Here is a 57,671-nt window from a genome sequence, read left to right on the forward strand (position 1 = left end):
AAGAACGCCAATGGAAACTCTGATAGATGGCAAAGAGATCTGGAAGGAAAAATTTGTAGCCTGAATTTGACCTGACAGACACCCTCTGAAAAATCGGTGACTGTCAGATCAGGTCTGAACTACTACATATGAGGCCATTGCCGTATTCAATCAATGGTCTTTTTCTTTTTTTGCACGGTATATATCAGTCTTCTGAGGATTCCTCTCTTAAATTTGATCACTTTAAACCCACTCTGTTTGCTCATGGGGTTAATGAATTCACGGTTTCCTATCAACGCAGCTGTAAAAAAGAAGTGCCGGTGTTGTTCAGTGGTTTTCCTGATCGGGAGTATGATTTGCTGACCTATGATGAACCCGGATTCCGGTGGAATACACTAAAGAATTTGAACTTGAGCGCTATGGTCCCAACTGATCCCATTTTACACCTGTGTGATGGCAGCTATTGGTTAAGGCCCAAGTCTTCGGAAGACTCCCATTTTTACTTCGTCATCTATAAGGGTAAGGTCTACCAGTATAAGCCTCTGGGGCGAATGATGGAGCATTAACTTGCTTCTGCCTCAATGGTGGCACATCCCTGTGCTTGCATCATCAATTAGCCTCGACGCTGGCTTCTTTATTGATTACATCCTCTTCCACAACCCGGCCTTCGTCTTTTACCAGCAGCAGTGAGGTTACCGACAGCAGTCCGCACACAGCCATTACGGATGCCATGGGAATGGCTGTGTCGTTGTGGAAAAAGCCAACCAGCCCCCCGGCAACACCACCAATGGTAAAGCGCAATGCACCCGCCAGGGCATTGGCCGTCCCCGCGGATTTCGGGAAATGAGCCAGGGCCAGGGCATTGGAGTTGGGGCCGGTAAAGCCAATGCAGGCAATGTAGAAAGCGATGGGGACCATCAATCCTGGCAGCCCACCAAGCCCGGTGAGCGTGTTAAACAACAGCACCATTGCAGCGAAAGCGGCTATAAAGCAGCCTGAACGTAAAATAGAGAACAGTTGAAAACTCCCTACCAGCCGCATATTGGCCATATTGGTAACGCCCATGGCCAGAATATTAACCGCAAACAGCAACCCGTAGTTTTCCGGTGCGATCCCGAACAGCTCAATATAGACGAAGGGCGAGCCGGTGATGAAGGCAAACATGCCACCGAAGAAAAACGCATGACAGAGAATGCAACCCATGGCTTCCCGGTTTTTCAGGATATTCAGGTAATTCAATGCCAGCTCCGGGGGCGAGACCACCAGGCGCTGCTCTTTCGGTAGCGTCTCTTTCACTCTGAGAATGGCGAGAAGCATGGACAGGCAGGCCATCAGCGCCAGAAACAGGAACAGGCTGGGCCAGCCGAAAAACTTCAGAATCTGTCCACCCAGTAATGGGGCGACCAAGGGTGCCACGGTCATCACCATAAGAATTGATGAAAGTGCCCTGGCCACCTGTTCTCTGGGAAAAAGGTCGCGGATCATGGCCGGGATGGTAACCATGATGGCGGCCCCCGCCGTGGCCTGAAGTATTCTGACAATGATCAACTGCGTTGCATTGGTGCACAGTGCCGCCAGGATGTTGGTGAGGATATAGAATACGATTCCGGGGAACATAACCGCCCGGCGACCAAAGCGGTCAGAAAGTGGACCGCACACCAGCTGACTGAGGGCGAAACCAATGGTGTAAGCACTCAGTGTGTATTGTATCCGGCTCAGAGGCTCCCCCATGCTTTCGGCAATGGCCGGCATGGCAGGGAGATAAAGGTCGATGGCCAGAGGCCCAAGGGCGGTCAGGGCGCCCAGCGTGAGGATCAGAAATAGGCGATCGCTCCTGTTGTTCTCTTTACAGAGAGTGGAATTGGTCATTAAGCAGGCCCGAATTGTCGAAGGTTTACAGGATTTGCCAGCACTCAACCGGCTTGTGAGCCCAACCGCTGTAGTTCCCGGTAGGTATTCGACTGTCGTCGAATGTTTAGTGAGAAGAGGTGTAATGCTCGTCCGGGTTTTTCTGAAAAAGCTATTTCGTTATGGACGGAGGGAGACTACATCGATTTATAGTTTATACGGCTATAAACAATTCTTTCATAAAAGCAATGGGTGATAAATAGTTAGCAATACGCGTTTTGGAAGGACTTACTAAAGATTTACACAGGGCGTTTCAGGAGGAGGGGAGGAAGTAAAAAGCCAGTATAAGTCAATCGTCTTATACTGGCTTTGTGGGTTTGTGACGCCTGGTGGCTTAGGGATTAATCCAGAATATCTTCTGCAGCGGCGACGATATTCTCAACGGTAAATCCGAAGTAGGGGAACAGGTCACCGGCCGGTGCAGATTCCCCGAAGGTGGTCATGCCGATGACGCGACCATCCAGGCCAACGTATTTGTACCAGAAGTCTGCGGCGGCCGCTTCAATGGCAATGCGGGCTGGCACTTCCAGGGGCAGAACCTGTTGCTTGTACTCGGCATCCTGGGCATCAAACACATCCGTGGAGGGCATGGAAACCACGCGAACCTTACGGCCCTGCTCAGTCAGTTTGGCCTCGGCGTTCATTGCCAGCTCTACTTCGGAACCGGTGGCAATCAGAATGAGTTCTGGCATACCCATGCAGTCTTTCAGGATGTAGCCACCGCGCTCAATACTGGCCAGTTGCTCGTCACTGCGGGACATGCAGGGGAGGCCCTGACGGGAGAAGATCAATGCACTCGGGCCATCTTCTCTTTCAATGGCATGTTTCCAGGCAACGGCAGATTCGACCGTGTCACAGGGGCGCCAAGCGTTCACGTTGGGCGTCAGGCGCAGGCTGGCGATCTGTTCCACAGGCTGGTGGGTTGGGCCATCTTCACCCAGGCCGATGGAGTCGTGGGTGTATACCTGAATGGAGCGCTTCTTCATCAGGGCCGCCATGCGCACAGCGTTGCAGGCGTATTCCATGAAGACCAGGAAGGTGGCGCCATAGGGAACAAAACCACCGTGCAGGGCGATACCGTTCATCATGGCAGTCATGCCGAACTCACGGACACCGTAGAACAGGTAGTTGCCATCGGCATCTTCCGGCTTGATGCCTTTGGATCCGCTCCAGATCGTCAGGTTGGAACCGGCCAGGTCGGCAGAGCCACCCAGCAGTTCTGGCAGCATGGGGCCATAGGCATTCAGAGTGTTCTGAGAAGCCTTTCGGCTGGCGACTTTTTCGCCCTGTTCCTGGCAGGATTTGATGTAAGCGGTGGCTTTTTCTGCAAAATCCCCAGGCAGTTCACCTTTCTGGCGACGGACAAACTCTGCAGCAAGTTCCGGGTAAGCGGCCTGGTAAGCGGCAAATTTTTCATTCCAGCTGGTTTCTTTAGCGGCACCGGCTTCTTTGGCATCCCACTGGCTGTAAATGTCGGTTGGGACTTCGAAAGGTGCGTGGCTCCAGCCCAGACGCTCACGGGTCAGTTTGATTTCTTCATCGCCCAGTGGTGCGCCATGGCAGTCTTCCTTGCCTTCTTTATTGGGAGAGCCAAAGCCGATCACGGTCTTGCAGCAGATCAGGGAAGGCTTGCCGGTCTCAGCGCGGGCGGCCTCAACAGCGGCCTTGATGGCCTCTGGGTCATGGCCATCCACCGCGGGTACTACGTGCCAGTTGTAGGCCTCAAACCGTTTAACGGTATCATCGGTGAACCAGCCTTCTACTTCACCGTCAATGGAGATGCCGTTGTCGTCATAGAACGCAATCAGTTTGCCCAGGCCCAGGGTGCCTGCCAGAGAGCAGACTTCGTGGGAAATACCTTCCATCATGCAGCCATCGCCCATAAACACGTAGGTGTTATGGTCGACAATCTCGTGGCCTTTCCGGTTGAACTGGGCTGCCAGTGCTTTTTCGGCCGCTGCCATGCCCACCGCATTGGCAATGCCCTGCCCCAGCGGGCCGGTAGTGGTTTCAATACCCGGTGCATAGCCGTATTCCGGGTGTCCGGCGGTTTTGGAGTGCAGCTGCCGGAAGTTTTTCAGGTCATCAATGCTGAGGTCATAGCCGGTCAGGTGCAGCAGTGAGTACAGCAGCATGGAGCCATGACCATTGGACAGAACAAAACGGTCACGATCAGCCCAGTCCGGGTTGGCGGGGTTGTGGTTCAGGTAATCACGCCACAGTACTTCGGCAATGTCCGCCATCCCCATGGGGGCTCCGGGGTGGCCGGACTTGGCTTTCTGGACGGCGTCCATGCTGAGGGCGCGGATGGCATTGGCAAGCTCACGACGTGAGGACATGGGAATCTTTGCTCCTGGGGATCCAGTCAGTTTGAAGTCGGCGGGTATTTTAAAGCCTCAGGGGGCAAACGTGAAACCCAAAGCTGAGGAAACTTAATGCCCGGGCTTTATTTTTCTCCGACTTTGGCATGATAACGCCTGCCCAGGTGTTTTATTGCGATAAACCAGAGGCCCAGGGCCAGCAGAAACGCCCCTGCCAGCCAGGACATGGCCAGTGTCAGCGAACCAAAAATGATAATCAGCAGCTGTTGGAACACAGAGCTGCCGGATTTTCCCAGGCGGCTGACCACCAGTTCAATGGCGGCTTTTCCCTTGTATTTCTGCTCATTATTCAGGGGAATAAAGGTGATTTCTTTGGTGGCATCAAAGAAGGTGTATTTGGCTGATTTGCCCAGTGCATTGCACAACATGCCAATTTGCAAACCGATCAGGGGCAGGTCAATCGTAAAGAGCCCCAGAAGGTTGATATGGGTTTCACCGCACAGGGTCAGTATAAAAAAAGGCAGTGCTGTTCCTGCCAGAATGATGGGAGTGGCCAGGGCTGCTGCCTGCCAGCTGATATTCATTAAGGCGGGTGTGAGCAGTCCGCATGCCAGGCTGCCAACACCATTGATCATGGCTACTTTGCCCATGAACATGGAGTATTCGGTTTCCGACGGGTAGATTTGAACCAGCTGACTTTTCCAGGCGACTTCCACCATATTAATGGCAATGCAGTAGGACAACATAACCAGGGCGATGCTGCACAAGTAGGGGCATCGTGCCAGGTATCGGGTACTGGCCATCAATGGCAGGCTGGTGGTGGAGTGTTGAATGTCGGTTTCTGGCTGCGCTTTTTCCAGGCCCTGCCGGTGACAGTACTCGTAGAGGAGTACAATGCAAAGTCCGAAAAGGGTAAAAAACCACGAGAGGAGGTTCAGGCTGCCCTGCCAGCCGGAACCTGAGGCGCCTGTCGATACACAGTAATACAGCAGTGGACCGGAAATCATGGAGGCGCTGTTCCCGACCATGGTAATGACCGGATAATTTCGGGTGGCACTCTGAATGCTGCTCACATCGTTCACGGCGGTCCAGAAAAGGAGACAGATGACGGCTGAACTCCAGAGTTCTGCCAGGGCAAAAAAAAGGGTTAAAGGCCAGTAATAAATCATCCCGGAAATAAACTGCAGGTGTTCCGGAAGATGGTCGCTTAGCTTCTGGAGTATTCCCTGAGGGGCAAAGTACTCAAGGTTTGGGTAGATCGCGAAGGAAAAAAGAGGCATCCAGATAAGAAAGGGGGTCAGCGAAATATAGAACAGTAGACGTTTGTTAAGCCGGTTAGCCAGAAAGCTGTAACTGACCAGAAACAGAAAAGCGACGGGCATGACCACGCAAAGCTTCACAAAAGGAATCGCTTCTGCCCCAAGCCGGGTAATCAGCAATGACTCTTTCAGGTTCCACAGAATATCGAAATTGAAGATACAGCACGCCATCATGGCAATCTGTGAAAGAAGTATCGGATTTCTGCGGGAATCGGGAGGATGAAGTCTGAATGAAGTCATAAACCGTTTTATTATTTCCGACAGTCAAACAGCTAATAAAAACAGCCGTAAAAAAGGTGAAAAGAGATAACCGTGCCAGGTCGCAGCGCCTTGATTTCAAGTTGATATGTGAAAACAGGTGCTAATGATGCTTATCCCACGGCTTTCCTAAGTGAATGGCTACCCCCTGTTGATTTCGGATAGCCACTGCCAAGGCAGGATAAATATAGTGCAGTGGCACCGATCGTTTCGCTTTCTTTACTCTATATCAAAAGATTTTGATATAGGTTGACGATCTTGCTAGACTCCATTTCCAATACTAGGCAAAAAGTCAATTTTCATTCTTGGTGCTAAAAGGTAAAAGGATGGCAGAAGCACTGGATCAGCTGGCCGTGCTGGGTAAGGCGTTTGGTGATGCCTTGAGGCTTCAGGTGCTCAGGGTTCTCAGTACAGAATCTCTGGGGGTGCTTGAACTCAGTGGTGTGTTTGAAATGCGTCAGCCAGCCATGAGTCACCACCTGAAAGTGCTGGCTCAGGCAGGGCTGGTATCGACTCGCAAAGAAGGCAATACCGTCTTTTATCGCCGGGCACTGCCCCCTTCAGGAAGTGTTCTGGAGGCTACCGTGCGTTCTTTACTGCAGGCAGTGGATAACATTCCGTTATCGGAAGATCAGGCTGCCAGGTTGGAGGCGATTCGTCGACACCGCTCAGAACAGTCAAAGGCGTTTTTTGCCCGGAATGTTGACCAGTTTCGGCAGCATCAGGAATTAATTGCTGATCATGACCTGTATGCCCGCACTGTGTCAGAGCTGATCGAGAGCACCCGGTTTCCCGGGGAAGATAAAGCGCTTGAGCTTGGTCCTGGGGAAGGGGCGTTTCTGGAGACGCTCAGCCATTGCTTTCAATCGGTTTATGCGGTGGACAATTCAGAAGCAATGCTCACCTGCTCAAGGGAACGAGTGCGACAGCGGAATATCGAGAATGTCACTTTTGTCCATGGCGAGATCCAGGAGCTGAACGCCATGGCAGGAGAGTTTGACTGCATTGTTACCAACATGGTGCTGCACCATGTGCCCAGCCCTGGGGATATCTTTCACTGGGCATCGGTGCTGCTTAAGCCCGGAGGTAGCTTGCTGGTCAGTGACCTCAGTCACCATGACCAGCAGTGGGTGAAAGACTCCTGTGGTGATCTGTGGCTGGGTTTCAGTGCTGAAGAGCTGAGCCTCTGGGCCGAAGAGTCGGGTCTGGTCAATGGTGAGTCCCAGTACCTGGGATTGCGTAATGGTTTTCAGATTCAGGTAAGGCGTTTTTTCCTTCCGGGATAAGCGCTGTATCTGAGTCTATTGTGAAAAGAATTTTGAAAGAGGTTTAAGCGATCATGGCTGAATACTCACTGTTTACGTCTGAGTCCGTGTCTGAGGGGCATCCGGACAAAATTGCGGACCAGATTTCCGATGCGATTCTTGATGCCATCATCAAAGATGATCCGGAAGCCCGCGTTGCTGTGGAAACCATGGTAAAAACCGGCATGGTTATTGTTGCCGGTGAAGTGCGTACTGAGACCTACGTCGATATTGAAGAGCTGGTGCGCAAGGTCGTTATGGACATTGGTTATAACAATGGCGACCTGGGTTTTGATGGTGAGTGTGTTGCGGTGCTGAACGCCATTGGCAAGCAGTCTCCGGATATTGCGGTTGGTGTGGATGAAACCGAGCATCACGAACAGGGGGCTGGTGATCAGGGGCTTATGTTTGGTTACGCCACCAATGAAACCCCGGTACTGATGCCTGCGCCAATTTATTACTCCCACGAGCTGGTCAAGCGCCAGGCTGAGCTGCGCAAAAATGGCACCCTGCCCTGGTTGCGCCCGGACGCGAAAAGTCAGGTGACCATGCGTTACGACAGTGAAGGCAAGGTTCAGAGTGTGGATGCCGTGGTTCTGTCGACACAACACGACCCGGATGTTTCTCTCGAAGAGATCCGTGAGCAGGTTCTTGAGCAGATCATCAAACCGGTCTTCCCTGCTCAGTGGCTCCATGAAGACACCAAGTACCACATTAACCCAACCGGTATTTTTGTCATTGGTGGCCCTGTGGGTGACTGTGGCCTGACCGGCCGCAAGATTATCGTGGACACTTATGGTGGCATGGCCCGTCATGGTGGCGGTGCATTCTCTGGTAAGGATCCGTCCAAGGTGGATCGTTCTGCTGCTTACGCCGGCCGCTATGTAGCGAAGAACATCGTGGCTGCAGGCCTTGCGGACCGCTGTGAGATTCAGGTTTCCTATGCCATTGGCGTTTCTGAGCCAACCTCCATTTCCATCAACACCTTTGGTACTGGCAAGCTTGGCCCAGGAAAAGTGTCTGATGATCGTATTGCTGAACTGGTGCGGGAATACTTTGACCTGCGTGCCGGTGGCCTGGTGAAAATGCTGGATCTGAAACGTCCTATTTACCGGGCTACCGCCGCTTATGGCCACTTTGGTCGTGAAGAGACTGAGTTTACCTGGGAGCAGACGGATAAAGCGGATGCTTTGCGTGCCGCTGCCGGGCTGTGACCAGAAGAGGCTGTAAAGCCATAGTCGTACACAGTATGACTATGGCTTTATGGGTAAGAGTAAACATATGGTTTCAGTCGCTCAGTCTTTCTTTGTTTTTGGCGTAAATGCGAGAGTGAATAATAAACCTAAATAATTCAATGGAGTGAGTGCAATACGGGTTGCCCAGTCGCACCAGTTTTCATAGGTCTGCCATTGGCCATTGGCGATGGGCGGTGCGGTCGCTCCTTCCTCTTCCACCTCTCCTTTTTGTGTCGGTTGGGCCAGTGTTAGCCCGCATGTTCCCTTCATATACTGTTTTGTATTTAGCTTCCAACAATTGTTAGCAGCATTGAAAAAAAACACAATTTGATCCCAAGTGTCACCAGTAAAGATGGTTGCAATGTCGACAAGTGTTGTGTCTGGCTCGCCTTGATCTTTCGGTTCGCTTTGTATGGTCTGCTTTTCCTCCTGGCTGCCTTCTTCCTCTTCGTCCTCACCGGACTGTTGGGTTGTTGGAGGGCTGGGTATATGAATGGGGGGATATCCCTCCGGTAAATTGAAAGATATTGCCAGATTTCCTGGTTGGAATACATTGTCTGTTTCATCTGCAGTATGACCGATGATGAACAGATTATTTTCGGGAACGGCAATCGACAGTTTGCCATGTACCACCAGATAAAAATATAGGGATTTCACCCATGAAGGAGTGTTGTCGCTAATGAATACGTGGTCCTTAAAGGAAATTAGCAGGCTTTTTCCCTGTTTATTGGTTGCATCGAAATACTGATCAAAATTTTCAGGCCAAGCCATGGCCAGCTTTGAAGTCAGTAGGGTTATCAAAAAGGCAATAACACGGATACAAGATAAATGCTTCATAACAGCTCGGCATACGATAGTTAAGGCAATGACCGTTTAGTGTAGAAGTTTATTGGCGGATTGCCCGAAAAATACAAGACAACTCGCCCGAAAAATCGGACACTGTGAGCGAGTGCTCACAAGATATGGGTGCCATGATGTGAAGTCCTTTTATCTATATCAAAAAATATTGATATAGGTCTGTAGCGCTGCTAGACTCCGGAATAATTCGGATAATACGCAGAACAGGATACCCTCCATGAGCACCAACCCTGATGTAACTGCCGGTTTTGACAGCTCTCCATCCGTTCAAGACTGCTTACCGGTTCAGGACTACCGTGTGGCTGATATTGCTCTGGCGGACTGGGGCCGCCAGGAAATCCAGATTGCGGAAGGTGAAATGCCGGCATTGATGGCCATTCGTGCCAAATACCGGAACCAGCAGCCCCTTAAAGGGGCGAAAATCATGGGTTGTATCCATATGACCATCCAGACCGCAGTGCTGATTGAAACGCTGGTGGAGCTGGGGGCCGAGGTGCGCTGGTCATCCTGTAATATTTTCTCCACTCAGGATCATGCCGCTGCCGCCATTGCTGCCGCCGGCATTCCGGTGTTTGCCTGGAAAGGAGAAACCGAGGACGAGTTCTGGTGGTGTATTGAGCAGACGGTTCTGGATGGTAAGGGCAAGCCTTGGAACGCCAATATGGTGCTGGATGATGGAGGCGACCTGACATTATTGCTGCACGATAAGTACCCAGAGCTGCTGGAGGGTATACACGGTATCTCGGAAGAGACTACGACAGGTGTTCACCGCCTGCTGGAGATGCTGGAAAAAGGTACCCTGAAAGTACCCGCCATTAATGTCAATGACGCGGTTACCAAGAGCAAGAACGATAATAAATACGGCTGCCGTCATTCGTTAAACGATGCCATCAAGCGTGCCACTGACCATCTGCTGGCCGGTAAGAAAGCACTGGTTATCGGCTATGGCGATGTGGGTAAGGGCTCTGCTGCTTCCCTGCGTCAGGAAGGCATGATCGTCAAGGTTTCCGAGATCGACCCCATATGTGCCATGCAGGCCTGTATGGATGGGTTTGAAGTGGTCTCCCCCTATGTGGATGGACGCAATGATGGGACTGAGGCTTCTCTCAACAGGGCATTGCTGGCAAATACAGATCTTCTGGTGACCACAACGGGTAATGTTCATGTGTGCGACCGCCATATGCTCAAAGCCTTGAAAAGCAGCTGTGTGGTCTGCAATATTGGCCACTTTGATACCGAGATTGATACCGGCTTCATGAGGGAGGCTTGGGAGTGGCAGGAGATTAAACCCCAGGTCCACAAAATCTGGCGTGATAAAGCGACAGGAGACCACTTGATTCTGTTGTCTGAAGGCCGCCTGGTGAACCTGGGTAATGCTACCGGTCATCCGTCGCGTATTATGGACGGCTCTTTTGCCAACCAGGTCCTGGCCCAGATTCATCTGTTTGAAGCAAAATTTGCCGGGCTGCCTCCTGAGCAAAAGGCAGAAAAACTCAGTGTCACGGTGCTGCCCAAGCATCTGGATGAAGAAGTGGCCAGTTATATGGTACAGGGCTTCGGGGGTGTCATCACCGGATTGACCCAGGAGCAGGCGGACTACATCAATGTGCCCGTCGCCGGCCCCTTCAAGAACGACGATTACAAGTATTAAAGCGATAACAGGCTGGTGGCCACGGCTGCCAGCTTTATAAAAGACAGTGAATACTATGGCCAGTACAACAAAGAATAAAACCCCTGTCAGTTTTGAGTTTTTTCCCACAAAAACCGAAGAGGGAGCAAGGAAGCTGGAACAGAATGCGCTTCGACTGGCGCACTATCAACCGGATTTTTTTTCGGTCACTTATGGGGCCGGTGGTTCCACCCGTGATCGCACCCTGGAAACCGTACTGTCAACCCAGAGCCAGACCCGTGTTGCCACGGCTCCTCACCTTTCCTGTGTAGGGGACTCCCAGGAGCAGATCAAAGAGCTGCTGAAGTTTTATCAGAAGGAAGGCATTAACCGGATTGTTGCCCTGCGTGGAGACCTGCCCTCAGGTATGGGGCGTGATACCGGTGAGTTGCGATACGCTAATGAGCTGGTGGAATTTATCCGGTCACAGACCGGGAACCACTTTCACATTGAGGTGGCAGCTTATCCGGAAGTTCATCCCCAGGCGGCGAATATGGAAAAGGATCTGCTGAACTTCAGGCGAAAAGTGGAAGCGGGTGCCAATTCTGCCATTACCCAGTACTTTTTTAATGCCGACAGCTATTTTTATTTTCTGGAAAAAGTTCAGGCGCTTGGGCTTGAGGTGCCGGTAACTCCGGGTATTATGCCGATCACCAACTACACCCGGCTTGCCCGGTTTTCCGATGCCTGTGGTGCAGAAATCCCCAGGTGGGTCCGTAAGCAGCTGGAAGCTTACGGTGATGATATTGACAGTATTCGTAAGTTTGGTGAAGAGGTGGTGACCGGGCTCTGTGAAAAACTGCTGGCGGGAGGGGCTCCGGGCCTGCATTTTTACACCCTTAACCAGGCAGCACCCTGTGAAGCCATCTGTAATAATTTAGGCTTGGCAAACCAGAGTTAAGAAATTCCAGACAAACCAGCACAGCTGATTGGCTGTTGCTGGTTCAATCCGCCATGCCTGCCGGGCAGGATTCCCGCTATAATGCCACCCCTTTCGTTCATTGATCCGTGTCAACATGAAAAATCCCCGAATTTATTCTGCACAGCCACTTCAGGCGGGTGCCTCCATTGAGCTGACGGAAAGTGCTGCCAATCATGTGGGGCGGGTATTGCGGATGAAGCCCGGCGAACCGTTGATCCTGTTTAACGGTGAAGGGGGAGCCTGGCAGAGCCAAATCGAGTCGGTCACCAAGAAAACCGTGCTGGTCCAGGTTGGAACATTCCAGGAAGGGGATGCCCAGTCCCCCCTGAGAGTCGAGCTGGGACAAACCCTCAGCCGCGGGGAGCGAATGGATTATGCCATTCAGAAAGCGACGGAAGCGGGAGTCTCTGACATCACACCTCTGTTCAGTGAGCGATGTGAGGTCCGGCTGAACAATGAGCGTCAGGAAAAGCGACTGAAGCATTGGCAGCAAGTGGCCATCAGTGCCTGTGAGCAGTGTGGTCGTAACATTGTACCGGTGATTCATCCTCCGGTCCGCCTGGAAGACTGGCTGGCTTCTCGAACCACAGCACTGAATTTTGTGCTTCATCACCGCACGGAGAAAAAGCTGGAAGGTTATCAGCGACCGGATTCTGTTTCTTTGCTCATTGGGCCAGAAGGTGGTTTGACGGAAGCTGAAATAGCACTGGCACAAGCCAGTGAGTTTCATCCTCTGGCGCTGGGCCCGAGGGTGCTTCGCACTGAGACGGCACCGGTGGTGGCCCTGTCATTGTTGAACTATCTCTGGGGGGATCTAGGCTGTTAGCCTGCTTTTTGAGTTACCGGCTCAAGCTGTTCACCATTGATGTGTATTGCTTAAAGCAGGTGGAGCCTCTGGCAAGTGGAACCTTTCTGTGTTTGTGGACTCAATAAGTGTTTAGTTTGACTGAACTCCACAGAGAGGTAGCTGTATGCAGGGGGTGGCTGGGCCGGGAGGTTCTGATATCGGGTTATCAATGACCTGGGTTGAACGCGAGGTGATCTCAAAGGCTGAAGTGGGGCGAGTTTTTAATGTTATTTCAGGGGATAAGTTGAGTTCCGTCGGGATCCCTGCCAGCCTCAGAAGTCATTTGTTATCTGGTGCTCAGGACGCATTAAAGACCGTCAGGGACTGGGGGATCAAGGCCCTGCGTTTTTACCTGCCCCCAGATGAATTAAGCAACTGGCAGTTTTGCTTTCAATCTGAGGAGAAGCCCCTGACAGATCTGAAGATTGAGGTAAGTAATACCAATGATTTGGAGTCATTTGCCTATGTACCGGTCAGTGGTGCTGTATCTGACGATCAATTGATCACCGTACCAAGTATGTCAAATGTGGTGACCGGAAAAAGGCTGGTTCTGACCAATAGATCGGGTACGACTATTGGTTTGATGTCACCAAAAAGAGAAAAGTGTCTCAAACAAGAGGTATGGCTATATGAAAATCAGTCAGTCCTGCTTGAGGCAGATAAGCATGAAGGGAAAGACTTTTGGAAAGTAGCAGGAAAAACCGACTCATTGAAAGCAAGCCTTGATACCAATCCACTGTTAAGAGAGTCGGGGCCAGTCTTTTATTACGAAGATAAATACAAACAACTTCAGGCTTTAGATCATGAAAACGATGGTGAACCGCACTTGACGCTTTCAGTGATCAGAGAACGGTTGGCCAGCAAATTATCGAAGATCCCATTTGTATGCTCTTCTTCAGAAGAAGATATGAATAGGTTTATCGAAAGTTTGATGATCAAAGTCTCAGAGGAAGAAGTTAATAAAGATGGATGTTTTGTTTACGAAGACCCAAATTCCAATCATTCAATTGCAGTAGGGCTGTCTACCCGGGGGAATACTGTTTACTGTTATCTTCATGACCCCCTTGGGGTAGAGTCTAAAGTGGCAAAGTCCATAAGAAAAGTGATATCAGGTCAGGTAAATACCGTTTGCAAAGATAAAAAAGTTTGTTTTTTATGCCCTGAAGAAAAGTTTCAAAAAGACTACAATAGCTGTGGTCTTTATGCGATAAGCCTTGCCAGGATGATGGAGGATGATCATGAACTGGTGGTGAATTTATTTCAGGATTCTGATATACAAGACCTTCCAGGGGATCCTGATTTCAGGACATTATCCATAAAGAGACTTCCTGCACGTTTGTTAAAGTTGACTCAGTCTCCAGAACTTCTGACTGAAGGTCAGCTTGATGCTCCTGTCACTAAGACCGCTATTACGCTTCGGGAATATTTAAAATACTATGAAAAAGAGTTGGTTTACCTTGACTCTAAGAAGACATGGAGTCTGGCTCCTCTGGCCAAACGGTACAAGCATCTCTGTCAGTATTTAAACTACAGGGGACAACAGGGTGAAGCCATAGAGCCTGCTCTTGAAAAAATGACGATTCCATTAGGGAGGAAGGATAATAACCCTCAAGCACAGGAAACACCTACGTACAAAAGAAAGAGTGCCAGAGAAAAGAAGGAGCGGTTTCAGTTTGGTTCTGAAGTGGTATTTGTAAAACAAGATGATGATGGTAGTCGCGTCCAGGAGCCAATGGAAACTCCTGGTAGCAGCAAAGTGGTGATGGATGATGTACATCTCTCTGATTCAGGTGGCTCCCTTCCTGAAAGAGCTTTGGGGAAAAAAGCCAAAAAACGTAAGTTAAATAAAGAGGTTGAGGGTAAGGTCAGTTCAATAGAGCTGCGAAAGTCAGAACGGCTGCCAGACTTCCTGCTGCGGCTGCTCAACGATCCTGATCATTATGGCTCCACGATTCTCTGGCAAAATGAAGGGTATTTCAAAGTAGTTGATTCGGGCAAGTTAGCAGAAATATGGGGAGCTCAAAGGGGAAAGCCTAATATGAATTTTGAGAAATTCAGCCGGGCAATGCGTTACCTCTATAAAGATGGTGTACTGGAGTCAGTCAAGGGCAAGTTAATATATCGGTTTGCAGTGGATGAACAGGGGCTGGTCAAATGGCGTAGGACTATTACGCCAAAACCCAGAGGGAAAAAAGCCAAAATGCGAACGGTGGCTGAAGTTACACCCGTTGACTGGGCTCAGCCTGGTACCAGTAAAGAGCAACAACCATTGCCATCAACCAGCACTTTAATCAGGACTAAATCTGGTGGGGAGAAGTTGCTACTAACCCTTTTCTCGCGGGCTACCAAACCGGTTATTGAGCCACAGGAGCCACCTCAGTGATGGTCTCTTCCAGGAGTTGCTCCAGAGTTGCCAGATCCGGAATGGAGGCGGGGATATCCCTCATCATCACCCGGTGTTTTTCCATAGGGCCGGGCTCCTCTGCAGAATTCCGGACCTCTTCTCTCATCAGGGTCAGTGGCTGTGGTATGCCCTGGATAACCATAGCGTAAAAGGGAAGGAGCTCACTTTTGGTGGTCCGGTTCATAATCGCGATGCGATTGGAGGCAGAAAATTCAGCAAACCGACCCTGATTCATTCGCTCAAAAGAAACCACCGGAATCTTCTGTCCCCGCCATAAAACATCCCCAAGCAGCCAGTCCGTTTCTGAATAATTGTCTTCAGGGCGACTGTAATCCTGCACTTCTGCAATACAGGCGGTTGGCAGCAGCAGAGGCCTCTGCTGCATAGGCACCAGAATGGATGAAATCGATGGGATGCCAGGCATGCTTACCTCTCAATCATTTTACGGTTCGCGGGGCTCTGGAGCCCCGGTTTTATAGGCTTAAGGCTGCTCGACTGTGATCAGCTTTTCAATGGTTTCCAGTAGCAGTCCTTCCTGGAAAGGTTTGCCGATGTATTCGTTAACCCCCAGTCCAAATGCCCTGTTACGATGTTTTTCACCGGTCCGTGAGGTAATCATGATAATGGGCATATCCTTCAGTTCCGGGTCATTTCGAATGGCACTGGCTACCTCAAATCCATCCATTTTAGGCATTTCGATATCCAGCAGGATAATATCGGGCCTCTGTTCCGACAGCTGATTCATTGCTTCCACACCATCTCGGGCAGCACTGACTTCGTAACCCTGGCGAACGAGAAGACGACTGGTGACTTTTCGTACCGTGACTGAGTCGTCCACCACCAGAACCCGTGTGGCCTGCTCGATGGCATCCAGTTCTACTTTTTCAGTGCTGTCCGGTGTTGAGATCTGGTATTTGCGATAAAGGGCGGCTGGGTCAATAATCACCACCACCCGGCCATCACCCAGGATGGTTGCGCCGTTCACGCCGGCCAGTCCGGCAAACTGAATGCCGAGGCTCTTGGTGATGATCTCTCTGCTGCCAATAATGCTATCTACCTGTACCGCCAGGTTTTCGCTGCCACGCTGAACCAGTACCACGGGGCATTGTTCATCGGCAAATCGTGGAGTGCCAGAGTTCAAAAGCTGTCCCATGTAGATGACCTGGTGCTCAGTGCCATTGCCATAGACCAGTGGGGATCCACTTTCATAGCAGTCCTTCAGCAAAGAGGCGGAAATCATGGAAATGCCATCAATGGCGTGCATGGGCAGTGCATAGAGGCTGCTGCCCACTTCCACCATCAGCGCCCGGTTGATGGATAGAGTGAAAGGTAACCGCAAAGAAAAACGGGTGCCTTTATCGGCCTCGGAATGAATCTGAATGCTGCCACCGAGCTGATGGACTTCGCTATTGACCACATCCAGTCCGACACCACGCCCGGAAATATGAGAGACATGGTCGGCGGTGCTGAAGCCGGATTCCATAATGAGCCCGATGGCATCCTGGTCACTGATCTGGGTGTCCGGCGAAATCAGATTCTGTTCCAGTGCTTTGACCTTAACGGCCTCGGTGTTAATGCCACGACCGTCGTCTGAGAGATCAACCAGTACATCGGCACCGTCCCGGCTGATGGACAGTTCTATTTGGCCCTGTTCGGGTTTGCCAAGCTTCAGGCGCTCTTCTGCAGAGTCTTCAATACCGTGGCTGATGGCATTACGCAGCATGTGCTCAAGAGGAGCAAGAATACGCTCGAGCATGGTACGGTCCATCTCACCTTCTGCGTTGGTTACCACCAGTTCAACGGGTTTATCCAGATCAGAAGACACCTGGCGGACAATTTTACGCAGCCTGGGTACCAGTCGGCTGAAAGACACCATACGGGCTTTCATTAACTGTTCCTGGAGTTCAATCTGAGTTCGCGACTGCTGCAGGAGAAGGGATTCCGTGTCCCTGCTTTTTTCCTGCAATGCTTCACGAAGGTCCATAAGGTCGGAAGCAGACTCAACCAGGGAGTGGGATAACTGGGTCAGCTCTGAATACTGGTCCATTTCCAGGGGGTCAAAATCGGGGTTTTCCCCAAGGTCTCCCTGGTGACGGGACAGAATCTGGGTCTGGGTCTCAATGTCCAGTCGGCGCAGCTGCTCTTTTACCCGGATGATGGTGGTGTTCATTTCATCCAGCGTTTTAACGGCATCCGCAGTGTGCTGTTCAATCCGGGAGCGGTTAATGCTGGCTTCACCCGCCAGGTTGATCAGGGTTTCCAGCAGGTCAGAGGGGACTCTGACCATTTCACTGTTCTGGTGTTGTGCACCTGACTGACCGGCAGTTGAAGCCTTAAGAGCAGGCGATGCTTTAGGGGTAACCGCTGAGGTGAGTGTGCCCGAAGAAAGCGTTCTGGATGAAAGGGGCTTGATGCTGCGAGAGGGCAGCCATTCAGGGAATACCTTCTCGGTAGAGGCTTTGTCGCCGGTTTTTTCTCCCTTCGCTGTATCGCCAGTAACAGGGGCTTTTTGCCCTTCTGGTGTAGCCTTGCCCAGATAATCAGGCAGTGTCTCGACCTGGGGCTCTTCGAAGGAAGCGGTCGGCGGAGTCGAAGCCTTACCGGCAAGACGCCCCTGCCAGTTTTTCAGCTCTTCAAGCATCACACTGAAGTCAGGAACGGGCTGGTCGGTGCTGAGAGCCTTGAGTGCTGACTCAATGGTGTCGTGGGTTTTCTGAATCAGGGCCAGGGGGGCATCATCCGGTGGGCACCTATGGGTCGTGATGGACTCGTAGACGTCTTCCAGCCTATGACTCAGTTGTCCCAGTTCATGAAGCTCCGCCATCATGGCACCGCCTTTCAGGGTGTGCAGATGACGTTGGAGTTCATTGACAGGATCCAGATTAGCAGGCGCTTTCAGCCAGTTTTCCAGAGCCTGTGCCGAATCTTCCACCAGGTCAAAAGCTTCCTCCAGGAACAGGTGGAGAAGATCCTGGTCCAAATGCTCTTCCACCAGAATAGAGGGCTCGGGAATAGCGGGCTCTGGTTGGGTTGCGGGCGCTTCTGGAGCAAGTGATTCCACGGACACGGGTTGAGTAGAGGACTCAAGAATGATTTCCTCTTCCTCAAACGCCTGCTCATCACAGGCTTCCAGAATCATTTCCGGTTCAGATTGATCCGATTCCAGGATAATCTCTTCATCAAAATCGGAGTCCTGCTCTGCAGAGGGACTGTCCTGAAGAAGGGTTTCCAGGGCTTCACGAAGAGCGCTGAACACCTTTTGGGGCGATTCAGGGGTTTGCTGTGAAGCCACCTGGTTCATCATTTCCACCAGGGCCTCGAAGCCTTCGGTGAATGGGGTCGCCAGTGCTTCTGGCAGAACTGTTGCGTGCTTGTCCAGGTAGACACAGACATCCAGCAGTACATCACAGAGTTCAGCCATAGGGTGAAGCTGGGCTTCTGTGGCGTTTTCCGCGAGCACCCTCAGTTCGAACTTGAACCGGTCCAGTTCCTCAACAGGAATGGCGTCTACCCACTTATCCAGATAACTGACGGCATCCAGTAACAGGTCGAGATCGCTGGCAAGGAACAGAGCTGCCTGCTGCCCTACCGGTTGTTGCTCCTGGGTTTCTTCTTCCGTGAGAATGCGGCTCAGCAGTTCATCATGAAGTGCCTTGAGCCAGTTCAGGAAGCTGTCCACTTTCAGGGAGATGATGTGGGGCGGTGTCTTCAGCTGTACCAGCGCCTTTTCAATCAGGTCAACACTCTGCTCCAGCATACTGATCACCTGATTATCCGCTGGAATCAGGTGGGTCCGGAAAGCCTTGACGGTCTTCTCAATGGCGGCGATCCAGTCAGCCAGGGGCGTGATCTCTGCCATATAGGCACTGCCCTTGAGGGTATGGAGTGCCCGCTGAACCTGGTCGCTGATCTGAAGATTGCTGCCGAGGCAGTAGGAACTTTCAATAAAGGCTTTGACAACGCTGAGGTGTCCTTTAGCCTCACTTTCAAAGACTTCCAGCAGCTGTGGGTCTATTCCCGGCTCTTCCGGGGTTTCCTCTGCCAGGCTTGCACTGGAGGTTTTTTCTGCTTGCCTGGGCGCGTCTTCGGAGGGGGCTGCAACCGGCTCTTCAGGGCGTTCCTTGCTCTCGTCCACCTGGCCGAACAGCATGGCGGGTTCTTCGGCGGCACTGTTCACCTGCTCTTCAGGGACTTCAGCGACAAAGCTGATGCCTTTACCCAGTGCGTCGGCCTTTTCCATACAGAGCAGGACTTCCGGTGTCAGTTGCTGGCTGTCACTGGCAAAATCATTCACTAGCTCCGGCATTATCTCAATGCTTTCAGCGAGCAGGTCCATCACTGGATCCGACAGGTTGATGGAGCCATCAATGGCCTGGTTCAGCATATTTTCTATGGACCAGGCCAACTCACCAATGACATCGGCGCCAATCATGCGCCCACTGCCTTTTAATGTGTGAAAGGCTCTTCGAACATCATTCAGATAAATAAGGTTGGCTGTGTCCTGGCGCAGAAGCGTGAAGCTGGATTCAAGCTGATCCTGAACGTCAGCCGCTTCTTCCGCAAAGATGGCATGAAGATCCTCATCCTCTTCTGTCTCATGGACAGTAATGGGGCTTATCGCTACATTTTGGGCGGGTTCGGGAGCTGGCTCGACATCCGCCTCGATAACCGGCTCGACGGCAACAGAAGTTGGAACTTCTGGTATTAGCTGGTCTTCCAGCAGCACCGGCTCAAAGGGCGGTTCTTCAGACTGAACTTCCTCTTTCAGCCGGGGTTCTTCAGCACTGCCTGTGTCTGACTCTGTCTTCCGGGTTCTGGCCTCTTCAGGAAGAGTGACAGGGACGTACTCAATGGTGGAACCATAATCAGTGCTTTCGGATTCAGGCTTCTCTTCCCCCAGAGAGCCTGCATCCAGACTTTCGTAATGGAATTCCAGGGTGTCACTGTCAGGGCCGGGCTCCGGTTTGCCCTCCCGTTCCAATACGAAGAGGGGCTCGGCGTCTTCTGTTGTCTGTGAAACTGGCGGTGACGCCAGTACCGGCTGCCCTTGCTGAAGTTTCTCAAGGCTCTGTTGAGTAATGTCCAGTACTTTTTCAGTTTCTGCAGAGGCTCCGCAGCTGAGCTGCTCCAGATAGAACTCGATGCTTGCAAGGGTGTCCGCAAGGGCTTCCAGCTCTTCAAGGCTGGGTTTGGTGTTTTTTCCCAGCCACTGATTCTGGACATGTCGGGCACACTGGCTCACCAGTTCCGCAACACGGGTCAGGGGAATGATGGCCAGCCCACCCTGGATGGTTTGCATCAGAGGAGGCAGTTTTGCCAGAAACTCCTGATTGTGCTCATTGCCCAGGTAGTCCATCACCGAGCCTTTGGCCTGTTCCAGGTTCTGGCGCGCTTCATGAATGACCGTCTGATGGATATCGCTCATCTGTGGCGATATGGTCTGGTCTTTGACAACGGGGCGGCTCAAGCCCATGTACTGGTTCAGGCCAGCTTCTATATCCAGCATCTTGGCGGCAACATCGATCAGCTGGTTACCAATCTCATCGCCCTCCCGGGGATTATGCAGTATTCCCTGAAGTGCCTGTTGCTGGGCCAGCATAATGCTGCGAAGGTTGTTCTGGCCCAGCATGCTCAGGGTGTCGGCAATTTTCTGGCAGACGGGCAACTGCTCCTGCAGCCTGGCCTGGTTAGATTTCGGGTTAAGCAGGAAGAGGTCGAGGGTATCCTTAATGGCACTCAGCTCCTCCTTGATGGCCTGCACCACCGGTGCGGCGGCATCGTAACTCAGTAAATTACCAGTGGTGGCAGGTGGGGGAACCAGAGCTTTTTCAAGGGAGTACCGGTGCTTCAGTGAAACGATCAGGTTGTTATCGCTGCTGGCTTTGGCAATCCGGTAAAGGATTTCCCTCAGCAGGTCCTCCTGAGGCAGGTCGTTGAGTCCATTAACGCCTTTTTCCGCCAGCTGTTTCAGCTGGTGATCCATTTCCCGAAGTAAAGTGATGGCATGGCTGTCAACGGGAATGGAGCCTTCCCTCAGCCCTTCAGACAGTGCTGTGGCGGCATCCCAGAGTGGCGATATCGGGGAGCCCCAACAGAGGTTCTGAAGCTTTGCAAAAATTTTCCCGATGACTATCAGCTGATTATCGCGGTTACTGTCCCTGAGCACGCCGGCCAGGCAAAGCTGGTATTTCTGCCGGATTTTCCGAACAAGAGGCGCAAAGCCGCTGTTTTTTAATTTGCCCAGCTGTTCCGGGGGAATGGCAGCAATGGGGTTGGCAATATTGGGGGTGAAGAAGTCCATATCCGTCAGGGCGTGTTTACCCCTGAGCGCCCGCATCTCCCGGAGCAGGGTTTTCAGCAGTGCCGGGTTGTCGGTTCCGGATCTTGATGTATGGGCCAGGTACCCGGGCAGTTGCAGCATTCCTTGCATCAGCATGACCAGATGGTCCTGGAGCTGCTCCATGGATTGACCGCTTTTTTGCTGGGTCAGCAGGTTGTCCAGCAATACCAGCATCTCCCCGGTCAACAACCGGGCGCCTTTTTGCCTCAGTACTTTCAACGTACTGTGAATCTGCTGAAGCTGCCCCCGGCACTGGTTCAGGTGTCCTTCGTCTGCGGGGGACTCGGCATAACGCTCCAGATGCTGACGGGCATCGGTCAGGGTTTTTTCGATTTCCCCGATCACCCAGTCCAGACCGATGTAATCACGTTGTTCAGTCATGCCGAACTCCCGTTTTCATTCCCATGCTTTGCGTATCTTCCGATGTCAGGACTCAGTGGTTTCAGGCAGTTTGAAGCCGGAGACCGACTGACGCATTTCAACCGCCATACCAGCCAGGTCACCGATTGACCGGGCGGTGGCTTCGGTACCTGAGGAGGTCTGGATGGTGATATCCCGAATGGTGGTCATACGGTTGGAAATCTGCGACGCCGACTGGGATTGTTCCCGGGTGGTTTCGGAAATATTGCGAATCAGCCCCGCCAGGTTGTTGGAGACCTGCTCAATTTCTTCCAGTGCCACACCGGCGTCCTGGGCCAGTCTGGCACCATGAACTACTTCTGAGGTGGTTTGCTCCATGGAGATAACCGCTTCGTTGGTGTCGGTCTGGATGGTGGAGACCAGTGCCTCAATCTGCTTGGTGGCTGCAGAGACCCGTTCAGCCAGACGCTGAACTTCGTCCGCGACCACGGCAAATCCCCGGCCGGCCTCACCGGCCATGGAGGCCTGGATAGCGGCGTTCAGGGAGAGGATGTTGGTCTGGTCGGCGATTTCGTTGATCAGGGAGATGATGTCACCGATTTCCTGGGAAGATTCACCCAGGCGCTTCAGTCGCTTGGAGGTATCCTGGATCTGTTCGCGAATGGTAGTCATACCCTCAATGGTGTTTCGTACCACCAGCCCACCATTGGCGGCAATTTGTACCGAACGTTCGGCCACCTGGGCTGAATCCGAGGCGTTTGAGGATACCCGGTCGATGGACCCCGCCATATCATTGACCGACTGGGTAGCGGCACCGATTTCCTGGGCCTGGTGCTCTGAAGCCTCTGCCAGCAGTCTTGCGGTGGACTGGGTTTCCTGGGCTGCGGTGTCTACGGCCACGGCGGTCTGGTTAATGGTGTTGACCAGCAGCCGGAGCTGTTCAATAGAGAAGTTATAGGAATCCGCTATGGCGCCGGTAAAGTCTTCGGTCACACTGGCAGAAACGGTAAGGTCACCGTCACCCAGGTCGCCCATCTCATCCAACAGTCTCAAGATTGCTTTCTGGTTGGCGGCATTCTCTGCTTCCCGGGCTTCACTTTCAGCGCGGGTCTCCTCAAGGCGGCGGCGGGTTTCGTTGATAATGGAGAATGCGATCAGCACCAGCGACAGAATCGCCAGCGCACCGGAAACCAGGGTAACCAGCTCAAGGACTTTTCGTATCTGGGTTGAGGACTCAAAGGTATTGGCCAGAACCGAGGTTTGCTGCAGCAACTGCTGGGAATCGGTGAAAATGGTGTCGGAAGCGGCACGAACCTGGAACAGTTCCGGAGACGTTTCCAGAATTTCATCAACACTGCCGTCGACGAATTCAAACAGGTCGGAGATTTCAACCAGGCGGTCAATGGCCTCGTCATCGGTCACCTGACTGATGCGCATAGCTACGTTGCCTTCCAGCATGCCGCTCAATACCCGACCAAAGAGCTTGGCGTCACGGCCAAAACTGTCCGCCGCCATAATGGAGTCTTCGCCCCCTTCCAGAACTTTGGCGACACTCCGGATGATCCGCTCCGCCAGCCAGGGTTGACGCTGGGCCATGGCAATCTGATCAGAGGGAGCGTTGTTTTCCAGGAGGATTTCTACCACTTCATCGTATTCAATCTGCAGCTGGGGAATGGTTTCGCTCAGGGTACTGGCTACATCATGAAGGGAGAGAACCGTGTCTTCGGCAGAGAGAATACTGTCGGTTTCAATTTTCATTTCCGACCAGGCGGCGTTCAGGGATTCTATCTGCCGGGCCGCCGGGCTGGTGGTGGTATCAACAAAGGGCAGCACCGAGAGCCTGGCATTACTCAATGAGCTGATGTGCTGGCCAAACAGGGAGGTGGCTTCTTTCAGCAGGGGAAAGGCTTCTTCCTTACCGGATGCCGCCTCAGAGGCGTTTTTGGCGATTTGCTGGGAGAGTACCCTCAGCTCACCGGCATCGGTCAGGTGTGATTTATTGAGCTCTGACTGCTGGTCATTGTAAACAAATGCACCGGTCATGACGGACAGGGACAGTATCAGCAGTATGATCGAGGCGATGGTGGCCCGGTTTGCCTTGCCTCCCTGTTCCCTTTTCGTTTGCTTGCCTTTCATGGTTTATTCCCCGATTTCCTGATCTGAAATCAATACCCTGTTCAATTACTATTCGCTGGCGGCTGTTAGAAAACGCTCATGGGAAATGAGCTGTTCAATACTGAACACCACATACTTTTTGTCTTGTAGATAAGCGTCTTGTGAGTAACAGCCTTGAGTATAAGGATGGAGACTGTCTGGCAGGGCTGCCGGAAGCTCCTCGCTGAAACTGTTGTTTGAAAACTGCATCATTCCCTGAACTTCATCAACGACCAGCCCTACGGACAGATCTTTTCTCTCTACTACCAGGATACGGCTGGTATTACCCTGAGTTTTACGGCTGTTGCCCAGAAACTCTCCCAGATCCACGATCGGAATCAGGCGCCCACGAACATTGGCTATTCCTTTGGCCCATCGCTTAACACCAGGAAGAGGTGTTGTTTGGGGAACAGGGAGTATTTCAGATATATCACCCACCTGCACCATAAGATGCTGGCTGCCCAGCATAAAACAGACTCCGTTCCAACTGGCGGTGTCTGTTTGCGCGTCCGGTATCCGGGCACTATAGAGCGAGGCGCTCTGCTCCAGTGCTTCGAGATATTCGAAGGGGTGTACGGCGTTTGTCATTGTGCTCCTTGTCCTTCCGGTTGCCCGCAGCCCTGGCCGGATGTAAAGCCATCTGAAAGCCTGTCCTGATCCAGTCCTCGAAGACCCTTGTGAATGGGGCTCTACTGACTAGGGTATCGGTTTCAATGGGACCCAAACCGGGGTATTTCTCCGGTTCAGGCGGCTACCTCATCCAGTACGCCGTTCAGCGTTTCCAGAAGTGTGTCTTCCTTGATGGGTTTGGTCAGATAGTTTTTAGCCCCCTGGCGCATTCCCCATACCCGGTCTGTTTCCTGGTCTTTAGTGGTGACAATGATAACTGGAATATCGCTGGTGGTGTTGTCTTTGGTCAACTGTCGGGTGGCCTGGAAACCATTCAGGCCGGGCATCACGATGTCCATGAGAACGGCATCGGGCTTTTCGTCCCTGCAAAGAGCCACGCCATCAGCGCCGTTGTCTGCCGTCAATACAGTGTGACCGTGCTTTTCCAGCATGGCGCTCAGTTGATAGAGTTCCGTCGGTGAGTCGTCAACAATGAGTATTCTGGCCATAAATTCCCCCTGGTGCCGTTGGTTCTGCAGGCCATGAACCGGCACCCAGAACAGGTTTATCATTTAAAATCATGACTGTAATAATCCCCATCCGCTTCTAAACGGCCAGGGCATAGTCAGGACAATGGTCACGGATTGCACCAAACAATTCATCACGGCTGAAGGGTTTGGTGAGATAATAATCAGAACCGGCAATCCTGCCTTTTGCCCTGTCAAACAGTCCATCCTTGCTGGACAGCATAATAACGGGGATCCCCTTGAATACGCTATTGTTCTTAATCAGGGCACAGGTCTGATAGCCATCCAGACGAGGCATCATGATATCAACAAAGATGATATCAGGTTCTGATTCTGCAATCTTGGCCAGGGCATCAAACCCGTCAGTGGCCGTCACTACATTACACCCCGCTTTTTTTAAAAGCGTTTCAGCCGTTCGGCGTATGGTTTTACTGTCGTCGATGATCATGACTTTGAAGTCTTTATCATCTTCTTGCATGTCGTCCCCCTGGCAATCCAAAGCAAAAGCAGAAGGTGGTTCGCCGCCACCTTTTTCTTTTCGACCCGCTCTCGATCATTCAACCGGATACCTGGATCGCATATCCTGCTTTTTTATCATAATTTGGACATTGCTGACCAGAAATCCTGAGGGAGAGAGGGGAAGGAATTTTAAAAGCTTCTATAAAGTCTCATTAATTCCGGGCGATGTAACCCTCTAATAACGCTCCGTATACTGTGCACAGGGAAGACCATGAACCGATTTTTATTTCTGCTGACTGGAGTAATGGCAGGTTGGCTTACATGGAATATTGAGGCGAAAGCAGAGTCTCTGGAGGAAGTACTGGGGGATGCCTTGCTGGCGAACCCTCAGGCGAAGGTAGCTTTGAACCGACTGAAAGCCCGGCAGGAAGCCATTGGCAAGGCCAAGGCGGGTTTCTGGCCGAGCCTGGATGTTGCAGCGGCCATTGGGGGGCAGAGCAAAGACACGCCCAGTGATGCAGAGGATGACAAGCACACATACACCCGCAAAGAGGCCTCTTTCTCCATCAAACAGAGCCTTTTTGCAGGGTTTAATACCCTGAACAGTGTCAGGGAAGCCAAAAAGAACAGTCAGGCTGAACAGTGGCGGTTGTTTTCAACACTGGAAGAGCTGGCGCTGAAAATCATCAATGTTTATTTGAAAGTGCTTGAGAGAAGTGACCTGGTGGAGCTGGCTGAGGAAAACCTTCAGATTCATGATGAAATATTCCTGCAGATTGAACAGAGAACTCGGCAGGGGGTGGCCAGAAGTTCGGACCTGATTCAGGTGGAAGGGAGGAGAGCCAGGGCCAGCGCCAATCTGGTAAGTGCCCGGAATAATCTGCAGGATGCATTAAGTGAATACCAGGCTTTGGTAGGAGCAGAGGCTAAAGATCTGGAACATCCAGGCTACAGCCAGCTGCAACTTCCTGAAGACCTAAAAGATGCCATTAATCTGGCCTTGAAAGAGCACCCCAGCCTTAAAGCGGCGGATCTTGATATAGAGTCGGCCGAATACCTCTATTCCTCATTGAAAAGCAGTTATCTGCCAACCCTGGATGCTGAAGTTGATCGCAGCTGGAAGCACAATGCGGATGGTCAGTTGGGTGCTTACATGGACAGCTCTGCGATGGTTCGTCTTCGGTATAACCTGTTCAGTGGAGGGGGGGATAAATCCAGAATTCAGGAGAGCGCCTATCAGGCAGAAGAAAGCCGTTCACGCAGGGCACGGGTGGCCAGGGATGTGGAAGAGCGTTTGCGGATTGCCTGGGCGGCTCTGCGCTTTACGGGAGAACAGAGGGAATACCTGCTGGTGCATGAAGAGGCCAGCCGGGAAACCGTTGATGCCTACCGGGAACAGTTCAACATTGGAAAAAGAACCCTTCTGGATCTGCTGGACAGTGAAAATGAACTGTTTCAGTCCAGCAACAGCTTGACATCGGCGATCTACCAGGAAGCCTACGCTCGGTATCGGGTACTTGGGGCTACTGGTCAGCTTCTAGACAGTCTGGAGTTTGTGGTACCGGATCACTGGAAAGTGGACCGGTAGAGCCCACCTTAGAAGCTTTCCAGTCCCTGGCTTGCAGTAATCCTTGCGGGCTTTGGCCGTGTAAGTCCGCATTTTTACGTTTAAACGATCTTACTGATTTTCAGTCATAACCTTATCTTTCTTTTTGAATAGCTCCCAAAAGTCAGGATTAGTACTAGCCTTACCCTCGTTAACCCATAAAAAACCCGCAACTCAACCAGTGATTGAGTCAATTCATAATGGGTGGCAGTAGGTGATGGCCTTGGGGTTGGGGTACTCGCCAGTCCAGAGGAGTATAGAGAATGAAGATTGTTGCTGTAACAGCCTGTCCAACCGGTATTGCTCATACCTATATGGCTGCAGAAAAGCTGGCGGATGCTGCTGCGGCCCATGGTTATGACATTAAGGTTGAAACCCAGGGCGCGATGGGTATTGAGAACCCCATCACGGCCAGTGATGTGGCGGCGGCTGATGTGGCAATTTTTGCTGTAGATATTGCTATTGAGGATGAATATCGCTTTTCCAGTCTGAGGTCTATAAAAGTTCCGGTGGCTGAAGCCATCAGGAACCCTGAAGCCGTGATGGCCCAGTTGGGCTAGTTATTTCTTTCCGGTACCTCCTTTCCTTGGTGTTTATGCTTCATAGAGAACAGCGCTCCAGAGGTTCTACTTTTTCAGGGAGGGCGGACTGTTTGAGGAAGTCACAGGTATGAGTCTCAAGGAATTCCATTTCACCTGTGAGCTTACCAACGGTCTGCATGCTCGTCCTGCTACCAGTCTGGTCAGGAAAGCCCAGGTGTTTGGAGCGGATATTACTCTGCGTAATTTACGAAATGGAAGAGAGGCCAATGCCAAGAGTGTGCTGTCTCTGGTGGCAGCGGATGTTTGTTATCAGGATGTCTGTTCCGTTGTAGCGGAAGGTTCTGGAGCGTCTGAAGCACTTGCCAGGCTCAGGCACTTCCTGGTGAATGAGTTGCCTGTTGATGAGGAAACCGGGACCGATGCTGAAAGGGATTGCTGGCTGCCTCCTTCTCTCAGGCATCAGAGTCTTGATGCCTGTTACGGTCAGGGTGTCGGTGAGGGGTGGGCACAGGGGGCCCCGATATGGCTAAAGGAGTATCGTTTCCTGCCCGGTGATGACCGGCCGGTTTATTCCGGGGTTACAGGAGAAAGGCTGCGCCTGCTGGGTGCCCTGGAACAGGTTCAGCAACAATTGCATGTAGCAGTGGACGGTGCAGAGCTGATCGCTGAAAGAGAGGTGTTGAACGCGCACCTGGCTTTGTCAGGAGACTCTGACTTTCGCTCACGGCTGATTGGTCATATTGATAATGGTTTATCCGTTGCGGAAAGTATTGAAGCAACGCTGGAGCACTTTACTCAGGTGCTTGCCAGCGGAGAAAGCAGCTACCTTCGTGATCGAGTGGTGGATATCCGGGATTTATGTGACCAGGTGCTTCGGCTGTCTTATGGAAGCGGTAAATTGTACAGCCCCGATGTATTGGCCAAGAACAGCATCTGTCTTGCGGATAACCTGACGCCAGGTCAGTTTCTGTCCCTGGATAAACATTGCCTTAAAGGATTGGTGCTGCAGTCCGGGGGAAAGGCTTCGCATACTGTATTGCTGGCCAAGGCCCGTGGGATTCCTGTGGTTGTTGGTGTTGAGGGTGCCAGGGAGCTTATGGAGCGTGCCTGTGAGGTTGTTCTGGATGCAGGGCTGGGATTGCTTGTTGCAAACCCGGAAGAGCCTGTGATGCGATATTACCAGCAGGAACGACGGAAGTTGCTGAAGCAGAATGAACGCTTTCTTTCTTATACAGGACGACGGGTAACGACCTGCGATTCGGTATCCATAGAGGTGGGTGGCAACATTGCAGGGGGGGATGATGCCAGTACTGCATTTTCTCAGGGAGCAGATAGCATCGGTTTATTTCGAACTGAAATGTTATTCATGAACCGAAGCGAATTTCCTTCTGAGCAAGAGCAGCTTGAGGTTTATCTGCGTGTTGTTGAGACAGCGGGTGACCGGCCTGTTATTTTCAGAACCGTAGACTTCGGGGCTGACAAGCCTCCGGCATTTATGCCATTTACAGAGGAGCGGAACCCCTTTCTGGGTGACCGGGCTGTTCGCTTGTATCCCCGGTTTGAGGAGGGCATAAAAAAGCAGCTCAGTGCGATCCTCCAGGCCGCATCAGCGGGTTCTGTGAAACTGCTTGTGCCAATGGTGGCCACGGTAGACGAAGTGCTCTGGGTGCGGCGTAAAATTGAAGAAGTTCAGGGTGAACTGGAAAGACAGAGTAAACAGGCCGGAAGTGTTGAGTTTGGTGTGATGATCGAAGTGCCTTCCTGTGTTTTTATCATTGATCAGCTCTCCAGTTATGTGGATTTCTTCAGTATTGGAACTAATGATCTGACTCAGTATTTTGTTGCCGCTGATCGTGGCAATGAGAGAGTGAGCGCGTTATACAGCTATCTACACCCTTCTTTTATCAGAATGCTGAACCAACTGGTGGCGGATGCCCACAAGAATAACCGCTGGATTGGCATATGCGGTGATATGGCCGCAGACGTAAGGGTGTTGCCGCTGTTGCTGGGGTTGGGGGTTGATGAAGTGAGCGTGCCAGTTATTGATATTCCCAAAGTAAAAGAGCGCATCAGTCGACTGGACTCCAGCTCATGCGGGAAGCTGCTGGGACAGGTCATGGCTTGTGAAAATATCAGGGATGTGGACCGGTCATTGGCCGCATTCCGTTTTGACGCCAGGGCTCGCCCAACCTTTGATGAAAACATTATTTTGATGGATCTGGATGCCTTGACCAAAGAGGAAGTGATCAAGGCGATCGTCGATGCTCTTGATCTCGATGGCCGGATAATGGATTGCCGCCCCATTGAGGATGCCATTTGGGAGCGGGAACGAATGTACTCCACAGGGCTGGGGGCAGGTATTGCCATCCCCCATTGTAAATCAGACTCAGTGACCTGTGACTCTATTGGCATTGCCCGTTTAAAAAATCCCATTGACTGGCAGGCTGTGGATGAAAAACCGGTGGACACGGTTTTTCTATTAGCCGTGAAAAAGCCAGGTGTCTCAGAATCCATAGGCAATGACGATCCTATGAAGATTTTTGCCTGCCTGGCTCGAAGGTTACTGGATGAGACCTTTATTCAGCGACTTAGAGAATGCCTTAACACGGGTGAGCTGATCCGGCTCCTGGAGCAGGGGCTGGATCAGATGGTCTTTGATGCAGAAAAGTAATCGTTTCTTATCTTTACCCCTCCCAATCGAATAAAGCTTTCAGTTGGCTATCGCGAGGCAGGGCGTTAACACAGTCTGAATAGATAGACGGGCTCTGCTCCAGAAGCGTTATTGCCTCCTGACTGTACTGAGGCTTGATGCCAGTAGCGCCTTCGGGGAGTAGCTTAAAAGGAGTTGATGGTTGCTTATAAAGAGGGCGGGCTCCTCTCAGGCAGGATTGGGTTTGTAGATACTCAACGTACTCTTTACAGACTCGGCAGATGTTTTTTTGAACACCTTTGTTGTCCGTTTTGCGATAACATTTAAGAGATGTCACATCGAATGAGATATTGAATCTCAGAGACTCCAGGGTTTCAACGTCGTCCATGATGTCCATGAGCAGTGCAGCCGCAGGCTCTGTGGATTCAACACCTGCAGCCGCTTCTGTGATCTGACGGGCAGTTGCTTCGGGGATATGCCTGTACTGGGATAAAAGCTGTTTCAATGCAAAGCTGGATCGCTCTGCTGCCGAATGGATATTGACAGAGTTGCAGTTTGAGCACTCTCTTCCAACAGTGGAAGCAATGACAACTTCCAGCCAGTTTCTGGTGTCCTCACTGATCTCGGAAGCGCCGCGCGTATTCTGCTGAAGATGGTGATTTAAAAGAATTCTGGCCAGCATCGCTCTTCGGGCGTTATGTGAAGGACCAAAATTAAAATTAACCGTATCGGGTCTGGATTGACTTAAAAGCGTCTCGATCACTGCATCGTTAGTCGGTGGTGGTAAGTTGTCATCAGTGTCCCCATTATTCACCTCAGGAGTCGGGTTTAATGGTTCGCTATCCTCAGGTGGCGGCGGTGGAGGGAGGTCTGGTGACGGCTTCGGTTGAAACGGTGCTTTGGGGGGGGGCTCAACGTTTTCCCGTTGAGGCTGTCCGCCTGTTTTCTTCCTTTCCCCCAGGTGGGTAACAACCGCTGAAAGGTTGTCCAGTGATCCAGCGTAATAGGCCCTTGAAACCAGCTTGGCTGCGGTGAAATGAGGGGAATCCCCTTTGAGATAACTTGCGCAGGCGGTTTCACCGATGTCGTTTGTTGTGGCGACTTCGGGAATGCCGTCACAGGTTTGCACCAGGCAACCTGTGAAACCCTTGATGGGGATTTTGGTGATTTTGGGGCGAGCTGAAACACCAGGAAAGCTCTGGTCACCTAAAGCCCTTGGAACAGCCAGATTCCACCCTTCTTCAGTCCACAACCTGTTTTGGGCTAACAGGCCTTTCCGCTTTGTTGCTGATGCTGCATACTTTTGGTTGGCAAGGTCACTGTCTTCACTGACTTGAATAACCGTTCCGTCTTCGTTGACCAAAATGGCCCGGGAGTCACCCAGGTTAGCAATCCAGAGGTCATCATTGATTCTCAGGGCAATATTGGCTGTAGAGCCTGACGTTATTCCCGCAGCTGTCATTTCACGGTCCAGATCAACAAGGGCTATTTTCAGGGCGTTCCAGATGCCGGTATCGGTGGCACCCTGCGTGTTGAATTGTGCCAGCCGCCTCTTAAGGTGTTCGGTGATACGTTGGCTGGCGTAAGTAGCGCATTCCCTGCCACCATGCCCGTCAAAAACGCCGGTAATGGACACTTCGACTTCACTTGATCCCATTCTTACGGTGAATGCCTCTGAAATATGAGCATCCTCCATGGATTCTCTTTCCCCAATGGATTCGGCATAGCCTGTGCCTGAAAGACCGGTTGTCTCGTAATCAACTCTGACTGCTTGTTGACCATCAAAATAGAAGGGAACAGCCTCAGCCTCTCCAAAACTCTCAATATGTTCAGCATGGTCCTTGGCCTTTTTGAAAGATTGTTGAGTGTTTCTTTTCGGGGAGTGGCTTTGTTGATTCCTGGCTGCGTCTAGCTCCTGCTTCAGTTTCTTCTGGACTGTATTTTCATCAAGCTCCAGTCGGTGCTCCATGGCATCCATTTCAGGACTGTGATGTTTATTCGTTGGGTTGGAAAGAGTCACTCGCTGATCTTCAGAAAGCACCGTTCTTTCCTGTTGGTTTTCAGAAGCAATTGTCGTGGCCAGCTCTTGCAGTGTTGGTGCTACGGTTATGACCGGAGATGATGTGCCGCTAGCCGTAGGCTCACTTTCGTCGTCATCGTCATCATCATCGTCCTCTGAAGGCTCAAAAGGATTATCAATTAGGCTCACAAAAACGTCATGTTGGTCAAAAGGCTTGCCATTGAGATCGGTTTTATTGATGAAGCCTGCTTCATCATCAAACTCACCCATATTGTTCCGGAGAAGTGTGGCCACGTCCTGCTTGCTGAATTGCTGTCCTGTCGCTTCTCCCATCTGAATAAGGAAAACACTGTCATATTCGAGCAGGTCCTCCAGGTCCTCCAGGTCCTGTTCAGAGTCAAGGTCATCGGTCTGTCGATCCAGATCGAACGCGGGGATTTTAGTGATGGCAGGCAGTACCTTGACGAACTCGGAAACTTTCGATTCGTCTAATTCCCTTTGCTCAAGGGCTTTTTTCATTGCCTCTTGCACTGCTAATGCTGTGTTATCTGCCCCGATATTGACTACTTTGGCAGTTTCCGTTGTTTTTAAAACAGCACAATCGGTCCGGAAAATCTGCATATTGCCACGGTTGGCAACCCAGATATTGCCATTAATGGTAACGGTTATGCTTGAGTTGCTGTTTTTCCAGTCAGTATGTCCCAAGTCAATATAAAGGTGATTCAGTGCATTAACGATGGCCCCATCGTACTGCTGGTTGATCTCCCTCATGTGGTCGGTTTGCAGCCCTTCGGTTGGGAGTTTGATTGGATTGGGCTTTTTAAGTTGTGCTATGAAATGCTTACAATGAGACTCTAGGCATTTTTCAGCATACTCGCGCATTTCCTCGTTATCAAAGCATCCACTTAACTGGATGGGGACTGTTTCCTTTCCTGAGGATACTTTTATCTCCTTTTTAAACTTGCATTCAACACCGGTTTTCTTAGCAACTGGCGACTGCCCGGGCTGTTGAGGTTTGTCGGTTTCTTGTGAGGTTTTGGCAAAATCGGTGTTAGCCGATAATAGCTGTTGGGCGGCTCCATTTTCTAAACAAATGTAATTCAAAACAGGTTTATAGTGGGAGGGTAAGGTATTCACGGAATGGGTATCAGGGAGTGCTTCTGTATCCTCCACCGGAACACTCTGAATGACGGGTGATGGCTCAGGTATTTCAGCCTCTCCGGGGGCACCCATTTCTGGAACATAAGGGGGCCTGACCTGGGGTTGTGGCTTTTCTGATGGTTGGGTTGGTCCTTCCGGTTTGTTCTGAATCCCCAGGGAGGAGAATGTTTGTTGTGTGCCGTCTCCCAGTTCAAGCCTTCTCAATGTCAGGGGGGCATCTTTTTGCCACTGTATTTCAACACAGGCTCTTTGAATACCTTTGAAAATAGAGTGCGCTTCTTCTGCTCTGGATGACGTTGGGTGCCTATAGGCCTCTTTATGGAAATCGCATACTCTCAGAGTTGGGATTTCAGGGAGAAGGTCGGGTTTACTGGATTCAGGGAGTTCTTTTTTCTTTTGTTCATAGTCATACAGCTGTTTCTGGTTATGGCGCCTGATGCGGAGGTTATAGGCTTGCAGCGCAAGGGTCAGGTCATAATAGGTGTTTTCTAAATCAAGAAGATATCCCCGTTTGTTGCCGAGGTATTGCGGGTGTTTGCCATCGGGTAGAACAACATGAATCATGGCCATATTTTTTGTGTTGTTTCCAGGGTGGCTGGTTCGATTACGAGGATTGAACACGTGAATGAAGACAGTGCCCGCATGCTTGTTTCTGTTTTTTATACGGCCTTTTTTTACATAACAGAGTGATGCGCCATCGGGTGCACCGAATTCTGGATGCTCCAGCTCATCCGGTGTAACGAACCACTCTCTGCGAGCGTCTTCACGCTCTTCCGCATTCTTCAATACCATGCGGTGAAAGTTCTTGAATTTGTCTGCTCCCAGGTTTTTGAGCTGTTCTCTAAAGGCCTGGCTGGTGTCTTCGTCAAGGCCTATGCGCAAGTCGCTGCCTCCAGCATGGACGGAGGCCATGGGATAAGGGCCTGAAGGTTGCCCGAAGGAATAAAAAATATCTGGATTTTCTAAGCCCTTAGTCGCAGTTGCAAGCACAACTTCAGGAAGGAAATCGGGGTCGGTCAAGTCGTCCCCAAGAGGGAGCATGGCGACCTCATCATCCGTACCCACCTCAACATTTTTCATTTCAGGCTTTTCAGGCAGAGGTGTCATGGGAGGAGGGGGGGGCAGGTTTTCATCGCTCTCTTCTGGCCATGGGGGCCTGAATTGCAATGAGGGCCGCAGGGCTGCATCTGCCCTGAGTCTGGCCCGTGGAATGTCGGCAGGGTGAAGTGTTTCAAATTGGAAGTGCCGTTCAGGGCCAGAAAAGGGTTTGCCTGTTTCTGTGAATGGCGGGGTTTGTCCGGGTAATAAGTCCAGCCAGGTAAGGCGCTCTTTATCGGTGATGATGGGCAGTGGTGCTTTCAGAGCCTCCAGGTCAGATTGAATCCTGCTGAGACTTCTGCTGGTGGTTCGAATGTTCTGTTTCAGTTCAGCCATTCTGGTTGGGGTAAAATTCTGTTCTACCTTGTCCACCTGTTGTAATAGTCTGTTTGTCAGATTATTGGCTTTTTTGGGGTCAGCCTTCAGCTGATTATCTGGAGGAATGACGCTGGTCATTTTTCCATCCGGAGAGACGTAAAGAATGGTGAAGGCCGTGAAGTCAAAGGCTTCTTCTTCATTGTCCAGAAGGTGTCTGATCGTTGGCAGGCTTACGGCGAGGTCGTGTTGGGCCAGAAGGCTTTCCCTTTGAGCATGGACACTACGGTACTCGCGATGAAGTTCTTCGATTTCATACGCCAAAGTATTGACTCTTGATAAGGGTTCTCCCGGCTGAACCTTTCTACCCTCTACAGGCGGGTAGTCATGGTGCTCAAAGGTTTTGGGTGTAGACCTCTGAGGAGAGGAGGGTGCTGGGAAGCCATCGCCGGAAGGTTCGGCATCTTTTCTATCCGGAAAGTCAGGGAGGAACTTTTGTTTTGTCTGCTGCAGATGCCGCAAGTGTGGTGGCAGTGTCGATTCACCCATGACCTTTCCCTTGGTCGAAAATTACATTTTCTGAGTATAGCCAACCGGCTGTTTTAGGAAGACAGGTTATAAGTCTCGGGGATATTACCAGTGAGAAACGGTGACTAAGTGGCTATAATCGCGGTTTTATCTTTGTAGCCCTCCTTCGTTGAGGGCAGATGCCTGCATTGCCAGAAGGTTGTTTTTATCCATGGACATCGTGCGCAGGTGACAACAGCTTTCTACTGGCTACTGGAATTAAGTCTGAATGAGTAAGAGAGACAATATCACGCAACGGTTTCTGTTTGACAGCACCGATATCAGGGGCGAGCTGGTCTCACTGAACAGCAGTTTTACCGAGGCGCTTGCAGCTCATGACTACCCGGAAGTGATTCAGTTACTTCTGGGAGAGTTGGTGGCCTCAGCGGTATTGCTCAGTACCACCCTTAAATTTGAAGGGTTGCTGACCCTTCAGGCCCGTGGGAATGGTTCGCTGAAACTGTTAATGGTTGAGTGTACAGACCAGAAAGCATTTCGGGCTGTGGCTCAGTTTGATGATGGCATTCATCCAGGCTCTCTTCAGGAGCTGCTGGGTGAGGGTAGCCTGGTGATTACCGTTGACCCGGTGAAGGGGAACCGTTACCAGGGTATTGTTCCCCTTGAGCGGGAATCATTGTCCAAGTGCCTTGAAGATTATTTTTCCCAGTCCGTTCAATTGCCCACTCGATTATGGTTGTCCAGTAGTGCAGGTGCTTGTGCCGGACTGCTTCTTCAGGCTTTGCCGGCCAGTGTTGAGCCCTCTGAAGAGGTTAGGGCAGAATCCTGGGGGAGGGTGACTGCTCTGGCGGATACAGTGAAGAATTCAGAACTGCTCGGACTGGATCACGAAACATTACTGACCCGGCTCTTCCATGAAGAGACGGTTCGGCTGTTTGACCCGGAGCCGGTTCGCTTTGAGTGCAGCTGTTCCAGAGAGCGAAGTGAAAAAATCATAAAAACTCTGGATAAACAGGAAGTGGAGGCCATCCTGGCTGAAGATGGTCAGGTTACCATGGACTGTCAGTTTTGTAATCAGAGGTATGTCTTTGACTCAGACGATATTGAAAACCTGTTTGGTGACAGCAGGCAGCCATCACTGCATTGATTATTAATGCTTTCTGACTTTCTCAGGGGGCCTGTCCGGTGCCCCTTGCCCTTATCTCTCCTTAAGATGTTTTACTGATAATCCAATGCCAGTGGGCCGACCTGTGTTTGCCTTCTCCTTTGGGGGGCTAACAGCCTGTCGGACTTACGACAATTTCGGCCTAAAATCCAGAAAGAACGGCCTAATCTTTCTACTGAATTTTATGCTCGAAAGCATAAGTCCAACAGGCAGCCATGGTGGAAATAAGTGTAGAAACAAAAAGTATTGCCCAGGTATTGATAAAGCCAGTTTTATTTAATAGGGGGTTGTGTTTTTTGCTGAAAAGCTTTGTTTTATTTTGTTCTTGGTGTGAAAATAAGCGCTATTCCAGAGGGAAGCAAAGTGGTTGACTTTGGTTTTATTGGTAGGATGCTGTCGGTCAATGGTTGAGGGTGTTTTTCTGTTTGACCCGGAGGTAATTTTGACCCTGGACAACACTTTTCGTCTGACAAAGGATTAACTTCTTTTACCAGACTCAATAACGAATTGGCAACGAGGGGTGTTGTGTGGCCTGATTTGTCCGGCAGTATATTTAAATAACAGGCTGAATACCCTATGATAGCGCGCCTCAAGAATTATCATAATTAAACAAGATAAAACATAAATTGAGCATAGAGCCTTAGGAGAACTTTGCATGACTCATGTAAACGTAAAAGAAGCCCTGGCTGAAGTCGGCATCAACGCGGTTCAGGAAGTGGTCTACAACCCTTCTTATGAAACCCTCTTTAAAGAGGAGACCCGCTCTGACCTGGTCGGTTATGAAAAAGGGGTTGTCACTGAAATGGGGGCAGTGGCAGTGGATACCGGTATTTTTACTGGTCGTTCTCCAAAGGATAAATACCTGGTCAAGGATGAAACCACCCGTGACACAATCTGGTGGGCTGATCAGGGAAAAAATGACAACAAGGCAATTACTACCGAAGTCTGGGCCGATTTGAAAAATCTGGTGACGACCCAGTTGTCGGGTAAGCGGTTGTTTGTAATTGATGGGTTCTGTGGCGCCAACCCTGAAACTCGTCTCTGTGTCCGGTTTGTCACTGAAGTGGCCTGGCAGGCACATTTCGTCAAGAACATGTTTATCCGTCCTTCTGAAGATGAGCTGGTGGGTTTTACCCCTGACTTCGTTGTTATGAATGGCGCCCAGTGCACGAATCCCCGCTGGAAAGAGCATGGGTTGAACTCTGAAAACTTTGTTGCGTTCAACCTGACAGAGCGAATTCAGGTCATTGGTGGCACCTGGTATGGTGGTGAGATGAAGAAAGGTATGTTCGCCATCATGAACTACCTGCTCCCACTGCGTGGGATTGCCTCTATGCACTGTTCTGCAAACGTTGGGGAAAAAGGCGACACCGCTATTTTCTTCGGTCTGTCCGGTACCGGCAAGACAACGCTGTCTGCTGATCCAAAGCGTGCCCTGATTGGTGATGATGAGCATGGCTGGGATGACGACGGTATTTTCAACTTTGAAGGTGGGTGTTACGCGAAAACCATCAACTTGCGTGAAGAAAATGAACCGGAAATTTACCACGCTATCCGTCGGGATGCGTTGCTTGAAAACGTGACTGTGGATACCGATGGCAAGATTGACTTTGATGATGGCTCAAAGACGGAAAACACCCGGGTTTCTTATCCGATCCAGCATATTGAAAACATCGTCAAGCCGGTTTCCAAGGCAGGACACGCCAAAAAAGTGATCTTCCTTACGGCTGATGCTTTTGGGGTTCTTCCTCCCGTTTCCAAGCTGACGCCTGAGCAGACCAAGTATCACTTCCTGTCAGGTTTCACTGCCAAGCTTGCGGGTACTGAGCGGGGAATTACTGAGCCAACGCCTACGTTCTCATCCTGTTTTGGCGCTGCTTTCCTGACCCTGCACCCCACCAAATATGCAGAGGAACTGGTGAAGAAGATGGAGGCCCATGGTGCGACTGCCTATCTGGTGAACACCGGGTGGAACGGTACTGGCGAGCGGATTTCCATTAAGGCAACCCGGGCGATCATTGATGCCATTCTGGATGGCTCTATCGATGAGGCTGAAACGAAAACGCTGCCTTACTTCGGCCTCCACATTCCCCAGAGTGTGGAAGGTGTGGAGGATGGCATCCTCAACCCTCAAGATACCTACGAAGACAAGGAAGAGTGGGATCGCAAGGCCCGTGATCTGGCGGACCGCTTTATCACTAACTTCGTCAAGTTTACCGACAACGAAGAAGGCAAGGCCCTGGTGGAAGCAGGTCCTTCACTGAACTGATCTCTGCGGTAAAACAAATCACCTTTTAACTCTCACAGGGAAGCTTCGGCTTCCCTTGTTTTTTTAAGGACAAAAGCAGCGAGAGAAAAGCCGGCGTTTCACGCACCCTGAGGTTTGGTTATAATTGCCTGCTTTACTCTGGCCGCCCGACTGTTGGCTCAGAGTCAAATTTACCGCAAGGTGATGGTCAGTAATGGTTTGACTATGCTGTGGAGTCTGGCAGTCAGTGGAGGGTATTCCCGAAAAAGGATGCCTTGCTGATGCATTGCTGTGACTGGTCGGAAAAGCCGATCAACCCGTCGTCTTGCTGTCCATTTCCCATGATGAGTGTAATTTATGGTGAGTATCTCTCAGCGTATAGCCGAAGAGTTAGGTGCAAAGTCAGGTCAGGTCGACAGTGCGATTCAGTTGCTGGATGAAGGATCGACTGTTCCCTTCATTGCCCGCTACCGTAAAGAGGTGACCGGAGGGCTGGACGATACTCAGCTGAGGACGCTGGAGGAGCGACTCCGTTACCTTCGCGAGCTCGAAGAGCGCCGGGAAACCATTCTGAAAAGCATTTCAGAACAGGAAAAGCTCACGCCGGAACTGGAAAGGGATATCCGTGAGGCGGACACCAAAACCCGCCTGGAAGATTTATACCTGCCTTATAAGCCAAAGCGCCGGACCAAGGCTCAGATTGCCCGGGAGGCAGGCCTTGAACCTTTGGCTGACTGTCTTTTTGACTCGCCGGAGCTGGACCCTGAGAAGGAAGCAGAATCGTTTATCGATTCTGATAAGGGGGTTGCGGATGTCAAAGCTGCTCTTGAAGGCGCCCGCTATATCCTGATGGAGCGTTTCAGTGAAAATGCGGAGCTGCTGGGCAAACTGAGAGATTTTCTCTGGTCAGATGGGATTCTCAGCAGCCGGGGAGTGGAAGGAAAAGAAGAGGAAGGGGCCAAGTTCCGGGATTACTTTGAGCACGATGAACCCCTGAAGACGGTACCCTCTCACCGTGCCCTGGCTATTTTCCGTGGCCGCAACGAAGGCGTACTGCAGGCAAATATCCGCCTGGAGAATGAGCCTGAAGACCGAAAGGCAACGCATCCCTGTGAAAAACTGGTGGCTGATTTCTGGAAAGTGGAAGACCAGGGGCGTGCCGCTGACGGCTGGCTGAAAGATGCCGTTCGCTGGACCTGGCGGGTCAAGTTGCTCTCGCAACTGGAAACCGAATTGATGACCCGGATTCGAGAACAGTCAGAAGATGAAGCCATCAAGGTGTTCGCCAAGAACCTGAAGGATCTGCTGCTGGCTGCGCCAGCGGGCTTACGTCCTACCATTGGCCTGGATCCGGGGCTGAGAACCGGTGTCAAAGTGGCAGTGGTGGATGGAACTGGCAAACTGGTGGAGCACACCACGATTTATCCCCATGCTCCCCAGAAAAAATGGAAAGAAGCCCTTGGTACTCTGGCTACGCTCTGCCTGACCCATAAAGTGGAGTTGGTCAGTATTGGCAATGGCACCGCCTCAAGGGAAACCGACCGGCTGGCGGCGGAGTTGATGCGCAGCTACCCGAAGCTGGGGCTGACCAAAATTGTGGTCAGTGAAGCCGGTGCTTCCGTTTATTCTGCCTCTGAGCTGGCGGCCAGGGAATTCCCGGATCTGGATGTTTCCATCCGTGGCGCGGTGTCCATCGCTCGTCGTTTACAGGATCCTCTGGCAGAACTGGTCAAGATTGAACCAAAATCCATCGGGGTTGGGCAGTATCAGCACGATGTCAGCCAGACTCAGCTGTCCCGGTCTCTGGAAGCGGTGGTGGAAGACTGTGTAAATGCCGTAGGCGTTGATCTCAACACAGCCTCCAGCGCATTGCTGGCCAGGGTGTCTGGATTGAACCGCACGTTGGCGGACAATATTGTCAGCTTCCGGGATGAACATGGCATGTTCAAAAGTCGTCAGGCTCTCCAGAGTGTCAGCCGCTTTGGGCCCAAAGCCTTTGAACAGGCGGCAGGCTTTCTGAGGGTCATGAATGGTGATAACCCACTGGATTGCTCAGCGGTTCACCCTGAGGCTTACCCTGTGGTTGAAAAAATTGCCAGTCAGTCAGAGCGGGATATTCGAGCCCTGATCGGGGACTCCTCTTTCCTGAAGACCGTCAATGCCGCGGACTTTACTGATGAACAGTTTGGGTTGCCAACGGTGACGGACATCATCAGCGAGCTGGACAAGCCCGGTCGGGACCCACGACCTGAGTTTAAAACCGCTGAATTCCAGGACGGTATTGAGAAAATCAGTGACCTCAAGCTCAACATGGAGCTGGAAGGGGTCGTGACAAACGTCACTAATTTTGGTGCCTTCGTTGATGTGGGGGTTCACCAGGATGGCCTGGTTCATATCTCTGCCCTGTCACAGACTTTCGTCAAGGATCCCCGTGAGGTTGTCAAGGCCGGGGACATCGTCAAGGTCAAGGTGATGGAAGTGGATATTCAGCGTAAACGAATTGGGCTCTCCATGAGGATGTCTGACAAAGCGGAAGAGCGTGCTGAAGCTCGTCAGCAGCCCCGCAGGGAGCGCTCTGAATCTACTCGGGGGAACCGGCCCCAGGGCAATAAGCCGACGGGTGGAAACCGGGGGGGGCAGAGCAAAAAGCAGCCATCCGGAGGCACATTTGCCGACTTGTTTGCCAACGCTAAGAAAATGCGAAAGTAAACTCACTCAGTGGCGAGCGTTCTCGCTTGTAGTGATACTTTGTCGTATAGCAGCCAGCCCCTCAGGGGCTGGCTGTTTTTTTTATGGATGCATCCATTGGGTGATCGTTATATAGTCCTGCTGAAGTTCTATGGATTGATTGGATCTCTACCTTGACTATCGAGTATCAGGATCGCCTGGCGCTTATTCAGAACAGCGCTCATCAGAAGCTTTTCCATGGAATCTGCCATGGTATTGAGCGGGAAGGGTTGCGTGTTCGTCCAGATGCGACGCTTTCGCAGATTGCTCACCCCGAGGCGCTTGGCAGATCGTTGACCCACCCCTACATTACAACGGATTATTCCGAGGCATTGCTGGAGTTTATAACGCCGGTCCACTGCCGTATTGATGACACTTTAGACTTTCTTGACCAGCTTCATCGATACACCTGCCAGAATCTGGACGGAGAAGCTCTGTGGGCTGGAAGTATGCCTGCGCTGCTGGATGGGGATGACAGTATCCCCATTGCTCAATATGGGCACTCCAACATTGGTTTAATGAAATCGATTTATCGTGAAGGGCTGGCCCATCGCTATGGCAAGTCCATGCAGACCATTGCAGGGATTCACTATAATTTCTCCCTGCCGACGGAGTTCTGGAGCCTGTTTGATGAGCGCCGGGGGGCAAGTGCCGGAGAACATCAGGCCTGTCAATCTGAAGGGTATTTTGCCCTGATCCGGAATTTTCGCCGTTATTCCTGGCTGTTGATGTATCTCTTTGGTGCCTCACCGGCGGTGAGCAGAAGTTTTTTCCCGGATGGAGGTGAGCGTTCTGGTCTGCAGGTTCTGGATTCGGATACCCTGTTTCTGCCTTATGCGACTTCGCTGCGAATGAGCGATCTGGGATACACCAACAATGCGCAGTCTTCGCTCAGTATCTGCTATAACACTTTGGGTGAGTACGTCGCCAGTCTGTCAAAGGCCATTCATACCCCTTATCCACCTTATGAAAACATTGGTTTGAAAAGGGAAGGGAAATACCTTCAGTTGAACACCAATCTATTGCAGATTGAGAATGAATATTACAGCACCATTCGACCCAAGCGTATTGCCCGGTCCGGTGAAAAGCCTATCACCGCCCTGCGTAATGAGGGTGTTGAATATATCGAAGTCCGGTGCCTTGATATCAATCCGTTTGAACCATTGGGTTTGAACAGAGAGGATGCCCATTTTCTGGATACTTTTCTGGTGTACTGTGCACTTCAGAGCCAGTTGCCAATTGGGGCCGATGAGTGTGCGGAGGTCACGGAAAATTTTAACAATACGGTTCTGGAAGGCCGCCGACCGGGTATGACTCTGGTTCATCATGGAAAGCAGGTTTCATTAAGAGACTGGGGCATGAAGCTACTGGATGAGATGTTCCCGGTGGCAGATATGCTGGATGCCGCTGAAGGTGGCAGCTGCTTCAGTGATGCCCTGACGGCTCAGAGGAACAAACTGCTGGATGCCTCCCTGACCCCTTCTGCCCAGCTGTTGGGAGAGATGCAGGAGAAAACCGTGAGTTATATCGACCTGGTCATGTCTCTCTCTCAAAAGCATTTCAGCACTTTTGCTGAACGCCCTCTCGGTTCTGAGCGACAGTCTTACTTTCAGCAAATTGCTGAGCGATCCAGAGTGGACCAGGCTGTCAGGGAGCAAGAGAACGACAAGGTGTTTGATGCGTTTTTGAGCGATTATATGGCGTCGGAATAAAATGGAAAGTGGAAAGTTGGGCGGCTTTAATGACACTGGGCCGCTCAACTTTCCAGGAATTTGAGCCATGGATGAACCTTCTGGGATTGACCTTATGGAATTCTAAATAAAAGTGTGTTTGTAAATAATTTTTTTACATTAAACCAAGATTTTTTAGTAATAAAAATTGTTATATGAGCACTAACCTCCCTTGAAACCATTGTATTTGTGCTTTTTTTGTAAGGCTTGCATTTTAAAATTGATTGTGTTTTGAAAAATAAACGCTTGCCGCCGATTTTTGACTGTCATAACCTAGCATCTGGACCACCGGACACAGGCGCTTGAGAGGTCCCATTTGCTCAGAAGATATCTAACTTTCAAGAGGAACTGTCATGCTGGAGGGTTGCCAAACGGCTAAAGAGCGTTGGGGAGGGGTATCAGAAATCATTGATCGCTGGCTCAACGCACGGCAGGATCTGATTGTCCTTTACTGCTCCATCAATGGAATGGATCAATTTAATGATGACAAGCGTCCTGTCACCAGTAAATTGAAAGAGTTGTGTCAAATTCTGGTTGATTACGCTTCAGCGGGCCACTTTGAGGTTTATGAACAGCTGATCGAAGAAGCGCTGGAGTTTGATGATGGTGGAATAGAACTGGCCAAGTCCATCTTGCCAAAACTTGAGAAGAATACCTCCAGCTGCCTTGAATTTAATGATCACTGTGAATCATTGTCCAGCCTTAAAAGCCTTCAGGATGCTGTTTCTGAATTGGGTGAAACGATGGAAGAACGCTTCAGTCTGGAAGACCAGATGATCGAAAAGCTGCATGAAGCTCACAGGGAAAAGGTGCAATGAGCCAGTAGGAGGGACCACTGGCTGTGTATTAACTTTGGTCTGTATTTGCCTTTCCTGCGTTTTATGACCTTTGTTTTTAAGAAAAGTCCAGATCGGCTTAACTGTTTTTGTTGACCTCCTTTAACTCAACTTTAAAAATCAGTGCTTCGTTAGGGCCAATGCGCCCTGGGACACCACCTTCACCATAGGCCAGGCTTGCCGGGATAAAAAATTCCCACACAGAACCTTTTGGCATCTGCTGCAAGCCTTCTGTCCAGCCTTTGATAACCCGGTTTAACTGAAAGGTGGCTGGCTGGTTTCTCAGCCATGAGCTGTCAAAAACCGTTCCATCCATTAAACGGCCTTCATAATGAACAACCACCTCATCATTATCTCGGGGCTTGGGGCCTTTGCCCTCGCTGAGAATTTTGTATTGAAGGCCGCTTTGAAGGGCAATCACTCCTGGTTTTTTGCTGTTTTCAGCAAGAAAAGCCATGCTTTTGTCCAGATTTTTTTGAGCTTCTTCATGGAGCTTTGCCTGTTGAGCGTGGGCTTTTTTTGCTTTGGCCTCCTGAATGTAGCCTTTCATCTCTGAGGAGGTCATCTTGAGTGGCTGATGGGCCAGGGCATCCCTTAACCCCTGAGTCAGGGCATCCGAATTCAGCCCCTCGAACTGTCTCAATTGTTCCGCCAGGGTGGCTCCCAGGCTATAGCTGAGTTTGTCGGCTTCTGTCTCAAGAGCAGCCGTTGCGTAAATTGGGTAAGATAACAGGATAACGCTTGCAAGCGTTTTCAATCTCATAAAGCATCTCTGTGTGTGGTGGTTTATCCAGGTAAGCGGGGTTCTTCTGTGGAGAAAAACACTTCCAGCCCACTTATGCTCCCGCTGTATCTCTGGGAACAAACGTTTCCATTATCTTTGAGCAAATGGGTTGTTTTATCAACCCTTGTAGTGAGCCTTGTCAGCTGAAAATGCCCTGATTAGAAGGCTTTTTTCAACGTTGTGGAAGGTGTACAGATTTGTTTTCGGTTTTTTTTGGCATCAGTCTGGATAAAAAAATCACAAAAAAATTTGCAGTCGTGCAATAACCACTCTATTTTCTAATTAAAACTGGGTATTAATTATTCGGTTTTTATTACGATGTACTACTAGTAGATTGATTAAATGGAAGAGGGACGATCCCATGCCTGCAACAAGGAAGACTGCAGCAAAAAAAACCGCTGCTAAGAAGAAGCCTGCTGCTAAGCGGACGGCTGCTAAAAAAGCACCAGCTAAAAAGGCTGTAAAAAAGACCACTGCCAAAAAGGTAGATATGGTTAAGAAGCTGGAGAAGGAAATCGATGCGCTCAAGAAAAAGCTTGAAAAAGCGAAAGAGGCATTGAAGAAGGCAAAAGCCAAGGCAAAAGCCGATGCAAAGAAGGCTGCTGCTAAGAAAAAGGCCACTGCCAAGAAAAAAGTAGCTGCTAAGAAGAAGGCACCTGCCAAGAAAAAAGTAGCTGCTAAGAAGAAGGCTCCTGCCAAGAAAAAAGTAGCTGCTAAGAAGAAGGCTCCTGCCAAGAAAAAAGTAGCTGCTAAGAAGAAGGCGCCTGCCAAGAAAAAAGTAGCTGCTAAGAAGAAGGCACCTGCCAAGAAAAAAGTAGCTACTAAGAAGAAGGCGCCTGCCAAGAAAAAGGTAGCTGCTAAGAAGAAGGCGCCCGCCAAGAGAAAAGTAGCTGCTAAGAAGAAAGCACCTGCCAGAAAAGCGGCTACCCGTAAAAAGCCTGCTGTCAGAAAAGCGGCTGCCAGGAAAAGACCTGCTCGCAGGAAGTAAGTTACATTTAATGCTGTCGTTTTGAATGGGGGGGGGAATTATTCTCCCCCCCTTTTTTTATGCACAGGGATGGGCAATGCACGACTGCATGGATGCAGGAGCTAGAGTAACGCAGGAGCAGTTACCGTGGAGCAATTGCCAGTATATGCTAGGGATGTGCTGTATACTGGCAATGCACAACTGCATGGATGCAGGAGCTAGAGTAACGCAGGAGCAGTTACCGTGGAGCAGTTGCCAGTATATGCCAGGGATGTGCTGTATGCTGGTAATGCCGAAAGCCAGACTGCGGCAAACCCCTTCCTCTCCTTTATGCAACAGGTATTCGATTTCATCGGTGTGGGTACATATAATGCCCCCCATGATCACATTGAACGAAGTCTGTTTATTAAGGTCCGGCAAGCTTCTCCTTGAGAACGCTACTGCAACCATTCATTCTGGCCAGCATGTTGGCCTGGTCGGTGCCAACGGGTGTGGTAAATCGAGCCTTCTGGCCCTGTTAACGGGTGAGCTGCAGCCCGATAAAGGAAACCTCTCTTTTGACCAGGGGCGTGGGCTGGCTCATATGGCCCAGGAAATTGTATCCCTGGATCAAAGCGCTGTGGACTATGTGCTGGATGGGGATCAGTCCCTGCGACGAATTGAGGCGGAGATCGCCAAAGCGGAGGCAGCAGGCCAGCATGAAAGTCTGGCTGAGCTTCACGAACAACTGTTGCAGGCCGATGGCTATACGGCTCGCTCAAGAGCTGAGCAGCTGCTGCATGGCCTTGGTTTCAGTCATCATGAGCTTGATAAAAATGTGAGAGGGTTTTCCGGTGGCTGGCGAATGCGCCTGAATCTCGCCAGAACCCTGATGTGCCCCTCCGATATTCTGCTGCTGGATGAACCCACCAATCACCTGGACCTGGATGCTATTGTCTGGCTCGAAAACTATTTAAAGCGTTATCCGGGGACTCTGGTGATTATTTCCCATGACCGTGATTTTCTGGATGCGGTTACTGACCAGACCCTGCATATAGAGCATCAAACACTTGTACACTACCGTGGCAATTATTCTGCCTTCGAACGGTTGCGTGCAGAAAAGCTTCAGCAGCAGCAGGCAACCCATGAGAAACAACAGAAGCAGCGTGCTCACATGGAGCGTTATGTTGAACGCTTCCGGTATAAAGCCACCAAGGCCAGGCAGGCTCAGAGTCGCTTGAAGGCCCTGGCCCGGCTTGAAGAAATTGCTCCAGCCCATGTGGATTCCCCTTTTTCTTTCCGCTTTCCCGAGGCGGACAAAATATCGTCACCCTTATTAACCCTTGATAAGGCGGAGCTGGGTTATGGGGACAACGTACTGCTGAAATTGAAAATGAGCATTCTTCCGGGAAGCCGTATCGGGCTGCTCGGGGCAAACGGGGCAGGGAAGTCTACCCTGATACGTTCGCTGGCGGGTGAATTGCCCTTGATTTCAGGGGAGGTTTATCAGGGAGAGCATCTGAGCATTGGTTACTTTGCTCAACATCAGCTTGAAAGCCTCGATGTGGAAGCCAGTCCGTTACTGCATCTACAACGCTTGTCGCCTGATGCCCGTGAACAGGATCTGAGAAATTTCCTGGGAGGGTTTGGCTTCCATGGCGATAAAGCGCTTGAAATCATCAAGGGGTTTTCCGGAGGGGAAAAGGCCCGCCTGGCACTGGCTGTGATTGGCTGGCAGAAACCCAACCTGTTGCTCCTGGATGAACCTACCAACCATCTGGATCTGGACATGCGGCTGGCGCTAACCATAGCGCTTCAGTCCTTTGAAGGGGCGATGATTCTGGTCTCTCACGATCGTAACCTGATTCGCAGTACAACCGATGAACTGTACCTTGTGCATGATGGCTCAGTGGTTCCTTATGAAGGCGATCTTGATGATTACAGTCACTGGCTGATGCAGCAGAGGTCACAGGAAAGAGCCCAGGACAAATATGAGAGCCGGGAGGAGCGAGTACTTGCAGGGAATTCAGCCCAGGAGAAAAAAGAAGCAAGGCGGGTACAGGCTGAAAAGCGCAAAATGCTTCGACCGCTGAAACAGAGTGTTCAAAAACTGGAAGCTTCTCTGGAATCGCTCCAGCAACGTTTGCTCACTGTAGAAGAGGTTCTGGCTGATCAGGCCATTTACTGTGAATCGGCAAAAGAAACATTGAAGCAGGCCCTGGCTGAGCAAACGGATCTCAAACGCCAGCTCATGGATGCAGAAGAGCAATGGATGGAAGCCCAGGAGGCCCTGGAAAGCCTTGAGATGGAATTAAAGGACGCCAGCTGAACAGAAGGCGTCCAGAACCCACGGAAAAGCCCGCTCAGCAGTTATACACTGTCGACCTCTTGGAATGGGAGGCGACAGGGTGCTCTATTTCAGGCAGGTTGAAGGCTGTCTGAAGCAGGGCTCTATTCAGCGGCTGTTAAACGACGGCCTCCTGCTCATTCATCACTTCATCTTCATCTTCATCTGTAACAACATCCAGTTTACCCAGCAGGGCGGAAACCCGGTCTCCCCAGGCTGACAGCTCCTGTTTCAGCTGGATATTCTCTTCTTCCAGACGGGTATTGGCTGAACGCAAGTCTTCGACTTCCATTCTTGACAGTTCCAGTTTGTCGATCAGGTTTTGCAGTCTTGATTCAAGCTGGCCTAAGGATTCAATAGACATAACGACATTTGCACCGCGAGGTCTGTGGAAAGTATTTAGCAATCTGAACTATAACAGCTGCACTATAGGAAGCATACAATAGCGCATGGGTAAAAGGCATGGCTATTGGGCTTACAGTATTTACCAAAAGGCTGACTATACTAGGCTTGACTCAGGATGATAGTTGAGTTTTTGCGCATCGGTAAATTGTCTACTGTGAAAAAGCAATCGGATGCGCAATGAGTTCTTCCCATTGGTAACAGGTTATGGACATAACGATTGGCCCAGTAACGAACACATCGTTATCTCCGCAACACCGTCATAGTGACCTTACTTGTGACAATGTGCCAGAGGCAAGAGTGTATCCAGAAGCACGCTGCTTCAGGAGTTCCAGATGAACCAGTCCTTTCAGCCCTGTGCCAGGATTATTTCGACTCTGAATGTTAGAGACGAAGCACTGAGGGCTTTTTACACATCCCTGACTCAAAACCAGAGCGTGGATGATTATATTCATGAACGGCATCTGCATTTCTGTTCCCGGCAGATTGAAGGTTTTTTTCTGAGCCACCTACTGGCGCTCACCGAGCTTGCACTGGATTTGACCAGTGTGAGTTAGCCTGGCCATCGAACCGCCTTTATTGTCCTGGGGCGCTTGAGGGGGAAATAGATAAGCTGACAAGTGGGAATATTGCCGATACACTCCCCTGATTCATACAATGCTCCAGTCCGCCATGAGCCACTCTTCTATGATTGCGGCATCCTGAGAAATGAGAGCCTTCAGCCAGAAGAGAGTCGTATTACCCGGAAGTAGCGAAGGGGGCAAGATGCCCGTTGGTGGCTTTCCACAGTTAACAACAAGCCGAAATGGAAACAGGACGTTATGCCTGCAGTGATTCCTGCTGACTCGGTGGGTCTGGTTGAACCCCGAACCGTTCCGTTTGATCAGCCCCTGGCTCTGAATTGCAAAGAGAGTCTGCCGTCTTATGAACTGGTCATAGAAACCTATGGCACTCTGAACAGGGAAGCCAGCAACGCTGTTCTTATCTGCCATGCCCTGAGTGGTCATCACCATGCTGCCGGTTTTCACAGTATGGAAGACCGCAAGCCCGGTTGGTGGGACAATTGCATCGGGCCGGGAAAACCCATTGATACCGATCGTTTCTTCGTGGTGGCCCTGAATAACCTTGGGGGCTGTCATGGCAGTACTGGCCCGACCAGCATTAACCCGGAAACCCGTAAAATATATGGCCCCGACTTCCCCATGGTCACTGTGGCGGACTGGGTGAACAGCCAGGCTCTGCTAGCGGACCATCTGGGTATCCGGCAGTGGGCGGCGGTGGTGGGTGGAAGTCTGGGAGGAATGCAGGCCCTGCAATGGTCCATTGCTTATCCCCAAAGGTTGCGCCACGCCATTGTCATCGCTTCCGCGGCTCGCTTGTCAGCCCAGAATATTGCCTTTAATGAAGTGGCACGGCAGGCGATTATGTCCGATGATCAGTTCAAGGGTGGGCGGTACATGGATTCCAACAGTATTCCCCGAAAAGGTCTTGGCCTGGCCCGGATGGTTGGTCATATCACCTATCTTTCTGATGATGCCATGGGGGCCAAGTTTGGCCGTGAACTGAAAAATGAAGGTTTCAGTTACGACTACGATGTGGACTTCCAGATTGAAAGCTACCTGCGGTATCAGGGAGAAAGTTTTTCAGGAAGTTTTGACGCCAATACCTATTTGTTGATGACCCGTGCCCTGGATTATTTTGATCCGGCCAGTGAATATGAGAACAGCCTGTCAAAAGCCCTTTCCAGAGCCCAGGCGAAATTTTTTCTGGCTTCTTTTTCAACGGACTGGCGGTTCTCACCGGAACGCTCCCGTGAAATTGTGGATGCGCTCACTGAAGCCGGAAAAGATGTATCGTATCTGGAGATTGATGCCCCCCAGGGGCACGACGCCTTCCTGATGAACATTCCCCGTTATACGCAGGGGCTGGCCGCTTATATGAATCGTGTTGCGGAGGAGTGCTGATGAGTGTCAGGGGGGACTTCCAGATTATCAAAAACTGGGTCGCACCCGGTAGCCGGATACTGGATCTGGCTTGCGGTGATGGTCAGTTGATGCATGAACTGAATCAGGAAAAACAGGTAACGGGCTATGGGCTGGAAATCAATCCCCGGAATATTGAAATCGGTATAAGACGGGGTGTGAATGTGATTGAGCAGGATCTGGACCGGGGCCTTGGCAACTTTCGCGACGGCAGTTTTGATACGGTTATCATGACCCAGGCGCTTCAGGTCATGCATTTTCCACATCGGGTTCTCGAGGAAATGCTCAGGGTCGGGCGTGAGTGTATCGTTACCTTTCCCAACTTTGGCCACTGGCGGTGTCGGCTTTATCTGGCGTTACATGGCAAGATGCCGGTTTCCAAGTTCATGCCCTATACCTGGTATGACACACCCAATATTCATTTCTGCACCTTCCGGGATTTCGAGGCTTTGTGCCAGCAGAGAAACTACCGGGTGCTTAACCGAAGGGTGGTGGATCAATCTCATCAGGGAAACTGGGTTAGCCGATTGTGGCCCAATCTGATGGGGGAAGTGGCCATTTATCATTTAACGTCTTGAGGGGGAGTGGAGATGTCGTTCTGTTGGGGTGGTTTCAGGTTTTCCATAAGAAAGCGGGCAGTATTGCCGTTGTTACTGGCGATGTCTTCTGGGTGGCCAGTGGCTGTTGTTCAAGCCAGTGACGCGATTCCTGATGCGCGGGAAATGTCCGGAAAGCCGGCCCGTTTCGGTGATTACGAGGTGCATTACAGCGCATTCAACAGTACGTTTATCGCTCCGGATATTGCCGGTCAGTACGGCCTGGAAAGAAGCCCGCGCCATGGCATTGTGAATATTGCCATTCGCAACCTCAGCAAAACTCAGGTGGGCGAAGCCGTTGCCGGACAACTTCAGGGGAGTGTCAGTAACCTTCTGGGACAGAAAGCTGCCCTCGACTTTAAGGTGGTCCGTGAAGGTGAGGCCATCTACTACCTGGCAGGCTTCCGGTTCTCCGGTCAGGAGCTGCTAAAATTCTCCATTGATGTCACACCACAGGGCGGCAAAAGAGAAACAGTCCGGTTTGAACAAACCTTTTATCAGGATCAGTGACCCAGATATAGCAAAAGCAAAACCGTTTGCCCCCCCATGACAACGGGGCAGTAAACGGTTGTACACGGCAAAAGACGGGTTCTGAAAAAAACAGCGAGGAAAAGACGTCCATTATGACAGGAGACATCCGTCAGGTTGTGCTGGCCAGTGGTAATCGCGGCAAGCTGGCTGAATTTCAGCATATGCTGGGACAGCTTGGGATGGAGATGCTGCCCCAGAGTGAGTTCGGTATCGGTGAAAAGTATCCGGAAGCGGAAGAAACCGGGCTCACTTTTGTAGAAAATGCCCTGCTTAAAGCCCGGCATGCGGCCCGGATTTCAGGCCTTCCGGTGATTGCCGATGATTCGGGGCTGGAAGTGGATTACCTCAATGGAGAGCCCGGAATCTATTCTGCCCGCTATGCCGGAAAGGATGCGTCGGATGCCGACAATAACCAGAAGCTGCTTGCCAGACTGGAAGGGGTCAAGTCCACGGAAAGAACCGCCCGGTTTCAATGTGCCCTGGTTTATATGCGTCACAAAGATGATCCAACGCCCATCATCTGCCAGGGAAGTTGGGAAGGCTTGATTATCGAAGAAGTTCTGGGAGAGCATGGCTTTGGGTATGACCCGCTGTTCCTGGTACCTTCAGAGCACCGTACAGCGGCGGAGCTGCCCGCTGAACTTAAAAACAAGCTCAGTCACCGGGCTCAGGCAATGCAGCAGCTGTTCAAGCGTCTAAAGGAAATTCACGGCTGAGGCGCTTGTCGTCTCAGCTTTTGCCCTATGCTCAAGCTTCCTCCTCTCAGTCTTTATATTCATGTGCCCTGGTGCGTGAAGAAATGCCCATATTGTGACTTTAACTCCCACCGGCAAACCGGAGAACTTCCGGAAGCCGCTTATGTGGATGCTTTGTTGAGCGACTTCCGCAGGGAGCGGTTGGCGGTGCAGGGACGCCCTCTGCACTCTGTTTTTATTGGTGGCGGGACACCCAGTCTTCTGTCCGCAGCGGCTTACCAGAAGCTGTTTACGGGACTCAGGGAGATGGTGGCTTTTACAGAGGACATAGAGATCACTCTGGAAGCCAATCCGGGTACCTGGGAGCACGACCGTTTCCAGGCTTATCTGGAAGCGGGCATCAACCGTCTTTCCCTGGGCGTACAAAGTTTTCAGGACAGTAAGCTGCAGGCCCTTGGCAGAATCCATAGCGCAGATGAAGCCCACAAAGCCATCGCCTCCCTTTCGGATCTAGGGTTCCGGAATTTTAATATCGATTTGATGCACGGTCTGCCGGATCAGAGTGCTGCAGATGCGATTTATGATTTGCAGCAGGCCGTTGCTTTAAAGCCGGCTCATATTTCCTGGTATCAGCTCACTATTGAGCCGAATACTGTCTTTTATTCGAAGACACCGGCGCTGCCGCCGGATGACACTCTCTGGGCGATCCAGGAAGCAGGCCAGTCGTTACTGGCGGCAGAGGGGTATGAGCAATATGAAATTTCCGCCTACAGCCAGAGCGGCCAACGTTCAAGACACAACCTGAACTACTGGCAGTTTGGTGATTATATCGGGATTGGTGCGGGCGCCCATGGCAAACTGACGTTGCTTCCAGGGGAAGGTGCTGCTGAGTCGTCGTCCACAGGCCAGATTATTCGTAATTGGAAAACGCGAATGCCCGCGGATTACCTGGCCGCTGACTCAATTATGAGCACTCTTCCTGAGAAGAGGTTTGAAGCCGGTCGGCGGGTACTGGAAGCGGATGAAATGCCGATAGAATTTATGATGAATGTGTTACGCTTGAACGGTGGCGCCGCCTCCAGAGTGTTCAGTGAGCGAACCGGGCAGCCGCTTTCCGTGATGGAAGGGCCATTGAACCAGGCGGTGCAGAAAGGGTTGCTGGAAAACCCCATTAGCGGTCCTGAGGGCCGGTTCAAGCCCACGCCAAGAGGCCGTCTGTTTTTGAATGACCTCCTTGAGTTGTTTGCCTAGTTGAAAACGATTAAAGCAGAAACTGGAAACAGGGGATAACCATGAGCTGGCTGGGCGATGTGATTATCGATCTATCCGACTTGTCCAGAGAACATCTGTCGCTTATCTGTCTGGCTCTGGTGGCGGTTGTACTGGTTTTTGTCGGTAAGCCCATCATTCAGTGGAGCGGTCGCTGGATCAACCGGTTGCCCGTGGTCCTGAAGCTCCCAGTGCGAGCACTATTCAATGTGCTGGTTTTCGGTGCCCTGGTCTTCTATCTGCCCGGCTGGCTGGAGATCGTTTTCAACTACTTTAACGATTTTACCCTGTCCCCGGTATTGCTGGTGGTTCTGCTGCTTTCCGGGGTGGTTTCTGAGCGTTACAGCTAGCAGCTGTCGTAAGCCAGACAGACGACAGCTTAAGGGCTCCCTTGTGGAGGTGAGCCCGCTGGCAAACGGTGGTTATTGCTTTCTTTCAAACAGCAAGTCCCAAACCCCATGCCCCAGCCGATGACCCCGTTTTTCAAACTTGGTGAGTGGCCGATAGTCGGGACGGGGAGAATAAAGATTGTCTTCTGCCAGGTTACTGAAACCTTCCGCTGCCGTCATAACTTCCAGCATTTGTTCAGCGTAATTTTCCCAGTCGGTGGCCAGGTGGATCACGCCGCCAACCGCCAGTTTGGGGCGGATTGCTTCGATAAACGCCGGTTGGATCAGACGGCGTTTATGGTGGCGCTTTTTGTGCCAGGGGTCCGGAAAAAAGATTTGAATGCGGGACAGGCTGCCATCGGGTACACAGTGCTTCAGAACTTCAACTGCGTCATCGCAGTAGGTTCTCAGGTTGGTCAGACCTGCCAGGCGAGCTTCGTTAAGCAGACTGCCTACACCAGGGCGGTGCACTTCAATACCCACAAAGTTTTTATCCGGCTCCGCCCCGGCCATGGCGACCAGGGAATGTCCCATGCCATAGCCGATCTCAAGTACCATGGGTGCTTTGCGCTCAAACGTTGAAGCAAGCCCTTCAGGGCCCATCTCCAGGGTCAGTCCCCAGTCCTGCCAGCATTCGTCCCAGCCCCGCTGCTGGCCAGTGGTCATCCGACCGGCACGCAGGACAAAGCTTTTAACCTGACGGCGTTTTACATCAGCTTTATCAGGAGTACGTTCATTATCCTGGCCAGGCGCTTCAACCTGGCCGTCGTTCTTTTCCTGGGGTTCCACTGAGTCACTCATGGGGATCTGAATTCATTAAAAAATAATCGGCGTAAGATACCGGCCGCACCGTAAAATGCAAATCTCACTGCCTGGTTTTCATCATGACGAACTTTTGGTGTTCCCGTTTTTCAGGGCTGGGTCCTGGAGTGGTCTTTGATTGCGAACAAAGCGAGCATCAGCCACCCGGCCATCAATGACACGCCCCCGAAAGGTGTTATGATTCCCAGCCAGCGGATGCCGGTGAGGCTGAGTAAATACAGGCTGCCACTGAACAGCAGTAACCCGACCACAAACAGATTGCCGCTCCAGCGAAGACGGGATGACTGAGGGTATGTGGTGGTCAGCAGGGCTACCAGGACCAGAGCCAGGCTGTGATAGAACTGGTAATCCGCTGCTGTCTGGAAAACCTCCATGGCTCTCGCTGGGAGTCTGCCACTGAGAGCATGGGCTCCAAAAGCACTGAATCCTACCGAGAGAGAGCCTCCCACAGCACCGCAGAAAAGAAAGTTCATACTGATCCGTTATTTTGTTGTATTGCTGATCTTTATGGTTTGAGCCCATCGCCGGTCAGACGATGAGCTCTCGTGATCTGGGAAGTTCTGTGGCACTGTCGGCCGCCAGCAGCAGGCCTTCCTGAAAATAGCGGGAGCTGGTTTCAAACTCATCCAGGTGAGCCAGCAGGTGCCCCAGCTCATTGTAGACATCAATGCTTTTACGCAGCCTCAAGCTGGCTTCCAGGTACTCCCGGGCCTTGCCCCAGAGTTCGTTTCTCAGGGAGAGCCTGCCCAGTGCCAGAAGTAATTCCGGGTCATTGGTGCGCTCGCTGAGCAGTTTTTCCCCGTAGAGCAGCTGTTTTTTGACGTCGTTGCCCCTGATTTTGCCATACAGGCGGACCAGTGACTCGCTGTAGCTGTTGGCCAGGTTTTCACGGAGCAGTAACTCGGCCTTTCCTTCCGCCCCAAGCAGAACCAGACAATGGCAGTAACGAAACAGGAGAGCAGGGTCGCGCTTCTGGGAGGTGCTGAGACTGGACCAGATGTCGTCAGCTGACTTCACCCGGTCTTCCAGTGCCCTTCGGCTCCGCCCCTGGTTATAGGCCTGCTTGAACAGGGCTTCGAAGGCCTGCTGTTCCAGCTCATGGTACTCCTCGTCACCAACGACTTTGAGTTTTCGCAGCTGGGGAAGCAGCCGGGTTAATGCCTGCCAGTCATTCAGGCGGATATACGCCTGTTTCAGCATTTTCAGAATATAGGCATGTCTTGGGTATTTTTTATGGAGGTGCTTGAGTGTGGCCAGGGCCTGCTCCAGGTGATTGCCCGCCAGCTGCAGTTGTGCCTGGGTAATGCCAATGGCCATTTCCGCACCGGGGGCCTTGCTGTCCGCCTGACGTAACCAGTTGGCGCTGGCTTCGTAGTTACCCGCTTCGTGGGCGGCACGGGCTGCAGCCAGATAGTTGATCAGGGGAGACTCTCCTCCTCGGGCAGCCATGCCCAGAAGCTTCTCCGCCTTGCGCCAGTGTCCCTTGGTAAATTCTGCCAGCCCCTTTTCAAACAGTCGCCGGGCCTTGTTTTTCCGGGCACTGGCGGACAAAGGATAGACGAAACCGAAAATACCAAGAACCAGTCGTATGACCACAGTGGCCAGCCAGGTCACGCCTGCAATAAGAGCCAGAAGCAGCAGCAAACCCCAGAGGCTGCTTTCGAAGGTCATATCGTCATAGGCCACCAGGACATACCCGTGGTCGTTAACCATGATGTTGGCAAGGAGAAAACAGCCTGCAATGGCCAGCAGAAACAGGGCAAACTTCCTCATGACAGGTGATCCTCCTGGCTGGCACTCTCCTCAGGAGTGCTGCTTTCAGGAGGAAGGGGGTTGTCCGGGTCGCTTTCTGAGGCCGGTTGGCTGTTTTCAAGTATGGCCGGGGTAGCCTCTGGCATAGAGGGCTCTGTACTGGATGGCGAAGCCTCAGGGGGCGAGGTTTCTTCTACTCCTGGCACAGTAGCAGGCGATGGCTTTGTCGTTTCTGGTTGAGTTTTGTCCTGCTTACTTTCGCCCTGTTTGTTTTCATAGTCTTTCAGTGCTTCCAGGGAGCGATGTATGTTGGGAAGCTCAGGGGCCACAGGGGTTTTCTTGAGAGCCTGGAGCCCATTGGCCAGTGTTCTACTGTTCCGGCCCCCCAGGGTGAAATAGCGTTTCAGCAGCTGGCTGGCTTCTTCCAGGCTGTTCTGGTAAATCTCTGCTTCCCGGGTCATCAACGCAAGCTTGCTTTGTTCAATCAGCAACAGGAGGTGCTGGCGAATCAGGATATCCTGTTCCGGAGAAAGGAGCACTTCAATGGGTTGCTTCCGGTGAGCCGTAAAGCGGAAAAGATCGGTAAAACGGTTCCAGGTTTTCACCAGCAGGTGTTTTAAACGGGATTGCCAGTTCTCATTATTGGCGGGCGATGCCGTTTCAACCGTTTTCTCCGGGGTTACCTCATCCAGGCGGTTTTCATTGAGGAGCACCAGTTCGGGCACAAGGTCTTTCAGCCCCTGGAGGCGGAGCCAGGCGCTTTCCAGATCCACCTGCTGAATGGCCTTGAGAGCGGCAATATCCTCGGCCAGAGCTTCCCGGATGGGGAACAGGGAGTAGTCGTCCATCTCCCGGAGCAGTTCGTCAGCACTGAGCAGCAACTCCAGGGAGCCCGCACTGTCGGTAACGGTCAGCAGTCGTTGATTGGCCAGCCTGAGCAGATATTCCACCTCTGCCAGGCGCCATTGACTGCGGGTATTGCCTTCAAGTCCCCGGACTTTTCCAGACAGCGAGTCAATGCGGGACAGAAGACGCTGTTCTCTTTGCTGCAGTTCATCAA

The 57,671-nt window shown here is 51.4% G+C and carries 40 protein-coding genes (1 of these 40 running past the window's edge); 23 read left to right on the plus strand and 17 right to left on the minus strand.

Annotated elements, in window-relative coordinates:
* Positions 1-588: 588 nt before the first annotated feature.
* The 3 genes from ACNRUY_RS02695 to ACNRUY_RS02705 form a co-directional block, all read right to left on the minus strand.
* Positions 589-1,848, minus strand: a complete 1,260-nt coding sequence (locus ACNRUY_RS02695; RefSeq protein WP_488110099.1) for a Bcr/CflA family multidrug efflux MFS transporter — start codon at positions 1,846-1,848, stop codon at positions 589-591.
* A gap of 380 nt (positions 1,849-2,228) precedes the next feature.
* The gene (gene tkt, locus ACNRUY_RS02700; protein ID WP_488110100.1) at positions 2,229-4,226 is read right to left on the minus strand and encodes a transketolase; all 1,998 of its coding nucleotides are present in this window, start codon (positions 4,224-4,226) and stop codon (positions 2,229-2,231) included.
* Positions 4,227-4,333: 107 nt separating this feature from the next.
* Positions 4,334-5,767 carry an Npt1/Npt2 family nucleotide transporter gene (locus tag ACNRUY_RS02705; protein ID WP_488110101.1) on the minus strand — a complete coding sequence of 478 codons (1,434 nt, stop codon included), beginning with the start codon at positions 5,765-5,767 and terminating at the stop codon, positions 4,334-4,336.
* A gap of 344 nt (positions 5,768-6,111) precedes the next feature.
* Between ACNRUY_RS02705 and ACNRUY_RS02710 the strand changes: the two genes are divergently transcribed.
* Both ACNRUY_RS02710 and metK read left to right on the plus strand, forming a co-directional pair.
* On the plus strand, positions 6,112-7,071 hold the full coding sequence (locus ACNRUY_RS02710) for an ArsR/SmtB family transcription factor (protein WP_488110102.1): 960 nt from the start codon (positions 6,112-6,114) through the stop codon (positions 7,069-7,071).
* A gap of 53 nt (positions 7,072-7,124) precedes the next feature.
* Entirely contained in the window at positions 7,125-8,303 is a 1,179-nt protein-coding gene (metK, locus tag ACNRUY_RS02715; RefSeq protein ID WP_488110103.1) for a methionine adenosyltransferase, read from the plus strand.
* An 81-nt stretch (positions 8,304-8,384) separates the two neighbouring features.
* On the opposite strand, the gene ACNRUY_RS02720 is transcribed toward metK, so the two are convergent.
* Positions 8,385-9,161: a hypothetical protein gene (locus tag ACNRUY_RS02720; protein ID WP_488110104.1), complete on the minus strand. Its 777-nt coding sequence runs from the start codon at positions 9,159-9,161 to the stop codon at positions 8,385-8,387.
* A gap of 238 nt (positions 9,162-9,399) precedes the next feature.
* Here ACNRUY_RS02720 and ahcY point away from each other — a divergent pair, with 238 nt between their 5' ends.
* The 4 genes from ahcY to ACNRUY_RS02740 all read left to right on the plus strand — a co-directional run bounded on the left by ahcY (position 9,400) and on the right by ACNRUY_RS02740 (position 15,003).
* The gene (gene ahcY / locus ACNRUY_RS02725) at positions 9,400-10,833 is read left to right on the plus strand and encodes an adenosylhomocysteinase (protein ID WP_488110105.1); all 1,434 of its coding nucleotides are present in this window, start codon (positions 9,400-9,402) and stop codon (positions 10,831-10,833) included.
* Between the two features lie 55 nt (positions 10,834-10,888).
* Positions 10,889-11,752: a methylenetetrahydrofolate reductase [NAD(P)H] gene (metF, locus tag ACNRUY_RS02730; RefSeq protein ID WP_488110106.1), complete on the plus strand. Its 864-nt coding sequence runs from the start codon at positions 10,889-10,891 to the stop codon at positions 11,750-11,752.
* A gap of 115 nt (positions 11,753-11,867) precedes the next feature.
* Positions 11,868-12,599, plus strand: a complete 732-nt coding sequence (locus ACNRUY_RS02735) for a 16S rRNA (uracil(1498)-N(3))-methyltransferase (RefSeq protein WP_488110107.1) — start codon at positions 11,868-11,870, stop codon at positions 12,597-12,599.
* 145 nt (positions 12,600-12,744) lie between these two features.
* Complete coding sequence (locus tag ACNRUY_RS02740; RefSeq protein ID WP_488110108.1) at positions 12,745-15,003, plus strand: erythroblast transformation specific domain-containing protein; 2,259 nt, start codon at positions 12,745-12,747, stop codon at positions 15,001-15,003.
* Here the strand turns inward: ACNRUY_RS02740 and ACNRUY_RS02745 are convergent.
* The 6 genes from ACNRUY_RS02745 to pilG form a co-directional block, all read right to left on the minus strand.
* Positions 14,975-15,448 (minus strand): chemotaxis protein CheW, encoded by a 474-nt coding sequence (locus tag ACNRUY_RS02745; protein WP_488110109.1) that lies wholly within the window; start codon positions 15,446-15,448, stop codon positions 14,975-14,977. The genes ACNRUY_RS02740 and ACNRUY_RS02745 overlap by 29 nt on opposite strands.
* 57 nt (positions 15,449-15,505) lie before the next feature.
* The gene (locus ACNRUY_RS02750) at positions 15,506-21,745 is read right to left on the minus strand and encodes a hybrid sensor histidine kinase/response regulator (protein WP_488110110.1); all 6,240 of its coding nucleotides are present in this window, start codon (positions 21,743-21,745) and stop codon (positions 15,506-15,508) included.
* A gap of 45 nt (positions 21,746-21,790) precedes the next feature.
* A complete protein-coding gene (locus tag ACNRUY_RS02755; protein ID WP_488110167.1) occupies positions 21,791-23,767 on the minus strand; it encodes a methyl-accepting chemotaxis protein in 1,977 nt (658 codons plus the stop codon).
* A 141-nt stretch (positions 23,768-23,908) separates the two neighbouring features.
* Complete coding sequence (locus ACNRUY_RS02760; RefSeq protein WP_488110111.1) at positions 23,909-24,466, minus strand: chemotaxis protein CheW; 558 nt, start codon at positions 24,464-24,466, stop codon at positions 23,909-23,911.
* A gap of 155 nt (positions 24,467-24,621) precedes the next feature.
* Positions 24,622-24,996 (minus strand): twitching motility response regulator PilH, encoded by a 375-nt coding sequence (pilH, locus tag ACNRUY_RS02765; protein ID WP_488110112.1) that lies wholly within the window; start codon positions 24,994-24,996, stop codon positions 24,622-24,624.
* A 97-nt stretch (positions 24,997-25,093) separates the two neighbouring features.
* Positions 25,094-25,492, minus strand: coding sequence for a twitching motility response regulator PilG (gene pilG, locus ACNRUY_RS02770; RefSeq protein WP_488110113.1), 399 nt, complete (start codon positions 25,490-25,492; stop codon positions 25,094-25,096).
* Between the two features lie 252 nt (positions 25,493-25,744).
* Here pilG and ACNRUY_RS02775 point away from each other — a divergent pair, with 252 nt between their 5' ends.
* The 3 genes from ACNRUY_RS02775 to ptsP all read left to right on the plus strand — a co-directional run bounded on the left by ACNRUY_RS02775 (position 25,745) and on the right by ptsP (position 30,292).
* On the plus strand, positions 25,745-27,061 hold the full coding sequence (locus ACNRUY_RS02775) for a TolC family outer membrane protein (protein WP_488110114.1): 1,317 nt from the start codon (positions 25,745-25,747) through the stop codon (positions 27,059-27,061).
* A 281-nt stretch (positions 27,062-27,342) separates the two neighbouring features.
* Entirely contained in the window at positions 27,343-27,639 is a 297-nt protein-coding gene (locus tag ACNRUY_RS02780) for a PTS fructose transporter subunit IIB (protein WP_488110115.1), read from the plus strand.
* A gap of 109 nt (positions 27,640-27,748) precedes the next feature.
* Positions 27,749-30,292 (plus strand): phosphoenolpyruvate--protein phosphotransferase, encoded by a 2,544-nt coding sequence (gene ptsP, locus ACNRUY_RS02785; protein ID WP_488110116.1) that lies wholly within the window; start codon positions 27,749-27,751, stop codon positions 30,290-30,292.
* Positions 30,293-30,305: 13 nt separating this feature from the next.
* Here ptsP and ACNRUY_RS02790 read toward each other — a convergent pair whose 3' ends face one another.
* Positions 30,306-35,414, minus strand: coding sequence for a hypothetical protein (locus ACNRUY_RS02790; RefSeq protein ID WP_488110117.1), 5,109 nt, complete (start codon positions 35,412-35,414; stop codon positions 30,306-30,308).
* A 247-nt stretch (positions 35,415-35,661) separates the two neighbouring features.
* Here ACNRUY_RS02790 and hslO point away from each other — a divergent pair, with 247 nt between their 5' ends.
* From hslO to rsd, 5 genes are all read left to right on the plus strand, one after another.
* The gene (hslO, locus tag ACNRUY_RS02795) at positions 35,662-36,537 is read left to right on the plus strand and encodes an Hsp33 family molecular chaperone HslO (protein ID WP_488110118.1); all 876 of its coding nucleotides are present in this window, start codon (positions 35,662-35,664) and stop codon (positions 36,535-36,537) included.
* Between the two features lie 673 nt (positions 36,538-37,210).
* On the plus strand, positions 37,211-38,824 hold the full coding sequence (gene pckA / locus ACNRUY_RS02800; RefSeq protein WP_488110119.1) for a phosphoenolpyruvate carboxykinase (ATP): 1,614 nt from the start codon (positions 37,211-37,213) through the stop codon (positions 38,822-38,824).
* A gap of 336 nt (positions 38,825-39,160) precedes the next feature.
* Positions 39,161-41,512, plus strand: a complete 2,352-nt coding sequence (locus ACNRUY_RS02805) for a Tex family protein (RefSeq protein WP_488110120.1) — start codon at positions 39,161-39,163, stop codon at positions 41,510-41,512.
* Between the two features lie 152 nt (positions 41,513-41,664).
* Positions 41,665-43,242: a glutamate--cysteine ligase gene (gshA, locus tag ACNRUY_RS02810; protein WP_488110121.1), complete on the plus strand. Its 1,578-nt coding sequence runs from the start codon at positions 41,665-41,667 to the stop codon at positions 43,240-43,242.
* A gap of 371 nt (positions 43,243-43,613) precedes the next feature.
* Positions 43,614-44,078 carry a sigma D regulator gene (rsd, locus tag ACNRUY_RS02815; RefSeq protein ID WP_488110122.1) on the plus strand — a complete coding sequence of 155 codons (465 nt, stop codon included), beginning with the start codon at positions 43,614-43,616 and terminating at the stop codon, positions 44,076-44,078.
* 97 nt (positions 44,079-44,175) lie between these two features.
* Here the strand turns inward: rsd and bamJ are convergent, their stop codons facing one another.
* Positions 44,176-44,859: a BamJ family beta-barrel-assembly machinery protein gene (gene bamJ / locus ACNRUY_RS02820; RefSeq protein WP_488110123.1), complete on the minus strand. Its 684-nt coding sequence runs from the start codon at positions 44,857-44,859 to the stop codon at positions 44,176-44,178.
* 382 nt (positions 44,860-45,241) lie between these two features.
* Between bamJ and ACNRUY_RS02825 the strand changes: the two genes are divergently transcribed.
* Together ACNRUY_RS02825 and ACNRUY_RS02830 are read left to right on the plus strand one after the other, a co-directional pair.
* Positions 45,242-45,868, plus strand: coding sequence for a hypothetical protein (locus ACNRUY_RS02825; protein ID WP_488110124.1), 627 nt, complete (start codon positions 45,242-45,244; stop codon positions 45,866-45,868).
* Between the two features lie 349 nt (positions 45,869-46,217).
* Positions 46,218-48,155 (plus strand): ATP-binding cassette domain-containing protein, encoded by a 1,938-nt coding sequence (locus tag ACNRUY_RS02830; protein WP_488110125.1) that lies wholly within the window; start codon positions 46,218-46,220, stop codon positions 48,153-48,155.
* A gap of 136 nt (positions 48,156-48,291) precedes the next feature.
* Here ACNRUY_RS02830 and ACNRUY_RS02835 read toward each other — a convergent pair whose 3' ends face one another.
* On the minus strand, positions 48,292-48,537 hold the full coding sequence (locus ACNRUY_RS02835; RefSeq protein ID WP_488110126.1) for a cell division protein ZapB: 246 nt from the start codon (positions 48,535-48,537) through the stop codon (positions 48,292-48,294).
* A 373-nt stretch (positions 48,538-48,910) separates the two neighbouring features.
* Between ACNRUY_RS02835 and ACNRUY_RS02840 the strand changes: the two genes are divergently transcribed.
* The 7 genes from ACNRUY_RS02840 (at position 48,911) to ACNRUY_RS02870 (ending at position 53,998) form a co-directional block, all read left to right on the plus strand.
* A complete protein-coding gene (locus ACNRUY_RS02840; protein ID WP_488110127.1) occupies positions 48,911-49,132 on the plus strand; it encodes a hypothetical protein in 222 nt (73 codons plus the stop codon).
* Between the two features lie 264 nt (positions 49,133-49,396).
* The gene (gene metX, locus ACNRUY_RS02845; RefSeq protein WP_488110128.1) at positions 49,397-50,539 is read left to right on the plus strand and encodes a homoserine O-succinyltransferase MetX; all 1,143 of its coding nucleotides are present in this window, start codon (positions 49,397-49,399) and stop codon (positions 50,537-50,539) included.
* Positions 50,539-51,135: a methionine biosynthesis protein MetW gene (gene metW / locus ACNRUY_RS02850; protein WP_488110129.1), complete on the plus strand. Its 597-nt coding sequence runs from the start codon at positions 50,539-50,541 to the stop codon at positions 51,133-51,135. Before metX ends, metW begins: the two co-directional genes overlap by 1 nt.
* A gap of 99 nt (positions 51,136-51,234) precedes the next feature.
* Positions 51,235-51,663, plus strand: coding sequence for a DUF4426 domain-containing protein (locus tag ACNRUY_RS02855; protein WP_488110130.1), 429 nt, complete (start codon positions 51,235-51,237; stop codon positions 51,661-51,663).
* 113 nt (positions 51,664-51,776) lie between these two features.
* Positions 51,777-52,400 carry an XTP/dITP diphosphatase gene (locus ACNRUY_RS02860; RefSeq protein WP_488110131.1) on the plus strand — a complete coding sequence of 208 codons (624 nt, stop codon included), beginning with the start codon at positions 51,777-51,779 and terminating at the stop codon, positions 52,398-52,400.
* Positions 52,401-52,427: 27 nt separating this feature from the next.
* Complete coding sequence (gene hemW / locus ACNRUY_RS02865) at positions 52,428-53,630, plus strand: radical SAM family heme chaperone HemW (protein WP_488110132.1); 1,203 nt, start codon at positions 52,428-52,430, stop codon at positions 53,628-53,630.
* A 41-nt stretch (positions 53,631-53,671) separates the two neighbouring features.
* Complete coding sequence (locus ACNRUY_RS02870) at positions 53,672-53,998, plus strand: DUF3392 family protein (protein WP_488110133.1); 327 nt, start codon at positions 53,672-53,674, stop codon at positions 53,996-53,998.
* Between the two features lie 72 nt (positions 53,999-54,070).
* On the opposite strand, the gene trmB is transcribed toward ACNRUY_RS02870, so the two are convergent.
* The 4 genes from trmB to ACNRUY_RS02890 all read right to left on the minus strand — a co-directional run.
* Positions 54,071-54,838, minus strand: coding sequence for a tRNA (guanosine(46)-N7)-methyltransferase TrmB (gene trmB, locus ACNRUY_RS02875; protein WP_488110134.1), 768 nt, complete (start codon positions 54,836-54,838; stop codon positions 54,071-54,073).
* Between the two features lie 110 nt (positions 54,839-54,948).
* Complete coding sequence (locus ACNRUY_RS02880) at positions 54,949-55,332, minus strand: DUF423 domain-containing protein (RefSeq protein WP_488110135.1); 384 nt, start codon at positions 55,330-55,332, stop codon at positions 54,949-54,951.
* A 55-nt stretch (positions 55,333-55,387) separates the two neighbouring features.
* The gene (locus tag ACNRUY_RS02885; protein ID WP_488110136.1) at positions 55,388-56,632 is read right to left on the minus strand and encodes a heme biosynthesis HemY N-terminal domain-containing protein; all 1,245 of its coding nucleotides are present in this window, start codon (positions 56,630-56,632) and stop codon (positions 55,388-55,390) included.
* A protein-coding gene (locus ACNRUY_RS02890) for a uroporphyrinogen-III C-methyltransferase (protein WP_488110137.1) crosses the window boundary here: on the minus strand, positions 56,629-57,671 show its 3' portion. Its footprint extends 340 nt past the window's final position; only the last 1,043 of its 1,383 coding nucleotides appear in the window; the start codon falls outside the window, past its right edge; the stop codon is at positions 56,629-56,631. Before ACNRUY_RS02890 ends, ACNRUY_RS02885 begins: the two co-directional genes overlap by 4 nt.

This window comes from Endozoicomonas sp. Z74 (assembly GCF_057680865.1).

Excerpts from the sequence above, each read along its gene's own strand:
- ACNRUY_RS02720 (WP_488110104.1), bottom strand. The coding sequence starts at position 9,161 with ATGAAGCATTTATCTTGTATCCGTGTTATTGCCTTTTTGATAACCCTA.
- ACNRUY_RS02755 (WP_488110167.1), bottom strand. The coding sequence starts at position 23,767 with ATGACCGGTGCATTTGTTTACAATGACCAGCAGTCAGAGCTCAATAAA.
- ACNRUY_RS02735 (WP_488110107.1), top strand. The coding sequence starts at position 11,868 with ATGAAAAATCCCCGAATTTATTCTGCACAGCCACTTCAGGCGGGTGCC.
- ACNRUY_RS02775 (WP_488110114.1), top strand. The coding sequence starts at position 25,745 with ATGAACCGATTTTTATTTCTGCTGACTGGAGTAATGGCAGGTTGGCTT.
- ACNRUY_RS02745 (WP_488110109.1), bottom strand. The coding sequence starts at position 15,448 with ATGCCTGGCATCCCATCGATTTCATCCATTCTGGTGCCTATGCAGCAG.
- ACNRUY_RS02780 (WP_488110115.1), top strand. The coding sequence starts at position 27,343 with ATGAAGATTGTTGCTGTAACAGCCTGTCCAACCGGTATTGCTCATACC.
- metF (WP_488110106.1), top strand. The coding sequence starts at position 10,889 with ATGGCCAGTACAACAAAGAATAAAACCCCTGTCAGTTTTGAGTTTTTT.
- ACNRUY_RS02830 (WP_488110125.1), top strand. The coding sequence starts at position 46,218 with ATGCCCCCCATGATCACATTGAACGAAGTCTGTTTATTAAGGTCCGGC.
- ptsP (WP_488110116.1), top strand. The coding sequence starts at position 27,749 with ATGAGTCTCAAGGAATTCCATTTCACCTGTGAGCTTACCAACGGTCTG.
- metX (WP_488110128.1), top strand. The coding sequence starts at position 49,397 with ATGCCTGCAGTGATTCCTGCTGACTCGGTGGGTCTGGTTGAACCCCGA.
- rsd (WP_488110122.1), top strand. The coding sequence starts at position 43,614 with ATGCTGGAGGGTTGCCAAACGGCTAAAGAGCGTTGGGGAGGGGTATCA.
- tkt (WP_488110100.1), bottom strand. The coding sequence starts at position 4,226 with ATGTCCTCACGTCGTGAGCTTGCCAATGCCATCCGCGCCCTCAGCATG.
- ACNRUY_RS02760 (WP_488110111.1), bottom strand. The coding sequence starts at position 24,466 with ATGACAAACGCCGTACACCCCTTCGAATATCTCGAAGCACTGGAGCAG.
- ACNRUY_RS02790 (WP_488110117.1), bottom strand. The coding sequence starts at position 35,414 with ATGGGTGAATCGACACTGCCACCACACTTGCGGCATCTGCAGCAGACA.
- ACNRUY_RS02840 (WP_488110127.1), top strand. The coding sequence starts at position 48,911 with ATGAACCAGTCCTTTCAGCCCTGTGCCAGGATTATTTCGACTCTGAAT.
- ACNRUY_RS02885 (WP_488110136.1), bottom strand. The coding sequence starts at position 56,632 with ATGAGGAAGTTTGCCCTGTTTCTGCTGGCCATTGCAGGCTGTTTTCTC.
- hslO (WP_488110118.1), top strand. The coding sequence starts at position 35,662 with ATGAGTAAGAGAGACAATATCACGCAACGGTTTCTGTTTGACAGCACC.
- ACNRUY_RS02835 (WP_488110126.1), bottom strand. The coding sequence starts at position 48,537 with ATGTCTATTGAATCCTTAGGCCAGCTTGAATCAAGACTGCAAAACCTG.
- trmB (WP_488110134.1), bottom strand. The coding sequence starts at position 54,838 with ATGAGTGACTCAGTGGAACCCCAGGAAAAGAACGACGGCCAGGTTGAA.
- ACNRUY_RS02710 (WP_488110102.1), top strand. The coding sequence starts at position 6,112 with ATGGCAGAAGCACTGGATCAGCTGGCCGTGCTGGGTAAGGCGTTTGGT.
- pckA (WP_488110119.1), top strand. The coding sequence starts at position 37,211 with ATGACTCATGTAAACGTAAAAGAAGCCCTGGCTGAAGTCGGCATCAAC.
- metW (WP_488110129.1), top strand. The coding sequence starts at position 50,539 with ATGAGTGTCAGGGGGGACTTCCAGATTATCAAAAACTGGGTCGCACCC.
- ACNRUY_RS02880 (WP_488110135.1), bottom strand. The coding sequence starts at position 55,332 with ATGAACTTTCTTTTCTGCGGTGCTGTGGGAGGCTCTCTCTCGGTAGGA.
- ACNRUY_RS02825 (WP_488110124.1), top strand. The coding sequence starts at position 45,242 with ATGCCTGCAACAAGGAAGACTGCAGCAAAAAAAACCGCTGCTAAGAAG.
- ACNRUY_RS02870 (WP_488110133.1), top strand. The coding sequence starts at position 53,672 with ATGAGCTGGCTGGGCGATGTGATTATCGATCTATCCGACTTGTCCAGA.
- ACNRUY_RS02705 (WP_488110101.1), bottom strand. The coding sequence starts at position 5,767 with ATGACTTCATTCAGACTTCATCCTCCCGATTCCCGCAGAAATCCGATA.
- ACNRUY_RS02860 (WP_488110131.1), top strand. The coding sequence starts at position 51,777 with ATGACAGGAGACATCCGTCAGGTTGTGCTGGCCAGTGGTAATCGCGGC.
- ahcY (WP_488110105.1), top strand. The coding sequence starts at position 9,400 with ATGAGCACCAACCCTGATGTAACTGCCGGTTTTGACAGCTCTCCATCC.
- metK (WP_488110103.1), top strand. The coding sequence starts at position 7,125 with ATGGCTGAATACTCACTGTTTACGTCTGAGTCCGTGTCTGAGGGGCAT.
- pilG (WP_488110113.1), bottom strand. The coding sequence starts at position 25,492 with ATGCAAGAAGATGATAAAGACTTCAAAGTCATGATCATCGACGACAGT.
- pilH (WP_488110112.1), bottom strand. The coding sequence starts at position 24,996 with ATGGCCAGAATACTCATTGTTGACGACTCACCGACGGAACTCTATCAA.
- bamJ (WP_488110123.1), bottom strand. The coding sequence starts at position 44,859 with ATGAGATTGAAAACGCTTGCAAGCGTTATCCTGTTATCTTACCCAATT.
- hemW (WP_488110132.1), top strand. The coding sequence starts at position 52,428 with ATGCTCAAGCTTCCTCCTCTCAGTCTTTATATTCATGTGCCCTGGTGC.
- ACNRUY_RS02740 (WP_488110108.1), top strand. The coding sequence starts at position 12,745 with ATGCAGGGGGTGGCTGGGCCGGGAGGTTCTGATATCGGGTTATCAATG.
- ACNRUY_RS02750 (WP_488110110.1), bottom strand. The coding sequence starts at position 21,745 with ATGACTGAACAACGTGATTACATCGGTCTGGACTGGGTGATCGGGGAA.
- ACNRUY_RS02695 (WP_488110099.1), bottom strand. The coding sequence starts at position 1,848 with ATGACCAATTCCACTCTCTGTAAAGAGAACAACAGGAGCGATCGCCTA.
- ACNRUY_RS02805 (WP_488110120.1), top strand. The coding sequence starts at position 39,161 with ATGGTGAGTATCTCTCAGCGTATAGCCGAAGAGTTAGGTGCAAAGTCA.